This window comes from Zoogloea sp. GW822-FHT05C07 (assembly GCF_058800215.1).
Genome location: NZ_CM179510.1, coordinates 1,965,464 through 2,020,911, shown reverse-complemented (window position 1 = coordinate 2,020,911; position 55,448 = coordinate 1,965,464). Strand labels below are relative to the sequence as shown.

51 protein-coding genes (2 of these 51 running past the window's edge) are annotated in these 55,448 nt (G+C 68.7%); 29 read left to right on the top strand and 22 right to left on the bottom strand.

Going from position 1 to position 55,448, the window contains the following annotated elements:
* The 8 genes from AC3QL2_RS09580 to ruvB form a co-directional block, all read left to right on the top strand.
* On the top strand, positions 1-945 hold the 3' portion of the coding sequence (locus AC3QL2_RS09580) for an acyl-CoA dehydrogenase family protein (protein ID WP_493233303.1). Its footprint begins 228 nt before the window's first position; only the last 945 of its 1,173 coding nucleotides appear in the window; its start codon lies beyond the left edge, outside the window; the stop codon is at positions 943-945.
* Positions 946-1,061: 116 nt separating this feature from the next.
* Positions 1,062-1,751, top strand: coding sequence for a prenyltransferase (locus AC3QL2_RS09575; protein ID WP_493233302.1), 690 nt, complete (start codon positions 1,062-1,064; stop codon positions 1,749-1,751).
* Entirely contained in the window at positions 1,748-2,434 is a 687-nt protein-coding gene (locus AC3QL2_RS09570; RefSeq protein ID WP_493233301.1) for an HAD family hydrolase, read from the top strand. The genes AC3QL2_RS09575 and AC3QL2_RS09570 overlap by 4 nt, the downstream gene beginning before the upstream one ends.
* A complete protein-coding gene (locus tag AC3QL2_RS09565; protein WP_493233300.1) occupies positions 2,434-2,775 on the top strand; it encodes a hypothetical protein in 342 nt (113 codons plus the stop codon). The genes AC3QL2_RS09570 and AC3QL2_RS09565 overlap by 1 nt, the downstream gene beginning before the upstream one ends.
* A complete protein-coding gene (locus AC3QL2_RS09560) occupies positions 2,772-3,383 on the top strand; it encodes a glutathione S-transferase family protein (protein WP_493233299.1) in 612 nt (203 codons plus the stop codon). The genes AC3QL2_RS09565 and AC3QL2_RS09560 overlap by 4 nt, the downstream gene beginning before the upstream one ends.
* 33 nt (positions 3,384-3,416) lie before the next feature.
* Positions 3,417-4,007, top strand: a complete 591-nt coding sequence (ruvA, locus tag AC3QL2_RS09555) for a Holliday junction branch migration protein RuvA (RefSeq protein ID WP_493233298.1) — start codon at positions 3,417-3,419, stop codon at positions 4,005-4,007.
* 121 nt (positions 4,008-4,128) lie between these two features.
* Positions 4,129-5,208 (top strand): AI-2E family transporter, encoded by a 1,080-nt coding sequence (locus AC3QL2_RS09550; RefSeq protein ID WP_493233297.1) that lies wholly within the window; start codon positions 4,129-4,131, stop codon positions 5,206-5,208.
* The gene (gene ruvB / locus AC3QL2_RS09545) at positions 5,205-6,281 is read left to right on the top strand and encodes a Holliday junction branch migration DNA helicase RuvB (RefSeq protein ID WP_493233296.1); all 1,077 of its coding nucleotides are present in this window, start codon (positions 5,205-5,207) and stop codon (positions 6,279-6,281) included. The genes AC3QL2_RS09550 and ruvB overlap by 4 nt, the downstream gene beginning before the upstream one ends.
* On the opposite strand, the gene AC3QL2_RS09540 is transcribed toward ruvB, so the two are convergent.
* The 5 genes from AC3QL2_RS09540 to AC3QL2_RS09520 all read right to left on the bottom strand — a co-directional run bounded on the left by AC3QL2_RS09540 (position 6,278) and on the right by AC3QL2_RS09520 (position 10,233).
* Positions 6,278-6,808 (bottom strand): hypothetical protein, encoded by a 531-nt coding sequence (locus tag AC3QL2_RS09540; RefSeq protein ID WP_493233295.1) that lies wholly within the window; start codon positions 6,806-6,808, stop codon positions 6,278-6,280. The genes ruvB and AC3QL2_RS09540 overlap by 4 nt on opposite strands.
* 118 nt (positions 6,809-6,926) lie before the next feature.
* Complete coding sequence (locus tag AC3QL2_RS09535) at positions 6,927-8,111, bottom strand: class I SAM-dependent rRNA methyltransferase (RefSeq protein WP_493233294.1); 1,185 nt, start codon at positions 8,109-8,111, stop codon at positions 6,927-6,929.
* Positions 8,112-8,301: 190 nt separating this feature from the next.
* Positions 8,302-8,952, bottom strand: coding sequence for a DUF484 family protein (locus AC3QL2_RS09530; RefSeq protein ID WP_493233293.1), 651 nt, complete (start codon positions 8,950-8,952; stop codon positions 8,302-8,304).
* 31 nt (positions 8,953-8,983) lie between these two features.
* Positions 8,984-9,823, bottom strand: coding sequence for a diaminopimelate epimerase (gene dapF / locus AC3QL2_RS09525; protein ID WP_493233292.1), 840 nt, complete (start codon positions 9,821-9,823; stop codon positions 8,984-8,986).
* Positions 9,820-10,233 (bottom strand): CoA-binding protein, encoded by a 414-nt coding sequence (locus AC3QL2_RS09520; RefSeq protein ID WP_493233291.1) that lies wholly within the window; start codon positions 10,231-10,233, stop codon positions 9,820-9,822. Before AC3QL2_RS09520 ends, dapF begins: the two co-directional genes overlap by 4 nt.
* 87 nt (positions 10,234-10,320) lie before the next feature.
* On the opposite strand from AC3QL2_RS09520, the gene sppA reads away from it, so the two are divergent.
* The gene (gene sppA / locus AC3QL2_RS09515) at positions 10,321-12,156 is read left to right on the top strand and encodes a signal peptide peptidase SppA (RefSeq protein WP_493233290.1); all 1,836 of its coding nucleotides are present in this window, start codon (positions 10,321-10,323) and stop codon (positions 12,154-12,156) included.
* An 81-nt stretch (positions 12,157-12,237) separates the two neighbouring features.
* Here sppA and AC3QL2_RS09510 read toward each other — a convergent pair whose 3' ends face one another.
* Both AC3QL2_RS09510 and AC3QL2_RS09505 read right to left on the bottom strand, forming a co-directional pair.
* Entirely contained in the window at positions 12,238-12,576 is a 339-nt protein-coding gene (locus AC3QL2_RS09510) for a DUF2782 domain-containing protein (protein WP_493233289.1), read from the bottom strand.
* A gap of 46 nt (positions 12,577-12,622) precedes the next feature.
* Entirely contained in the window at positions 12,623-13,348 is a 726-nt protein-coding gene (locus tag AC3QL2_RS09505) for an LOG family protein (RefSeq protein WP_493233288.1), read from the bottom strand.
* Between the two features lie 60 nt (positions 13,349-13,408).
* Here AC3QL2_RS09505 and polA point away from each other — a divergent pair, with 60 nt between their 5' ends.
* Together polA and AC3QL2_RS09495 are read left to right on the top strand one after the other, a co-directional pair.
* Complete coding sequence (gene polA, locus AC3QL2_RS09500) at positions 13,409-16,132, top strand: DNA polymerase I (RefSeq protein ID WP_493233287.1); 2,724 nt, start codon at positions 13,409-13,411, stop codon at positions 16,130-16,132.
* Between the two features lie 61 nt (positions 16,133-16,193).
* Entirely contained in the window at positions 16,194-17,501 is a 1,308-nt protein-coding gene (locus AC3QL2_RS09495) for a lytic murein transglycosylase (protein ID WP_493233286.1), read from the top strand.
* Here AC3QL2_RS09495 and AC3QL2_RS09490 read toward each other — a convergent pair.
* Positions 17,424-17,819: a response regulator gene (locus AC3QL2_RS09490; protein ID WP_493233285.1), complete on the bottom strand. Its 396-nt coding sequence runs from the start codon at positions 17,817-17,819 to the stop codon at positions 17,424-17,426. The two genes, AC3QL2_RS09495 and AC3QL2_RS09490, sit on opposite strands and share 78 nt — an antisense overlap.
* A 118-nt stretch (positions 17,820-17,937) precedes the next feature.
* Between AC3QL2_RS09490 and queF the strand changes: the two genes are divergently transcribed.
* The 5 genes from queF (at position 17,938) to AC3QL2_RS09465 (ending at position 21,460) form a co-directional block, all read left to right on the top strand.
* Positions 17,938-18,783, top strand: a complete 846-nt coding sequence (queF, locus tag AC3QL2_RS09485; RefSeq protein WP_493233284.1) for an NADPH-dependent 7-cyano-7-deazaguanine reductase QueF — start codon at positions 17,938-17,940, stop codon at positions 18,781-18,783.
* A complete protein-coding gene (gene murB, locus AC3QL2_RS09480; protein WP_493233283.1) occupies positions 18,780-19,829 on the top strand; it encodes a UDP-N-acetylmuramate dehydrogenase in 1,050 nt (349 codons plus the stop codon). The genes queF and murB overlap by 4 nt, the downstream gene beginning before the upstream one ends.
* A 96-nt stretch (positions 19,830-19,925) precedes the next feature.
* Positions 19,926-20,492: a hypothetical protein gene (locus AC3QL2_RS09475; protein ID WP_493233282.1), complete on the top strand. Its 567-nt coding sequence runs from the start codon at positions 19,926-19,928 to the stop codon at positions 20,490-20,492.
* A 65-nt stretch (positions 20,493-20,557) separates the two neighbouring features.
* Positions 20,558-20,947: a cupin domain-containing protein gene (locus tag AC3QL2_RS09470; RefSeq protein ID WP_493233281.1), complete on the top strand. Its 390-nt coding sequence runs from the start codon at positions 20,558-20,560 to the stop codon at positions 20,945-20,947.
* 30 nt (positions 20,948-20,977) lie between these two features.
* On the top strand, positions 20,978-21,460 hold the full coding sequence (locus tag AC3QL2_RS09465; protein WP_493233280.1) for a hypothetical protein: 483 nt from the start codon (positions 20,978-20,980) through the stop codon (positions 21,458-21,460).
* A 28-nt stretch (positions 21,461-21,488) separates the two neighbouring features.
* On the opposite strand, the gene AC3QL2_RS09460 is transcribed toward AC3QL2_RS09465, so the two are convergent.
* Positions 21,489-22,298 carry an alpha/beta hydrolase gene (locus AC3QL2_RS09460; protein ID WP_493233279.1) on the bottom strand — a complete coding sequence of 270 codons (810 nt, stop codon included), beginning with the start codon at positions 22,296-22,298 and terminating at the stop codon, positions 21,489-21,491.
* 311 nt (positions 22,299-22,609) lie between these two features.
* Here AC3QL2_RS09460 and AC3QL2_RS09455 point away from each other — a divergent pair, with 311 nt between their 5' ends.
* Together AC3QL2_RS09455 and AC3QL2_RS09450 are read left to right on the top strand one after the other, a co-directional pair.
* A complete protein-coding gene (locus AC3QL2_RS09455; protein WP_493233278.1) occupies positions 22,610-23,428 on the top strand; it encodes a PhnD/SsuA/transferrin family substrate-binding protein in 819 nt (272 codons plus the stop codon).
* Positions 23,428-25,848 (top strand): EAL domain-containing protein, encoded by a 2,421-nt coding sequence (locus AC3QL2_RS09450; RefSeq protein WP_493233277.1) that lies wholly within the window; start codon positions 23,428-23,430, stop codon positions 25,846-25,848. The genes AC3QL2_RS09455 and AC3QL2_RS09450 overlap by 1 nt, the downstream gene beginning before the upstream one ends.
* Here AC3QL2_RS09450 and AC3QL2_RS09445 read toward each other — a convergent pair.
* Together AC3QL2_RS09445 and AC3QL2_RS09440 are read right to left on the bottom strand one after the other, a co-directional pair.
* The gene (locus AC3QL2_RS09445) at positions 25,809-26,354 is read right to left on the bottom strand and encodes a hypothetical protein (RefSeq protein WP_493233276.1); all 546 of its coding nucleotides are present in this window, start codon (positions 26,352-26,354) and stop codon (positions 25,809-25,811) included. The two genes, AC3QL2_RS09450 and AC3QL2_RS09445, sit on opposite strands and share 40 nt — an antisense overlap.
* A gap of 82 nt (positions 26,355-26,436) precedes the next feature.
* Positions 26,437-26,706, bottom strand: coding sequence for a cupin domain-containing protein (locus AC3QL2_RS09440; RefSeq protein WP_493233275.1), 270 nt, complete (start codon positions 26,704-26,706; stop codon positions 26,437-26,439).
* Between the two features lie 236 nt (positions 26,707-26,942).
* Here AC3QL2_RS09440 and AC3QL2_RS09435 point away from each other — a divergent pair, with 236 nt between their 5' ends.
* From AC3QL2_RS09435 to AC3QL2_RS09420, 4 genes are all read left to right on the top strand, one after another.
* Positions 26,943-27,725 (top strand): 3-hydroxybutyrate dehydrogenase, encoded by a 783-nt coding sequence (locus AC3QL2_RS09435; RefSeq protein WP_493233274.1) that lies wholly within the window; start codon positions 26,943-26,945, stop codon positions 27,723-27,725.
* A 200-nt stretch (positions 27,726-27,925) separates the two neighbouring features.
* Positions 27,926-29,767, top strand: a complete 1,842-nt coding sequence (locus tag AC3QL2_RS09430; protein ID WP_493233273.1) for a nitric oxide reductase activation protein NorD — start codon at positions 27,926-27,928, stop codon at positions 29,765-29,767.
* Between the two features lie 332 nt (positions 29,768-30,099).
* Complete coding sequence (locus tag AC3QL2_RS09425; RefSeq protein WP_493240382.1) at positions 30,100-31,452, top strand: cytochrome-c peroxidase; 1,353 nt, start codon at positions 30,100-30,102, stop codon at positions 31,450-31,452.
* 40 nt (positions 31,453-31,492) lie between these two features.
* Positions 31,493-32,914, top strand: coding sequence for a hypothetical protein (locus AC3QL2_RS09420; RefSeq protein ID WP_493233271.1), 1,422 nt, complete (start codon positions 31,493-31,495; stop codon positions 32,912-32,914).
* Between the two features lie 12 nt (positions 32,915-32,926).
* Here the strand turns inward: AC3QL2_RS09420 and AC3QL2_RS09415 are convergent, their stop codons facing one another.
* On the bottom strand, positions 32,927-33,742 hold the full coding sequence (locus tag AC3QL2_RS09415) for an EAL domain-containing protein (RefSeq protein WP_493233270.1): 816 nt from the start codon (positions 33,740-33,742) through the stop codon (positions 32,927-32,929).
* Positions 33,743-33,948: 206 nt separating this feature from the next.
* Between AC3QL2_RS09415 and AC3QL2_RS09410 the strand changes: the two genes are divergently transcribed.
* Entirely contained in the window at positions 33,949-35,703 is a 1,755-nt protein-coding gene (locus AC3QL2_RS09410; RefSeq protein ID WP_493233269.1) for a serine hydrolase domain-containing protein, read from the top strand.
* On the opposite strand, the gene AC3QL2_RS09405 is transcribed toward AC3QL2_RS09410, so the two are convergent.
* Positions 35,676-36,563, bottom strand: coding sequence for a LysR family transcriptional regulator (locus tag AC3QL2_RS09405; protein ID WP_493233268.1), 888 nt, complete (start codon positions 36,561-36,563; stop codon positions 35,676-35,678). The genes AC3QL2_RS09410 and AC3QL2_RS09405 overlap by 28 nt on opposite strands.
* 123 nt (positions 36,564-36,686) lie before the next feature.
* On the opposite strand from AC3QL2_RS09405, the gene AC3QL2_RS09400 reads away from it, so the two are divergent.
* Positions 36,687-37,286 (top strand): cysteine hydrolase family protein, encoded by a 600-nt coding sequence (locus AC3QL2_RS09400; protein ID WP_493233267.1) that lies wholly within the window; start codon positions 36,687-36,689, stop codon positions 37,284-37,286.
* A gap of 64 nt (positions 37,287-37,350) precedes the next feature.
* Here the strand turns inward: AC3QL2_RS09400 and AC3QL2_RS09395 are convergent, their stop codons facing one another.
* Complete coding sequence (locus AC3QL2_RS09395; RefSeq protein WP_493233266.1) at positions 37,351-37,674, bottom strand: DUF1840 domain-containing protein; 324 nt, start codon at positions 37,672-37,674, stop codon at positions 37,351-37,353.
* A 138-nt stretch (positions 37,675-37,812) separates the two neighbouring features.
* Here AC3QL2_RS09395 and rarD point away from each other — a divergent pair, with 138 nt between their 5' ends.
* The 4 genes from rarD to AC3QL2_RS09375 all read left to right on the top strand — a co-directional run bounded on the left by rarD (position 37,813) and on the right by AC3QL2_RS09375 (position 40,791).
* On the top strand, positions 37,813-38,706 hold the full coding sequence (gene rarD / locus AC3QL2_RS09390) for an EamA family transporter RarD (RefSeq protein WP_493233265.1): 894 nt from the start codon (positions 37,813-37,815) through the stop codon (positions 38,704-38,706).
* A gap of 59 nt (positions 38,707-38,765) precedes the next feature.
* Positions 38,766-39,683 (top strand): ROK family protein, encoded by a 918-nt coding sequence (locus AC3QL2_RS09385; RefSeq protein WP_493233264.1) that lies wholly within the window; start codon positions 38,766-38,768, stop codon positions 39,681-39,683.
* A gap of 5 nt (positions 39,684-39,688) precedes the next feature.
* Positions 39,689-40,360, top strand: a complete 672-nt coding sequence (locus AC3QL2_RS09380; RefSeq protein ID WP_493233263.1) for an MOSC domain-containing protein — start codon at positions 39,689-39,691, stop codon at positions 40,358-40,360.
* A 92-nt stretch (positions 40,361-40,452) separates the two neighbouring features.
* Positions 40,453-40,791, top strand: a complete 339-nt coding sequence (locus AC3QL2_RS09375) for a hypothetical protein (protein WP_493233262.1) — start codon at positions 40,453-40,455, stop codon at positions 40,789-40,791.
* Between the two features lie 3 nt (positions 40,792-40,794).
* Here the strand turns inward: AC3QL2_RS09375 and AC3QL2_RS09370 are convergent, their stop codons facing one another.
* From AC3QL2_RS09370 to AC3QL2_RS09355, 4 genes are all read right to left on the bottom strand, one after another.
* Positions 40,795-41,112 (bottom strand): hypothetical protein, encoded by a 318-nt coding sequence (locus tag AC3QL2_RS09370; RefSeq protein ID WP_493233261.1) that lies wholly within the window; start codon positions 41,110-41,112, stop codon positions 40,795-40,797.
* A 180-nt stretch (positions 41,113-41,292) separates the two neighbouring features.
* Entirely contained in the window at positions 41,293-43,218 is a 1,926-nt protein-coding gene (locus AC3QL2_RS09365) for a PAS domain-containing hybrid sensor histidine kinase/response regulator (RefSeq protein ID WP_493233260.1), read from the bottom strand.
* On the bottom strand, positions 43,215-44,507 hold the full coding sequence (locus AC3QL2_RS09360; protein ID WP_493233259.1) for an HD-GYP domain-containing protein: 1,293 nt from the start codon (positions 44,505-44,507) through the stop codon (positions 43,215-43,217). The genes AC3QL2_RS09365 and AC3QL2_RS09360 overlap by 4 nt, the downstream gene beginning before the upstream one ends.
* A 53-nt stretch (positions 44,508-44,560) precedes the next feature.
* The gene (locus AC3QL2_RS09355; RefSeq protein WP_493233258.1) at positions 44,561-47,449 is read right to left on the bottom strand and encodes a hybrid sensor histidine kinase/response regulator; all 2,889 of its coding nucleotides are present in this window, start codon (positions 47,447-47,449) and stop codon (positions 44,561-44,563) included.
* A gap of 181 nt (positions 47,450-47,630) precedes the next feature.
* On the opposite strand from AC3QL2_RS09355, the gene AC3QL2_RS09350 reads away from it, so the two are divergent.
* Complete coding sequence (locus tag AC3QL2_RS09350) at positions 47,631-48,389, top strand: sulfite exporter TauE/SafE family protein (RefSeq protein ID WP_493233257.1); 759 nt, start codon at positions 47,631-47,633, stop codon at positions 48,387-48,389.
* Between the two features lie 3 nt (positions 48,390-48,392).
* Here AC3QL2_RS09350 and AC3QL2_RS09345 read toward each other — a convergent pair whose 3' ends face one another.
* From AC3QL2_RS09345 to AC3QL2_RS09330, 4 genes are all read right to left on the bottom strand, one after another.
* On the bottom strand, positions 48,393-51,545 hold the full coding sequence (locus AC3QL2_RS09345; RefSeq protein WP_493233256.1) for an eCIS core domain-containing protein: 3,153 nt from the start codon (positions 51,543-51,545) through the stop codon (positions 48,393-48,395).
* 152 nt (positions 51,546-51,697) lie between these two features.
* Positions 51,698-53,092: an ATP-binding protein gene (locus AC3QL2_RS09340; RefSeq protein WP_493233255.1), complete on the bottom strand. Its 1,395-nt coding sequence runs from the start codon at positions 53,090-53,092 to the stop codon at positions 51,698-51,700.
* A 10-nt stretch (positions 53,093-53,102) separates the two neighbouring features.
* Positions 53,103-54,947, bottom strand: coding sequence for a contractile injection system tape measure protein (locus tag AC3QL2_RS09335; protein ID WP_493233254.1), 1,845 nt, complete (start codon positions 54,945-54,947; stop codon positions 53,103-53,105).
* A 13-nt stretch (positions 54,948-54,960) separates the two neighbouring features.
* Positions 54,961-55,448 carry the end of a hypothetical protein gene (locus AC3QL2_RS09330; protein WP_493233253.1) on the bottom strand. The gene runs 2,263 nt beyond the window's last position, so the window shows 488 of its 2,751 coding nt (coding positions 2,264-2,751); its start codon lies beyond the right edge, outside the window; it ends in the stop codon at positions 54,961-54,963.

The following is a 55,448-nucleotide window of genomic DNA, read 5'->3' as shown; positions in this document are numbered from 1 at the left end:
GTCTTCGAGGAGGCCGGTTATTCGACCCTTGGCCCGACCGCGCTGAACATCGCCGCGCCGGACGAGGGCAACATCCACCTGATGGAGGTCGTCGCCACGCCAGCCCAGAAGGACCGCTGGCTGAAGCCCCAGGTGGAAGGGAAGATCCGCTCCTGCTTCTGCATGACCGAGCCCGACCCGGGGGCCGGCGCCGACCCGTCGATGCTGCAGACCACCGCGGTGAAGGATGGCGACCATTACGTGATCAACGGCCGCAAGTGGTTCATCACCGGCGCGACCGGCGCCAGCTACGCAATCATCATGGCCAGGATGGAGGACGGCAGCGCGACGATGTTCCTGTCAGACATGGACCGGCCGGGCATCACCGTCGAGCGCAGCATGGACGCGCTGGACGCCTGCTTCACCGGCGGCCACGGCGTGGTGCGCTTCGACAACCTGCGCGTGCCGGCCGCCGATGTGCTCGGCGAGATCGGCCAGGGCTTCCGCTACGCCCAGGTGCGCCTGGCGCCGGCGCGCCTGACCCACTGCATGCGCTGGCTCGGCCAGGCCCGCCGCGCCCACGACGTGGCCACCGCCTACGCACGCAAGCGCCAGGCCTTCGGCAAGGCGCTCGGCGAGCACGAGGGCGTTGGTTTCATGCTCGCCGACAACGAGATGGACCTGCACAGCGCGCGCCTGGCCATCTGGCACTGCGCGTGGGTGCTCGACCAGGGTGGCAAGGGCAAGAACGAGTCGAGCATGGCCAAGGTGATCTGCTCAGAAGCCGAATGGCGGGTCGTCGACCGTTGCGTGCAGATCCTCGGCGGCCAGGGCGTCACCGCCGAGACCATCGTCGCGCGGATCTGGTCGGACATGCGCGCCTTCCGCATCTACGACGGCCCGTCGGAAGTGCATCGCTGGAGCCTGGCGCGGCACATCCTGAAGGAGCCGAAGACGGCCCGTTAGGCCGCCGCGCTTGAGTCCGGCCCCGTCGTCCGGCGGCCGGGCCGCCGGCGGCACGCGCTTGACCGCCGGCCCGGCGCGCCGCAGCATTGCACGGTGTCTCACCGCCGTCCGTGCCGATGCCGCCCCCTGTCCATCCTGCCGAAGCCGCGCCGTCCCTGCGCACCCGCCCGATGCCGGCGATCCGCCCGACCCTGCTCGGCCTGAGCCTGTGCGCCTGCCTGATCGGGCTGGCCGTGGCCCAGGGCAGCGGTGTCGTCATCGACGGCCTGACGGCCGGGCTGACGATCCTCTGTGCGCTCGCCGTCCATGCCGGCTTCTTCCGGGCCTGCGCCGCGCCGCCGCTGGCGGCGGGCTGGCTGATGATGGTGGTCGGCAGCGACTTCGTGCAGCGCGGCGAGTTCTCGCGCCTGCCGCTGATCGCCGGCCTGTCCTACGCGCTACTGACGGCGGCCAGCCTGTTCATCAACGAGTTCCCCGACCGGCGCGGCGACGAGGCGGCCGGCAAGCGCACGCTGGTGGTCCGCCTCGGGCCGCACACTGCCAAGTGGGCCTACCTGGGCCTGGTGCTGCTGGCCTATGGCTGGCTGGTCCTGATGGCCGGGCAGAACCTGCTGCCGCGGGGCGCCGCCGCCGCGGCGTTGACGCTGATCTTCTCCTTTCGTGCCGCCCGCTACCTGCTGGCCCATGCCGGCGAGCCGGCCGAGCTGGCGCCGGCCCTCAAGCTGACCATCGTCGCCGCCAACCTGCACGGCCTGGTCCTCGCTGCGGCACTGGCGTTCGGACGTTGGCCGGGAGCCCTGTCATGAGTTTCGAGCTGCCCTTCGCTGCCGCGGACATTCACGGCATCATCTTCGACATGGACGGCCTGCTGCTCGACAGCGAGCGCGTGGCCCTCGCCACCGTCGCCGCGGCGGCGGCCGAGCTGGGGCTGGAATGGCGCGCCGAAGTGGGGCTGGCGATGGTCGGCCTCAACTCGCAGGACGGCCCCAAGGTGATCCGCCACCACCTGGGCGAGGACTACCCGGTAGCCGATCTCTACGACGCCTTCGGGCGCATCTACGAAGCCGCCATCGCCGCCGGAAGTATTCCGCTGAAGGGTGGCGTGGTGGAGCTGTTCGACGTGCTCGACGGCCTGTCCCTCGGCCGTGTGGTGGCCACCTCGACGCGGCGTTCCCGCGCCGAGCCCAAGCTGGCGGCGGTGGGCCTGCTGCCGCGGGTGCACGGCATGGTGTGCGGCGACGAGGTGAGCCGCGGCAAGCCGGCGCCGGACATCTTCCTGGCGGCGGCCGAACGCCTCGGCGTGCCGGTGGCGAACTGCCTGGTGCTGGAAGACTCCAACGCAGGCGTGCGCGGCGCGCTGGCGGCCGGCACGCGGGTGGTGATGGTGCCCGACCTGCTGCAGCCCGCCGCCGACGTGCGGGCGGCCGGTGTGCCGGTGGCGGCCAGCCTCCACGACATCGCCGGTTTCCTGCTGACGAGGATCGCCTGATGCGTCGAATACTCTGGCTGGCGGCCTGCCTGGTGGCCGCGCCGGTGCTGGCGGAGGAGGCCGCTTCGGGGGGCTTCTGCCTGTTCCCGCTGCCGTCCGACAGCGGCGTGCAGCGCTGGATCAACCTGGGCATCGTGCAGTACGTGGACGTCCGTTCCGACGAGGTCCGGATCTATTTCGGCGGCGGCAACCTGGGCAGCGGCCACGAGGCGCGCCTTCCGGCAAAGGGCCGCGACGAAGCCGACGCGCTCCTCGCCCGCCTGCGCCGCACGGCGGCCGCCTGTGCCAGGCCCAATTCAGCCACCCCGGCCAACTCGCCCACCTTGGGAGGAACTCCGTGAAACTCATCGGCATGCTGGATTCACCCTTCGTACGACGCAGCTTCATCACCGCCCGGATGCTCGGGACTCCCTTCGAGCACCAATCCCTGTCGGTCTTCCGCAATTTCGACGAATTCCACGCCATCAACCCGCTGGTCAAGGCCCCGACGTTGGTCTTCGACGATGGCGAGGTGATGGTGGACAGCACCCACATCATCGCCTGGCTGGAGCGCATCGCCCCGCCCGGCAAGAGCCTCATGCCGTCCGACGCGGCCGGCCTGCGGCGCTGCCTGCAGCTCACCAGCCTGGGCCTGGCGGCGGCCGAAAAGAGCGTGCACCGGGTCTATGAGATGAAGGTGCGCCCGAAGGACTACCGCGATCCGGACTGGCTACGCCGTGTCGAAGGGCAGATCCGCGACACCTACGCGGTGCTCGAACAGCACGTCGGTACCGACGACTGGCTGTGCGGCGCGCGGCCGACCCAGGCCGACATCACCGTGGCGGTGGCCTGGCGTTTCACGCATTATTCGGCCCCCGGCCTGGTCGCCGACAGCGACTACCCGGCCCTTGCCGCTCTGGCCGCCAACGCCGAGGCCCTGCCGGCCTTCATGGCGGCGGACTATAGCTAACCCCTCAGTGACCCCCTTTCCCCGCGAGATTCGATGATCGGACGCATCACCGGCCGCCTGGCCGAAAAGAACCCTCCGCAGATCCTGGTCGACGTGAATGGCGTCGGCTACGAACTGGAAGTCCCGATGAGCACCTTCTACGGCCTGCCCGCCACCGGCCAGGCCGTGAGCCTGTCCACCCACATGGCGGTGCGCGAGGACGGACATTTCCTGTACGGCTTCGCCACCGAGGACGAGCGGGCAGCCTTCCGCCAGCTACTCAAGGTGGCCGGCATCGGCGCGCGCACCGCGCTGGCGGTGCTGTCCGGTCTGTCGGTGGCCGACCTGGCCCAGGCCGTGGCGCTGCAGGAGAGCGGCCGCCTGGTGAAGATCCCGGGCATCGGCAAGAAGACCGCCGAGCGCCTGCTGCTGGAGCTGCGCGACAAGCTCGCCAAGGCCCTGCCGGCGGTGGCCGGCAGTATCGCCGCCAGCCTGCCCGGCGACGACCGGGCCGACATCGTTAATGCGCTGCTGGCGCTCGGCTACAACGAGAAGGAAGCCCTCGGCGCGGTCAAGAACCTGCCGGAAGGCGTCGGTGTCTCGGACGGCATTCGCCAGGCGCTGAAGGGCCTGTCGAAGGCCTGACGCGGCGGCGGTTGGCGTGGGGACGGCGGCCCGCCGGGCGGCGGGGGCGTCCCGGCACGGTGGACGTGGCACTGTCTAAAAGATCAGGGATAATTCCGCCATTCCATCCGAGAGGGCGCCCATGACTCCCAGACGCACTGCCCAGCTGGCCATCACCGCCGTGCTGATCCTCGGCTGCGCCTTCGTGCTCAGCCCCTTCTTCGCGGCCATCCTGTTCGCCGGCACGGTGTGCGTGACCACCTGGCCGATGTACCAGGCCCTGCACCGGCGCTTCGGTCGTCGCGACGGGCTGGCGGCGCTGACCATGACCTTGTTGCTGACGGCGGTGCTGCTGGTGCCGATGGTCGGTCTGGCCGCTTCGCTGACCGATTCGGCGATCACGTTGGTGGACTACGTGCGCGGCCTCATCGAGCAGTCCGACGGCCAGCCGCCGCGCTGGCTGAAAGATATTCCGCTGGTCGGCCACGACATCGACGCCTACGTGCGCAAGCTGGCCCACAGTCAGACCGAGGTGCGCAAGCTGGCGCTGGAAGCCATCGAGCCGGCGCGCAAGTTCGCGCTGGGCCTTGGCGGCATGGTCGGCCAGGGGTTGCTGCAGATCTCGCTGGTGCTGTTCATCGGCTTCTTCCTGTACCGCGACGGCGCGCGCATCGAGGCCCAGCTGGAAATCGGCGCGGCGCGCCTGGGCGGCCCGGTGTGGGGCGACCTGCTGCATCTTGCCGGCAGTACCGTCAAGGCGGTGATGATCGGCATCGTCGGCACTGCTGCGGCCCAGGCCCTGGTGGCGCTGGTGGGCTTCCTGGTGGCCGGCGTGCCGGGGGCGCTGCTGCTCGCCGCAGGGGTGTTCTTCCTGTCGCTGGTGCCCGTCGGGCCGCCGCTGATCTGGGGCGGCGCAGCCTTCTGGCTGTACCAGCAGGGCGACAACGGCTGGGCGATCTTCATGGTGCTGTGGGGCCTGCTGGCGATCAGCTCGGTGGACAACTTCCTCAAGCCGATCCTGATCAGCCGTACGTCCAGCCTGCCGATCCTGCTGATCGCCCTCGGCGCCTTCGGCGGCGTGCTGGCCTTCGGCTTCATCGGCATCTTCCTCGGACCCACCTTCCTGGCCCTCGGCCAGGCCTTGTTCACCAGCTGGACCGTCAGCCAGTCGGCCGATGCGCCGGCTGCTGAACTCGCAGAGGCCCCGGAGGGCCGTTCATGATCCACACCGACGACATCAAGGGCGGCCAGCCCGATCCCTCCGCCCGCCTGATCACCGCCCAGCGTGCCGGCAACCAGGAAGAGGCACTGGAGCGCGCGCTGCGCCCCAAGCGGCTCGACGACTACGTTGGCCAGCAGAAGATCCGCGATCAGCTCGATATCTTCATCGAAGCCGCCAAGCGGCGCAGCGAAGCCCTCGACCACGTGCTGCTGTTCGGCCCGCCGGGGCTCGGCAAGACAACACTCGCCCACATCGTGGCGGCCGAGATGGGCGTCAATCTGCGCCAGACTTCCGGCCCGGTGCTGGAACGCGCTGGCGACCTGGCGGCGCTGCTGACCAACCTCGAACCCCACGACGTGCTGTTCATCGACGAGATCCACCGCCTGAGCCCGGTGGTGGAGGAAATCCTCTACCCGGCGCTGGAGGACTTCCAGATCGACATCATGATCGGCGAAGGCCCGGCCGCCCGCTCGGTAAAGCTCGACCTGCCGCCGTTCACGCTGGTCGGCGCGACGACCCGCGCCGGCATGCTGACCAACCCGCTGCGCGACCGCTTCGGCATCGTCGCCCGCCTGGAGTTCTACACGCCGCAGGAACTGTCCTACATCGTCAGCCGCTCGGCCGGCCTGCTCGAGGTCGAGATCGAGGACACCGGCGCCTTCGAGATCGCCCGCCGGGCGCGCGGCACGCCGCGCATCGCCAACCGCCTGCTGCGCCGCGTGCGCGACTACGCCGAGGTGCGCGCCGACGGCCGCATCACCGCCGAGGTGGCAGATGCGGCGCTGACCATGTTGGACGTAGACCATCTGGGCCTCGACCTGATGGACCGCAAGCTATTGGGGGCGATGCTGGAGAAGTTCGGCGGCGGCCCGGTGGGCCTGGACAACCTGGCGGCGGCGATCGGCGAATCGTCCGACACCATCGAGGACGTGCTGGAACCCTACCTCATTCAGCAGGGCTACCTGCAGCGTACGCCGCGGGGCCGCATGGCCACCGCGTCGATCTGGCAACACTTCGGCCTGCTGCCGCCCGGCGCGGCGGGCAACGGCAGCCTGCGGGAGGGCGACGCCTAGGCGTCGGCGCTGCCCAGCGCGGTGTGAATCCGCTCGGCAGTGCTCAGGAAATCGTCGAGGTTCTCCTGGTCGAGGGGCTGGATGTACAGCCGGGCGGCCTTGGCGGTGATCGTCAGGCCGCCTTTCTGGTCGCGCGCGATCCAGCCCTGCTGGATCAGGTTGCTGACCTTGCGGCGCACGGTTTCCCGCGGGATGCCCGTGGACGAGCTGATCGAGAAGGCGTTGCAGGGGCGCAGCGGCAGCTGTCGGAAGTCGTCGTCGGCGGTGCTCCGGATGATCGAGGTCAGGGTCTGGTCATCCAGGCCAAGACCGCCGATGTTGTAGAGGCCGACTTCGCCGAGGACGATCGGTAGCAGCAGATCGCCATCGAAGGCGGCATACAGGCGCACCAGGTAGCGCAGGTTGTAGCGGGAGAGGAGGAGGGCAGCAGCGCGTCGGTCGGGGCCTGCCAGGGCCCCGGTATCGCCCGCCATGGGGGGGGCGAGGAAGACCGACTCGCGCGAGCCAGGGGGCAAGGGGGTGTCCATCGGTAGCTCCATCGGGATAATCAATCGGAATGCTGAAACACTATTTAACTTTTCAGTGGCTTGAGCATACACACCTCTTGCCACTCGCATGCCGAAAAACTACCCGTTTTGGGTTTTCCTATATCTGACAGGCCAGTCCCTTGAGGTATTCGCCTTCGGGAACGGCCAGCCCGATGGGGTGGTCGGGAGCCGCGGACAGGCGGTGCAGGATGCGCGCTTCGACGCCGACGTCTGCAGCTGCTCCGGCAACGATTTTCTGGAACAGTTCCTGGCCGATGCCGCCGGAACAGGAATAAGTCATCAAGATTCCGCCCGGATTGAGCAGGCGGAAGCCCAGCAGGTTGATGTCCTTGTAGGCGCGGGCGGCCCGCTCGGCGTGGGCGGCGGACGGCGCGAACTTGGGCGGATCGAGGACGATCAGGTCGAACTTGCGGCCCTCGGCCTTGAAGCCGCGCAGGGCCTGGAAAACGTCATCCTCGCGCCATTCGGCACGGCTGGCGTCGAGCTGCGGGTTGAGGGTCAGGTTGCGGGCGGCGGTGAGCAGCGCCGGGCCCGACGAGTCGATGGAGATCACGCTCTTGGCGCCGCCGGCCAGCGCCTGCAGCGAGAAGCCGCCGGTGTAGCAGAAGCAGTTGAGCACGTCGCGGCCGGCCGATAGCTGGCCGGTGAGCAGACGGTTGTCGCGCTGGTCGAGGTAGAAGCCGGTCTTGTGGCCGCCGACCACGTCCACTTCCATGCGCACGCCGTTCTCGACGATGTTCAGTGTCGCCGGCAGCTCGCCATGGGCCAGGCCGGTGACCGGGCCGAGGCCTTCGAGCTTGCGCACGTCGGAGTCGGAGCGCTCATAGACAGTGCTGCAGCCGGTCGCCTGGACCAGGCCGGCGACGATCGCCTCGCGCCATTTGTCGGCCCCCGCGCTGGTCAGCTGGACGACGACGACGGGGCCGAAGCGGTCGGCGATGACGCCCGGCAGGCCGTCGGATTCGCCGTGGATCAGGCGCACGCCATCCTGCCCGGCCAGCCACGGGTGGGTCGCCCGCCGTGCCACCGACGCGGCCACGCTGCGCTTGATGAAGGCGTGATCCACCGACTGGTCGCAGTCGAAGGTCCACACCCGTGCGCGGATCTGCGATTCCGGCGACCATGCCGCCCGCGCCAGCGCGCGCCCGTCGGCATCCTTCACCAGCACCGTATCCCCCGGCCGCGCCCGCCCCTCCAGCCGATCCACGGAGCCGGCAAAGATCCAGGGGTGACGACGGAGCACGGAACGTTCCTTGCCGGGCTTGAGAATGAGATCGGTCATGACAGTGGCGCTATGAAAATGAAGAACAAACAGAGAGAAACAACAGAGAACAACAGAACAACAACCTCAGCGGCTAGGGGGGCAGAAGGCGTAGCGAGCGACCCGAGGTCGCGGCGAGGCGCACAGCCGTACTCAAGTACGGCGAGCACCGCAGCCGCGAGATCGGGCCGCGCAGTAGCCTTATGCGCCCCTAGCCGAGTTGGCGGATGAGGGCGGAGCTGACCATCTCGCCGATGCGCGAGACGTACAGCGTACCCATCTCAGGATAGAACCGTTCCGGGTCTTCGCTGCCCATCGCGAGCATGCCGAAGGTCTGTTCGTCGCGGCGCAGGGGCACCAGCGCCACCGAGCGGATCAACCGGCTCGCCGGGCCGAACCAGCCGGTGGCCTCGCGCAGCGCCGGCGTGCCGCAATAGGGCTGCATGAGGTCGCCGCTGAAGAAGCGGACCTCCTCGCCGACCGGCAGGAACTCCGGTCCGCCGCGCGTCAGCACGCTGTTCCATACGCGGAAGGCCACGTGGGGCACGGCGAAGTCTTCCTGCAGGTGCAGGTAGATGACCTGGCGGATCGCCTCGAAATCCTCGGCCTCCAGCAGCGACACGGTCAGCCGATGGACCTTGGCGCTGATGCCGTCGTTCTCCTCGCCGAAGGACAGCAGCTCGGCGAACTTGTCCTCCAGGTGGGCGATGCGGTCGCGCAGGGCGATCAGCTGGCGCTCGGTGAGGGAGATCGCGTGGCCGGTGTGCGGGTGGCCCACCTTCAGGTCGGTCAGCAGGGTCGAGTGTTCGTCGAAGAAGTCGGGATGCTCCTGCAGGAACTGGGCGACGTCGGAAGGGGTCATGGCGTTCGGGCCGGTGGGCGCAGGTGAGGGTTCAGGGGAGCGTCAGCTCACCCGAAAAGACGGTGACCGCCGGGCCGGTCATCAGGACCGGGGTGCCGACACCGTTCCATGCGATGGTGAGCTCGCCGCCACGGGTTTCGACGGTGACGGGAGAGACCACCAGCTCGCGCAGGATGCCCGCCACCACCGCCGCGCAGGCCCCCGTGCCACAGGCCAGGGTTTCGCCGGCGCCGCGTTCGTAGACCCGCAGGCGTACCCGATGTTCATCGACGACCTGCAAAAAGCCGGCGTTGACCCGCGCCGGGAAGCGCGGATGGTTTTCGATCAGCGGGCCCTGGACGGCCACCGGGGCACTGTCCACGTCGGCCACCACCTGCACCGCGTGAGGATTGCCCATGCTGACCGCGGTGATGGCGACGGCCGTGCCGGCCACGTCGAGGGGTTGCACGTGGGCGTCGGAGTCGCTGACGAAGGGCACGTCGGCCGGCTTGAGGACCGGCACGCCCATGTCGACGGTGACGTTGCCGTCCGCTTCGAGGCGCGGCGCGATGATGCCCTTCTTGGTTTCGACGCGGATCTCCCGCTTGTCGGTGAGGCCTTGGTCGAAGACGAAGCGGGCGAAGCAGCGGGCGCCGTTGCCGCACTGTTCCACCTCGCCGCCGTCGGCGTTGAAGATGCGGTAGCGGAAGTCCACGCCCGGTGCCTGGGCCGGCTCGACGACCAGCAGCTGGTCGCAGCCGACGCCGAAATGGCGGTCGGCCAGGTGGCGGACCTGTTCCTCGGTGAGCTGGATGTCCTGGCGCACGGCGTCGATCATCACGAAGTCGTTGCCGAGGCCCTGCATCTTGGTAAAGGCGAGTTTCTTGCTCATGGGATAAAATCCAGGTAATCGCGCCACACGCAGCGGTCCATCACGACGGTGATGCCCGCCGCGCGGGCCCGCTCGGCGGCTTTTTCGTTGATCACGCCGTCCTGCAGCCACAGGCGCTTGACGCCCAGGGCGATGCATTCGTCGACGATCGGGTCGATCTGGTCGGCGGCGCGGAACACGTCCACCAGATCGACCGGGTGTGGGATGTCGGACAGCCGCGGATAGGCCTTTTCGCCGAGAACTTCGGCAACGGCCGGCCGAACCGGTACGATTCGGTATCCGAAACCCTGCATGCCCTTGGCCACCCTGTGGCTCGGGCGATCCGGACGCGGCGACAGGCCGACCACGGCGATCGTCTTGACCTCCTGCAGCAGGCGGCGGATCTGGTCGGGCGGGGGATTGGTAAACATGGCGGGATTCTACCGGATTGGTGGGGTGCAGAAAGCCTGCGGATGTCCGCAGGGAATAGGGTCAGGTGGCCCGGTTTGGAGAATGCAATGGAGCGCAATGCACGGCCTGGTGTCGTGAGAAGGGGATTCTCGTCGGTCTGGCGGGCGGTGGACCGCCTGCGGCAGGTGAGTCTCAACGTGTTGTTCATCGCCGTGGTGGTGTTCGTGGTGGGCGGCTGGTGGGCAGCCCGGCCGGCTCCGTTGCCCACCGATGCGGCGCTGCTGGTGGCGCCGGTCGGTCAGCTCGTCGAGCAGCGCAGCGCGCGCAGCCCGATGGGCGTGCTGCAGGGTGTCGAGGGCATCCACCAGGTGCTGCTGCGCGACGTGGTGGATGGCATTCGCGCCGCCGCCACCGATTCGCGCATCAAGGCGCTGGTCATCGAGACCGACGGCCTGTCGGGCGCGGGCCTCGCCAAGCTGCAGGAAATCGCTGCGGCCATTGGCGAGTTCCGTAAGGCCGGCAAGAAGGTTTATGCCTACGGCCGGCGCTTCGATCAGGGCCAGTACCACCTGGCGTCCCGTGCCGACGAGGTCTTCGTGAATCCCGACGGCTACGTGCTGCTGTCCGGCTTCGCGCGCTTCCCGACCTACTTCAAGGGCTTGTTCGATCAGGTCGGCGTGAAGATGCAGGTCTTCCGCGTCGGCACCTACAAGTCCTTCGTCGAGCCCTACACCCGCAGCGACATGTCGGCGGAGGACCGGGAGGCCACCAAGGCCTACCTGGACGCGGCCTGGCAGGCTTATCAGGCGGATATCGCCGCGGCCCGGCCGAAAGCGGGGGCCAACCTGGCCACCTACATCGGCGACGCGCCGGCGCAACTGGCCGCAGCCGGCGGCGACGCGGCCAAGATGGCGCACAACGCCGGCCTGGTGGACGGCCTTAAGACAGCCGACCAGTGGCGCGACTTCCTGAAAGTGCAGATCGGTGCGGCGGACGACGGCAAGGGCTACCGCCACGTGGATCTGGCTACCTACGTGGCCCGCGTGCGCGACGAGCAGCCGCACCCGGCGGACAAGATCGGCGTGGTGGTGGCACAGGGCGCCATCGTCGACGGCGAGCAGCCGCCCGGCGTGGTCGGCGGTGACACGCTGGCCGGCCTGATTCGTCAGGCCCGCGAGGACAAGGCGATCAAGGCGGTGGTGCTGCGCGTGGACAGTCCGGGCGGCAGCGCGACGGCGTCCGAAGTGATCCGCCGCGAGCTGGAACTGACCCGCGAGGCCGGCAAGCCGGTGATCGTGTCGATGGGCTCGGTGGCGGCCTCCGGTGGCTACTGGATCAGCATGGCGGCCGACGAGGTGTGGGCCAGCCCGACCACCATCACCGGTTCGATCGGCATCTTCGCGATGATGCCGGACATCTCCGGCCCGATGGCCAAGCTGGGCCTGACGGTGGACGGGGTCGGCACCACCGTGCTGGCCGGCGGCCTCGACCCGCGCCGGCCCCTCGACCCGCAGGTCGCCAATCTGCTGCAGCAGAACATCGAGTTCGGCTACCGGCGCTTCGTCGAACTGGTCGGCAAGAACCGCAAGATGACGGTCGAGGCTGTGGACCAAGTCGCCCAGGGGCGGGTATGGATGGGCAGCCAGGCCCGCGAAAAAGGCCTGGTGGACAAGCTCGGCAACCTGGATGCGGCCCTCAAGGCCGCCGCTGCGCGGGCCGGCCTGAAGGACTACGACGTGAGCTACGTGGAAAAGCCCCTGTCGCCCCGCGACCAGCTGCTGCTGCGCCTGCTCGACAGTGGCGAGGAAGAGACCCGCGGCGCGGTGCGTCCGGCGTCGGTGGTGGACCAGGCGCTGGCGAAGATCCGCAGCGAGCTGGCCGGCCTGGCCTTGTGGAACGACCCCGGCCACGTGTATCTGCACTGCCTGTGCGACGCGCCGTAAGGGCGGAGGGCGTCCAGATGTGGAACGGGGCAGCCTGCTGGCTGCCCCGTTTTTTCATCCACTGCCTGTTTGGTCAGCGGCTCACCAGCGCTTGATGACCCACTTCGGCACACGCAGGCCGCTGTCCTGGGAGCTTCGGCGCGTGAAGTCGCCCTGGCCGACGTCGTCGTAAAGGTAGTAGGACGGGCCGTTGGGCGGCGTCACCTTGATCATGTAGAGCTGGCCGTTGACGCGGTATTCCTCGACGGTGTCCTCGCCCTTCTTGACGATCGTGACCTGCGGTGCCTGCTCCTGTTCCAGCTCCATGCCGGGCGGCGGCGGGGGTGGTTCGGGCAGGGGTTCGAGCTTGGGGGGCTGCTGGGCCCATGCAGAGGCGGTGACGGCGATCAGCAGGGTGGCGAAATGGCTAACGCGGGGCATGAAGTTCTCCTGACTATGCCGTGATTGTAAGCTGCGGGGCCGCCCGTCAGAGGTTGAGCATCAGCTCGTGCTCTTCCGGCAGCGGCAGGAAGCCGCGGCTCTGGTAATGGTTGAAGATCGCATCCACCACCTTCTCGGGTTCGTCGATGACCTGGACCAGGTTGAGGTCGTCCGGGTTGATCATGCCCTCGTCCACCAGCCGTTCCTTGAACCAGTCGATCAGGCCGCGCCAGAAGGGCTCGTGGACCAGGATCACCGGGATCTTGCTGCTCTTGCCGGTCTGGATCAGCGTCATCGCCTCCAGCAGTTCGTCCAGCGTGCCGAAGCCGCCGGGCATCACCACGTAGGCCACCGCGAACTTCACGAACATGAACTTGCGCGCGAAGAAGTGCTGGAAGGTCTGGGAGATGTCCTGATAGGGATTGGCTTGCTGCTCCATCGGCAGCTGGATGTTCAGCCCGACGCTCGGCGATTTGCCGAAATAGGCGCCCTTGTTGGCTGCCTCCATGATGCCGGGGCCGCCGCCGGAGATCACCGAGAAGCCGGCGTCGGACAGCAGGCGCGCGATGCGTTCGGTCTTTTCGTAGTACGGATGATCGGGCTTGGTGCGGGCGCTGCCGAAGATCGAGACGGCCGGGCGGATCGGTTTCAGGCGTTCGGTCGCTTCGACGAACTCTGCCATAATTCCGAAAATCCGCCACGACTCCCTGGCCGTGAAATTCTGCGCCGCAGTGCTCGGCACCATCCGGGGGAGTTTGTCTTTTGCAGTCATTTTTCTTGTAAGGAATGAGGGGTGAGGGGTGAGGTTTCGCCTGCTCTGCCTCGCGAACCCATGCCGACCCTGTTGCTCGTAGACGGTTCCAGTTACCTGTACCGTGCCTTTCATGCCTTGCCCGACCTGCGCAATTCGTCGGGAGAACCCACTGGCGCGGTGCGCGGGGTTCTTTCCATGCTACGTCGGCTCGAATCCGACTACAAGGCGGAATACCGCGCCTGCGTATTCGATGCCAAGGGCAAGACCTTCCGCGACGACTGGTTTCCCGACTACAAGGCCCAGCGCCCGCCGATGCCGGACGACCTGCGCGCCCAGATCGAGCCGCTGCACGAGGCTGTGAAGGCTGAGGGCTGGCCGCTGCTGATGGAAGAGGGCGTCGAGGCCGACGACGTGATCGGCACGCTGACCCGCCGCGCCGTCGAGGCCGGCTGGGAGGTCGTCATCTCCACCGGCGACAAGGACCTGACCCAGCTCGTCCAGCCCGGTGTGCGCTGGGTGAACACGATGAGCGAGGAAGTCCTCGACGAGGCCGGCGTGACCGCCAAGTTCGGCGTGCCGCCGAATCTGATCGTCGACTACCTGACCCTGATCGGCGACACCGTGGACAACGTGCCCGGCGTCGAGAAGTGCGGCCCCAAGACCGCGGTGAAATGGCTCACCGAGTACGGCAACCTGGATAACCTGGTGGCCAACGCCGACAAGGTCGGCGGCAAGGTCGGCGAGAATCTGCGCAAGCACCTGGACTTCCTGCCCCTCGGGCGCAGGCTGGTCACCGTCGTCACCGACCTGCCGCTGCCGGTCGGCCCTGCCGACCTGCCGGCGCGGGAAGACGACAAGGAGGCGCTGGCGGCGATCTACCGGCGCATGGAGTTCAAGGGCTGGCTGAAGGAGCTGGAGCAGGGCGTGCATCGCGCCGCGCCGGCCGTCGTCGAGGCGCCCGAGGCCGTCGTGCCTCAGGGCGAGCCGGGCGCCCACCGCACGGGCTACGAGACGCTGCTCGACTGGGCCGCCTTCGACGCGTGGCTGGCCAAGATCTCCGCGGCTGAACTCACCGCCTTCGACACCGAAACCACCGGCCTCGACCCGCTGGTCGCAACGCTGGTCGGCATGTCCTTCGCCACCGTCGAGGGCGAGGCGGCCTACCTGCCGCTGTCCCACAGCTACGCCGACGCACCGGCCCAGCTGCCGCTGGCCGAGGTGCTGGCCAGGCTGAAGCCCTGGCTGGAATCCGACGCCCATCGCAAGCTCGGTCAGAACCTCAAGTACGACGCCCACATCCTGGCCAATCACGGCATCCAGCTTGCAGGCATCGCGGAGGACACGCTGCTCGAGTCCTATGTGCTGGAAAGCGACAAGTCCCACGACATGGATTCCCTGGCCAGCCGCCACCTGGGCCTCAAGACGCTGACCTACGCCGAAGTGTGCGGCAAGGGCGCCAAGCAGATCGGCTTCGGCGAGGTCGAGTTGGCCCGCGCCACCGAATACGCCGCCGAGGACGCCGACATCACGCTGCGCCTGCACAACGCGCTGGCCGCCCAGCTGGCCGTCGAGCCGGCCCTCGCCGCGCTGTACCGGGACGTGGAGCTGCCCACCGCGCGGGTGCTCTTCGAGATGGAGCGCAACGGTGTGCTGATCGACGACTTCCTGCTGGCCCAGCATTCCGAGGAGCTCGGCCGCCGCCTGCACGAACTGGAGCAGCAGGCCCATGAGCTGGCCGGCCAGCCCTTCAACCTGGGCTCGCCCAAGCAGCTCGGCGAGATCCTGTTCACCAAGCTGGGCCTGCCGGTGGTCAAGAAGACCGCCACCGGCCAGCCGTCCACCGACGAAGACGTGCTGTCCCAGCTCGCCGACGACTACCCGCTGCCCAAGCTGCTGCTGGAACACCGCAGCCTCGCCAAGCTGAAGAACACCTACACCGACAAGCTGCCGCTGATGGTCAATCCGAAGACCGGCCGCGTGCACACCAGCTTCAGCCAGGCGGTGGCAGTCACCGGCCGGCTCGCCAGCTCCGAGCCCAACCTGCAGAACATCCCGATCCGCACGCCGGAAGGGCGCCGCATCCGCGCCGCCTTCATCGCCCCGGCCGGCCACCGGATCGTGTCGGCCGACTACTCGCAGATCGAGCTGCGCATCATGGCCCACCTGTCCGGCGACAAGGGCCTGCTGGACGCCTTCGCCCACGGCGAGGACGTGCACCGCGCTACCGCCGCCGAGATCTTCGGCGTCACGCCGCTGGAGGTCAGCAGCGAGCAGCGCCGCTACGCCAAGGTGATCAACTTCGGCCTGATCTACGGCATGAGCGCCCACGGCCTGGCCAAGAACCTGAGCATCGAGCGGGTCGCCGCGGCCAACTATATCGACCGCTACTTCGCGCGCTATCCCGGCGTCGCCGCCTACATGGAGCGCACCCGCCTGGAGGCCAAGACCAACGGTTACGTCGAGACGGTGTTCGGGCGCCGCCTGCACCTGCCGGACATCCGCGCCCAGCAGGTGGGCCGCCGCCAGGGCGCCGAGCGGGCAGCGATCAACGCGCCGATGCAGGGCACCGCCGCCGACCTGATCAAGAAGGCGATGATCGCCACGTCGGCCTGGCTGAAGACGGCCGGCGTCAAATCGCGCCTGATCCTGCAGGTACACGATGAATTGGTGCTCGAAGTGCCGGACGACGAGGTTGAATTGATCCGCGTCCAGCTGCCGAAGCTGATGGCAGGTGTGGCGCAACTTTCCGTGCCGCTGGTGGCCGAAGTGGGTATCGGCGCCAACTGGGATGAAGCCCACTGAGCGGATCTTCGTCCGTCGCCCGATGCAAGGAAGCCCGTCTGTACCCGAGAAGCGATTCGGAATGAACACCTCTTTCACCGCGGGGGCGCAGCCCGTCGCCCGCCGCCCGCGCCACGCGCTCCGGCGCCTGTCCGCCCCGCTGCTGGCGGCCGTCCTGACGGCCACCGCCCATGCCCAGGCCGCGCCCGACCCGGCTGGCTTCGCCCCCTGCGTGGCCGGCCTGAAGGCCGCCGCGGTGGCCCGTGGCGTGTCGCCGGAAGGCTATGAGCGCCTCACCGCCAGCCTCGCGCCGGACATGAAGGTGCTCGATCTTCTCGACTACCAGCCGGAGTTCCGTACCCCGATCTGGGATTACCTCGCCGGCCTGGTGGACGACGAGCGCGTCGCCGACGGCCAGGCCATGCTCGCTCAGTGGGGCGATACGCTGGCGGCGGTGGCGGCGCGCTTCCACGTGGACCCGGCCACGGTGGTCGCGGTGTGGGGCGTGGAGAGCAACTTCGGGCGCAATTTCGGTTCCCGTCCGCTGCTCACGTCGCTATCCACGCTCTCCTGCTACGGGCGGCGCCAGGCCTATTTCCGTGGCGAGTTCTACGACGCGCTGAAAATCGTCGATAGCGGTGACGTGAGCGTCGAGCAGCTCACCGGCTCGTGGGCCGGGGCCTTTGGCCACACCCAGTTCATGCCGTCCACCTTCCTGCGCCTGGCGGTGGATTTCGACGGCGACGGCCGCCGTGACCTGGTTGGCAGTATTCCCGACGCGCTGGCGTCCACCGCCAACTTCCTGAAGAAGGCGGGCTGGCGTGGCGATGAAGTGTGGGGCTACGAGGTGCGCCTGCCGGACGGTTTCGACGCCAGCGGCGCCGGGCGGCGCAACAAGCAGCCGCTGGCGGCGTGGAGCGCCCGTGGCGTGATGCGCGTCGACGGCACGCCGCTGGACGGCGCCGGCAACGCCGGCCTGCTGCTGCCGGCCGGACCGAAGGGGCCGGCCTTCCTGGTATTCCGCAATTTCGATGCGATCTACGGCTACAACGCCGCCGAAAGCTATGCGCTGGCCATCGCCCATCTGTCCGACCGCCTGCGCGGCGGCGGGCCTTTCGTCACCCCGTGGCCGACCGACGACGCCGGCCTGTCCCGTGCCGAGCGACGCGAGCTGCAGACGCTGCTGGCCGCCCGCGGCCACGCCATCGGTACCGTGGACGGCATGCTCGGCGACGCCAGCCGGGCGGCGATCCGCGTGGAGCAGCAGCGCCTTGGCCATTCGGTGGATGGGCGCGGCGGCCAGAAACTGCTATCAGCCCTGCGACGGGAAGGCAGCGCGGGGCAGCCGCTGGAGCAGGATGGCCTCGATGCGCCGGCGCAGGGCCGGTAGCTGGAAGGGCTTCAGCACATAACCCTGAATGTCGAGGGCCAGCATCGCGCCGACCTGGTCGCGTGCCCCTTCGGCGGTGAGTACGATGATGCGGGTCTCCGGATCCTCGGCGCGGATGTGCTTGATCAACTCGTCACCGCGCATGCCCGGCATGTTCCAGTCGGTGACGACCAGATCGGGCTGTTCCTGCCGGCACAGTTCCAGTGCCCGTGCGCCGTTGGGGGCTTCGAGGATCGTGTATTGCAGCGGGGCGATGGCGGCCCGCACGAAGCCGCGGATCGTCGCGACGTCGTCGACGATGAGGACCTTGTAAGTCATTCTGTGACGCAGGTAGGCGGAGTTGTCACATTAACGGAGCGTTGGCGGCCGAGCTTGAAAAGATTGTGTCCTGCTCGCCCGGCCGGCCGCCGGCGGCGCGAGCCAGTACAATGCGCGGATGCCTACGAAACACCCCGCCCATCCCGATGCGTCGCCCCTCGGCAAGCCGGTGGCCTACGCCGAGCACTACGCGCCGGAGCTGCTGTTCCCCATTGCCCGCCAGGGCAAGCGCGACGAGATCGGCATTGCCGCCGCTGCGCTGCCCTTCGTCGGAGAAGACCTGTGGAACGCCTACGAACTGTCCTGGCTCGACCCCCGCGGCAAGCCGGTGGTGGCGCTGGCGAGCTTCCGCGTGCCGGCCGATTCGCCGAACATCGTCGAGTCAAAGTCCTTCAAGCTGTACCTGAACTCCTTCAACCAGACCCGCGTGGACAGCGTCGCCGATCTCGGCAAGACCCTCGCCCGCGACCTGTCGGACGCCGTCGGCGCGCAGGTGACGGTACAGGTCGAGCCCCTTAGCTCTCGTCCGGAACGGGCCATCGGCTACCCCGACGGCGTGCTGCTCGACACCCTCGACATCGATATCGACCGCTACACGCCCGATCCGTCCCTGCTGAAGGCCGATCACGGTGCACCGGAGGTCGGCGAGACGCTGTATTCCCACCTGCTCAAGTCCAACTGCCTGGTCACCGGCCAGCCCGACTGGGCGATGGTGGTGGTGCGCTACTACGGCGCGCCGATCGACCGGGAGGCGCTGCTGCGCTACATCGTGTCCTTCCGCCAGCACAACGAATTCCACGAGCAGTGCGTCGAGCGGATCTTCGTGGACATCCTGCGCGAGTGCCGGCCGTCAAAGCTGTCCGTGTGGGCACGCTACACCCGCCGCGGCGGGCTGGACATCAATCCCTACCGCCGCACGCCGGGCCTGCCGGCGCCCGCGCCCGTCGCCGAGGTCCGCCAATGAGCCACGTCGCCAACGCCATCGACCTGCTGCGCCAGGACGTTGCCCTCGACACGCTGAACACCCTGCGCCTGCCGGCCCGCGCGGCCTGGTTCGCCGCCGTGGACCACGTCGATGCGCTGCGCGCGGTGCTCGAAGATCCGCGCATCGCCGGCCTGCCCAGGCTGGTCATCGGCGGCGGCTCCAACCTCGTGCTGACCGGCGATTTCCCCGGTCTGGTGCTGCACGTGGCCTTCCACGGCCGCAGCCGTGTGCAGGAGGACGCCGACGCCTTCTACATCCGAGCCGGCGGCGGCGAGAACTGGCATGACTTCGTGCGGTGGACGCTGGAGATGGGCTGGCCGGGCCTCGAGAACCTGTCGCTGATCCCCGGCACCGTTGGCGCCGCGCCGGTGCAGAACATCGGCGCCTACGGCCTCGAGGTGGCCGAGCACTTCTACAGCCTGCGCGCCTACGACCTGGAAACCGGCAAAACGGTGGGCTTCGACAAGCGCGACTGCGCCTTCGGCTACCGGGACAGCTTCTTCAAGCAGGCCGGCAAGGGCCGCTACCTGATCGCCGCCGTCACTTTCCGCCTGCCCAAGGCCTGGAAGGCGGTGACCGGCTACGCCGACGTGGCGTGCGAGCTGGATGCCCAGGGCGTCACCCTGCCGACGCCGCTGCAGGTGTCGGACTCGGTCGTCGCGATCCGCCGCCGCAAGTTGCCCGACCCGGCCGAGATCGGCAACGCCGGCAGCTTCTTCAAGAATCCGGTGGTCGACGCGGAGGCCTACGCGCGCCTGGCTGTGCAGCATCCCGGCCTGCCCCACTACCCGCAGGCCGACGGCCGCGTGAAGCTCGCCGCCGGCTGGCTCATCGAGCAAGCCGGCTGGAAGGGGCGTCGCCTCGGCCCGGTGGGCTGCTACGACAAGCAGGCCCTGGTGCTGGTGAACCACGGCGGCGCCACCGGTGCCGACGTGATCGCCGCCAGCAACGCGGTGTGCGCCGACGTGCTGGCCCGTTTCGGTGTGGAACTGGAGCCGGAGCCGGTCTTTGCCGGCGGATCGTAGAATGTGGAACCAGCCCGCAGGTGCTCCGCCTGCCCTAAAGCTTTTCGGCGCCATGCCGAATATTTGCCATCAATCAACCGGTCTCCGGAGAATGTCATGACTGCACCAGAAGAACGCCGCGGCACCAGCGCCCACGCCCCCGACCTGGATTGGAGCCAGGTCCGAGAGACGGTGCTGCTGCTCGAACTGGCCGTCGGGCAGATCGAGGCCGCGATGAAGGAAGGCAACAGCTCGGTGGAGGTACTGACCGACTCCTTCACATCGATGGCCGGCTACATGCGCATGATGGGTTCCGCCCTCGAACAGCTGCCGGACACGCCGGCCACCGCCCAGTTGAAGGAATCCCTCATCGGCCATGCCGGCGAGGTGGCGGGGCGCGTGCAGAAGTCCATCATGGCCTTCCAGTTCTACGACAAGCTCAGCCAGCGCCTGGCCCATGTGTCCCATAGCCTGGAGGCCCTGTCCGGCCTCGTTACTGACCAGCGCAAGCTCTACAACCCCTTCGAATGGGTTGCGCTGCAGGAGAAGATCCGCGCCAAGTATTCCACCCGCGAAGAGGTGGATATGTTCAACGCGGTGATGCAGGGTATGCCGGTGAAGGATGCGCTGAGCCACTACAAGGCCGAGATGAAGGACAAGGGCGACGACGTCGAGCTGTTCTGAACGCTGAACCTCCAGTGGGGGCGAACGCATTCGCCCTCTGCCGCTTGAATTGAGTCAGCGGGCGCATGAGTGCGCCCCCACGCGAGAGCCCCCTTGTGCCGTCCGTGATCCATTTTTCCGACCCGGCGCCTGCCGCAGTCGAAGACCGCCCCGCTGCCGGGCGGGCCATTGGCGTGCCGCCGCGCCGCCTGACCGCCGAGCGCTACGCTGCCGACGATGGCACACTGTCGGTCGGCGACTGGCACTGCGAGCCGGGTGCCTGGCGGATCGCCTTCCATGCGGGGCGCCACGAGTTCTTCCAGGTGATCAGCGGCCGCCTGCGCATCGTCGATACCAAGGGCGTGGCGCGGGAGTTCGGCCCCGGCGACGCAGGCATCATCCCGGCCGGCTTTACCGGTACCTTCGAGGTGCTGGAGCGGGTCAGCAAGCGCTACGTGATGCTCGACCGCGCCTGAGGGCGGCCCGGCGCACGGTAAAATGCGCCGATGACACACGATGCTGACGATTTGCCCGAGGTGGTCAGGGAAGACCGCCTGTGGTGCGACAACGGATGGACCGCCAAGGTCATCAAGAATGAGGACGACGACGGCTGGGCCGTGGCGATGATCAAGCACGGAGAGGCCGAGCCGGCGCTGGTCGGGCCGTGGACCATGGGCCGCGACAAGAAGAACCCCAAGCCCCTCGATGCCGCGGCCTTCAACACCCTGGTCAAGACCGCCTCCGAGGTGCTGCGCCGCCACGAGCAGCACCTGCACGCGCTGCTGCACAAGCGCATGACGGTGAGCACCGACGACGGGCCGGTGGAGGTGACCCTCGATATCGTGCCCGACGACTACGAGCCCTATGCCACGTTGTCCGCCCACGACGCCTTCGGCGAAGTGATCGCCGAAGTGCGCGTGGAGGCCGGTTTCAAGCTCAATCGGGCCAGCGCCGCGGCCTGGGTCGAGGGCGGTTTCCGCCGGCCGTAGATTTCCGCCAGCGGGGCGTCCGCCGGCTTCAGTTCAGCGCCGCCGGAATCGTGTCCAGCCAGTCGCCGAGTGCGGCGGCGGCCTGCGGCCATTGCGGGTCGAGCATCAGCATGTGGCCGGCGCCGTCGATGATTTCCTGGCGGGCTTTCCACGGCAGCGCAGTGAAGAACAGCATCGATGCCGGAAACACCGCATCCTCCCGCCCGCCCATCACCAGCGCCGGAATGTCCGGCCGGCGCCCCGCCGGTGTGAAGGGCAGGGCGACCATCTCGGCAACGGCCTGTTCCGATTCGGGCTGGATCATCGGCATGTACTGCAGCACGTCCTCGCGCGGCATGTCGGGCGAGAAATACACCTCCGCCATGACGCGCAGCGTGTGCTCCGTCGGCCGTCCGGCCACCACGTTCGGCAGTTCGCGGAAGAAGTCCGGCTGCAGCAGCGCCAGCCGGCCGGCCGAGCCACCGGTGCCGGTGGGCGGCACTGGCGCCAGCAGCGCCACCCCGGCGGCCGGGCCGCGGGCCAGGTAGCGCTGCACCACCAGGGTTCCCATCGAATGACCGATCAGCACCGGTGTGGCGGGCAACTCGCCCACCGCCTGGGCCAGATCGTCGGCGAAGTCGTCCAGGCCGAAGTCGTCCAGCCGCTCGCGGCCCTCGCTGCCGCCGTGGCCGGAGAGGTCCAGCGCGTAGGCGTCATGGCCGCGGTGGTTGAAATACGGAATGAAGTTGTGTTCCCAGCACAGGGCGTTGGTGTAGCCGCCGTGCACGAACAGCAGCGGTGGACGGGTCGTGGTATGCGCTGCGGGATGGCGGTGGATTTTCAGGTGACGTGGGGACATGGGAATGGAATGTTCCGGATGACATCGAAAAGTCGGTAGCCGGCAGGTAAATCGTGCCGGCCGTGGATTTCTGCATGGGGGGTGACGGGCCGAGCCGGTAAGCTGCGCGCCGTGACGGATGCCGCGGTTGCACTGCAGCAATTGCCGTCACGGCAATCAAGTTGCCTGCGGCCCGGCCGATAGGGTTCACACGTCCGTTTTCCGGACGTGGCAGTCCTGCGACCCCTCGAATGAATCCCATTGTACGAATGGAGTGTGGCGAGATGACAGCGCAATGCGGTGGGGCCCCGGCGAGGGCCTGGCTTACGTGGGTGCTGCTCGTCCTCCTGGTGCTGGCCGGGTCGGTGCTGGCCGCCGATGGGGCAGCCCTACGTTTCGGCATCCTGCCCTTCAACAGCACGCTGGCATTGATGAAGACCCACCAGCCCCTGCGCCAGTTCCTGCAGGCGCGCCTCGGCCGGCCCGTGGAGATCTTCACCGCGCCGGACTATCAGACCTTCTTGCGCGAACAGCTGGACGGCAACTACGACCTGATGATCACCCCGCCGCATTTCGGCCTGATGGCACTCGACAAGGGTTATGTGCCGCTCTACCACTACAAGGCCCGCATGGAGCCGATCATGGTGGTGCGCAAGGATGACGTGGCCGCCGACGCGAAGGGGCTGCGCGGCCGGCGCATCGCGATCGCCAACCGTATCGCCTTCGCCTCCATGGCCGGCCTCAAATGGCTGGCCGATAAGGACATGCGGCCCGGCCGCGACTTCGTGCTGCAGGAGCGCCCCACCCACGGTGCGGCGATCGCCGCGGTGGCGGTCGGCGATGCGGACGGGGCGATCACCACCACGACCTTGCTCGGCCAGGTGCCGGAGGATGTCCGCCAGCGCCTGCGCTACTTCTCGTCGGAGATCCGCCTGCCCCACGTGCTGTTCATGGCCCACAAGCGGCTGGGCGCGGCCGAGCTGCAACGCATCAAGGACGCGCTGCGCGCCTTCGAGAGCGCGCCGGAGGGGCAGGCCTTCTTCAAGGAAACTTCCTATATCGGCTTCGAGGAGCTCGATGCCGGCGAACTGGCGGTCTATAAGCCGTACCTGGCCACCTTGCGGCAGCTGATGGAGCAGAGCCGCCCGTAATGATGATCCGCGTGCCCTTCTTCCGCTCCCTGCGCAGCAAGCTGCTGCTGGCCAGCCTGCTGATCGAGGCGACGATGCTGGCGCTGCTGGTCGGTAACGGTATGCGCCTGATCGAGGCCCAGCTGGAGCACCAGCTCGAAGTGCGCATCCAGGCCATCGAGCTGGCCTACAAGACGGCGGTAGCCTTGCCGCTGGCGGCGCGGGACTACGCGACGCTGCGGGACATCCTGGACGGCTGGCAGATCTCCGACGACGTGAGCTACCTGGCGGTTACCGATCCCCGCGGCCAGGTGCTGGCGGCGTCCGGCTGGGACGGCACCGGCGGCCTGCCGGAGGCCTCCCGCGGGTTCAACGGTAGCGGAATCCATCACGTGGTGTTCAACGTGGAACTGCAGGGGCAGGTGTATGGCGCGGTGCATTACGGCCTGACCACGTCCTACATCGAGGCGGCCAAGGCGGCGCTGTTCCGCCAGGGCAGCCTGATCGCGCTGGTCGAGCTGAGCCTGAGCCTGCTGTTGCTGCTCGCCACCGGCTACTGGCTGACGCGCCACCTGGTCAATCTGGCCGAGGCCAGCGCGCGCGTGGCAGACGGGGATTTCAGCGTGCGGCTGGATTACCGCACCCGCGACGAAGTCGGCCTGCTCGCCCACAGCTTCAACGCGATGACCGACGCGGTGCGCCAGCGCATCGCCGAGCTGAGCGACAGCGAGCAGCGCTTCCGAGCCATTGCCGACCACACCTATGCGTGGGAGAACTGGTTCGGGCCGGACGGCCGCCTGCGCTGGGTGAACCCGGCGGTGGAGCGCCTGACCGGCTACACGCCGCGGGAATGCCTGGCCCTGGAGGATTTTCCGCTGCCGCTGGTGCTGGCGGACGACCGCGAACTGGTGCACAACCAGCACCAGTGGGCGTTGGCCGGCCAGACCGGGCAGGACCTGGAGTTTCGCGTGCAGCGCAAGGACGGCCAGGTGATCTGGGTGGCCATGTCCTGGCAGCCGATCCATGCCGACGACGGTAGCAGCCTGGGCTACCGTTCCAGCCTGCGCGACATCACGGTGCAGCACTTCGTCACCGAGGAACTGGCCTTCCACGCCTCCCACGATCCGCTGACCGGGCTCTACAACCGGCGCGCCTTCGAGAACCAGCTGACCCGTTCGCTGGACGATGCGGCGCGCAGCCGCGAGAAGGTGATTCTGGTCTATATCGACCTGGATCAGTTCAAGGCCGTCAACGACGCCTGCGGCCACTCGGCCGGGGACAGCCTGCTGCAGAGCCTGGCCGAGGCGATGCAGACCCGCTTCTCCTTCGGCTACCTGGCCCGCCTGGGCGGCGACGAGTTCGGCCTGATCATGCGCGGCGTGAGCCTCGACGAGGCCGTGCGCCGCTCCCAGCTGATCATCGACGACATCCGCGCAATGCCCTTCACGTGGGAAGGCAAGGTCTTCCGCATCGGCGCCAGCATCGGCATCGTCGAATCCTCAGCCAGCCTTTGTACCGTTACCGACCTGCTGATCGCCGCCGACACCGCCTGCTACGCAGCCAAGGAGCGCGGCCGCAACCGTGCTCAGGTCTTTGTGGCAAGCGACGACTATTTCCGCGCCCGCCAGGCGGAGTTCATGTCCCTGCCGCAGATCTCGGCGGCGCTGGAGCAGGGGCGCTTCGCGCTGTATCACCAGCGTTACCGTTCCCTGCGGCCGGGGCACCGGGATCACCTGGAAATCCTGGTCCGCATGGTCGGCGAGGATGGCCGGATCATCGCACCGGCCTACTTCATCCCGGCCGCCGAGCGCTACAACCTGATGCCCTTCATCGATCGCTGGGTCATTGAGAACACCTGCCGCGCCATTGCCGGCTGGGTGGCGGCCGGCGCCACTGCGCTGCCGCAAGTGGCGATCAACCTGTCCGGCGCGACGCTGGCCGACGAGGAACTGCCGGATTTCATCCGCGCCACCTTCGCGCGCCATGCAACCGACCCGGCCTGCATCAGCTTCGAGATCACCGAGAGCTGCGCCATCGCGCGTGTCGAGCGGGCCTTCGAGTTCATCGACTTCGCCCACAGCCTGGGTTGCGCGCTGGCTCTCGACGACTTCGGCAGCGGCCTGTCGTCCTTCGGCTACCTCAAGCAGTTCAAGGTCGATTACCTGAAGATCGACGGCATGTTCGTCAAGCAGGCGGACAGCGATGCCGCCGACCGGGCAGTGGTCGAATCGATGGTGCGCGTGGCCCAGGCACATGGGCTGGCCACCGTCGCCGAATTCGTCGGCAGCGAGGCGGTGCTCGACGTCGTGCAGGGCCTCGGCGTGGACTACGCCCAGGGCTTTGCCGTGCATGTGCCGTCTCCGTTGCCGGAGACCGTGCCGGTTTTCGGCACGGTGGAGACTCAGGCGGCCGGCGTCTCCTGTTCCGCGCTCTCGGCATAGACCGCCTGCACCTGCGGGGCCGTCAGCAGATAGGCCGTTCCCATCAGGCTGACGGCGAGCGGTGGCAGCATGCCCAGCATGAAGTCCGGCGCCGGTACGGCGGCCAGGGCCGCCACCTGGCCGGCGATGAACAGGTACAGCGCATTCACCAGCGGCCCGGAAATCCACAGGGCGATCAGCGCGCGCCACACGATCGAGCGTCGCCGCCCGGTCAGCACCCCGACCCCGCCATACACACTGAGCACCAGCGCCGCTGCGGTCAGGAAGATCGAGAACGTGTAGTAGAGATCCCAGTACGGATTGGCCACGATGGCCGGATGCTGGTTGGCGATCACCTGTAGATAGCCCACCGCAGCCATCCGGTACAGCGGATTGACGGCCAGCAGCACCAGTGCGATCAGCGCTAGCCCGCCGCGCAGGCCGTAAGCGGTGCCGATGCGGCGATAGGCAAAGAACAACAGCCCGGCAAGACACAGGGCGAGGGCGATACTGAGGAGCGGATTCACGAGCGATTCCCGGGGAGCCAGTCAGGGGGAGGGGCAGGTATAGCGCACAAAGCTTGCATCCAGCCCACCACAGCGCCGATGTTCAGCGCCGACCGACGACGTAGCGCACGCCGTCCGGCCCGTAGGTTTCGGTGTGGGGCTGCCCGGCGGCGAGCTGGAAGACGTCCCCGACCTTGAAGCAGCGCTCTTCTTCGCCATCGCACTGCAGGCGGATCTCTCCGGCCAGAATCAGCGCCCGTGCCTCGAAAGGGTGGGTGTGCCCATCGAGATGGCCATTGGGCGGCCGCTCCACGATGACGATTTCGCCAAAACCGTCGTGGCGCAAGGCCGCCTCAAACTCGTGCTGATCCATGCTGTCGGGCCTCGTGTGGGTGAAGGGAACGCGCCGGGCGGCACGCGGCTGGAAGGCCACATTTTAGCGTGAGGGCGGGCGACTTGATCAGGTGCGCTGGAGGCGGATCGTGTCGCAGGGGCCGCCTGTTCCGGGTGACGCCGATCTCCCGCAGCCCCGCGCCGCTGCGCTAGCATCCCTGCCTGACAGCGGCATCAGCCGCGCATGCGGCAACTACACAGCAGAGGAGAGCAGTAATGCTTGCAGGCAAGACGGCGTTGGTGACGGGTTCCACTTCGGGTATTGGGCTGGCGGTGGCGCGGGCCCTGGCGAAGGCCGGGGCGAAGGTGATGCTCAACGGTTCGCGGCCGGCGGCCGAGGCGGAGGCGCTGCGCGCCGGGTTGGCGGCCGAGGCCGGTGTGGAGGTGGGCTATACGCCGGCCAACCTGGCCGATCCGGCTTCCGCGCGGGGGCTGGTGGAAGCCACCATCGCGGCCTTCGGCGGCATGGACATCCTCATCAACAACGCCGGCATCCAGCATGTGGCGGCGGTGGATGCCTTTCCGGACGAGATCTGGGAGCAGCTCATGGCGATCAACGTGTCGGCGGTGTTCCACACCACCAAGGCGGCGCTGCCGGGGATGAAGGAGCAGGGCTGGGGGCGCATCGTCAATATCGCCTCGGCCCACGGCATCGTCGCGTCGCCGTTCAAGGCACCGTACACGGCCAGCAAGCACGCGGTGGTGGGTTTTTCGAAGGCGGTGGCGCTGGAAGTGGCCGAGCAGGGCATCACCTGCAACGCGCTGTGCCCGGGCTATGTGCGCACGCCGCTAATCGAGAAACAGGTGGTGGACCAGGCGGTGGTGCATAACCTGCCGGAAGATCGGGTGATCCGCGAGGTGATCCTCGCCGCCCAGCCCACCAAGCAGTTCGTCGAGGCGGAGGAGGTGGCAGCCTTCGTGGTGTTCCTGTGCTCCGATGCGGCCAAATCAGTGACCGGCTCGGTGCAGCTGATCGATGGCGGGTGGACGGCGCGCTAAGCCCCGCGCTGCCCTGATCAAACCCTCCACGGCGGCGGATGCATCCGCTCCCGCAGGCGGTCCCAGCGGCCGCCTGTGCCGGAAATTGAGCCAGGACAGGGACGCGCCGCCGGGGCGCCCCGTACAGTCGGGGTCGTTCCGGTTTTCCGCGCTGTCATCTCGACGTCGGGAGCCGGTGGCAGTCTTGGTGGAGGGCGGGCATGGAAGAGTTTGTCGGTGGCTTGTGGCACCGTTTCATCACGCGGGCGGCGATGCGCACGTATCCGAAGGCTGCGGTGCGGCTGGCGGACATCGAACGCAGCGCCGGTATCCTGTTCCGCGCCCTCGGCGGCGATCCGGGCCTGCGCGTGGCGCCGGCCGCCGAAACCGAGCACGGCGCCCGGCGCCGCTGGCTGGCGTGCATCGCCCACACTGGCGAGAAGATCGCCCACGCGACGCGGGACGACGAGACTCTGCGCCTGCCGGCGGAGATCGCGCTGTTCCCCGAGCGGGCGCTCAACCGCGACCTCTACCTGTGGCTGATCGCCCAGGGCGCCGCGCTGGACCAGGCCGACCTGGCCGCCGACAACTGGATCGTGGTTAACCAGCAGGCTAGTGCGGCTACGCTGGCGGCCTTTCCCGGTTTCGGCTCGCGCTACCGGCGGCTGGTGGAGGCGATCACCGCGGAGCGGCCCGAGCCGCGCAAGCTGCCGGCCGACGAGGCCGCGGTGGAAACGGCGATCCGCCGCGCGCTGGCCGAACCGGGCAGCGTCGCCGCGCTGCCGTCGGCACGCCGTCCGCCGGTGCCGGTGGCCCTGTGGCTGTATCCGGCGCCGGTGGCCATCGACCGCCGCCACAACGCGGCCAATCCGACGCCGGCCGAACAGCGGGAAGGCGGCAAGACGGAGGATGCCACCGAGCGTCGCCGCCAGGCCCAGCGCGAGGACATGCCGGACGGCCGCAATGGCCTGATCCTGCCCTTCCGCGCCGAAAGCCTGCTGTCCTTCGCCGAATACGTGAAGGTCAATCGCGGCCACGAGGAAGGTGACGGCGAGGACGCGCCGCGGGCGGCCAGCGAGATGGACAAGATATCCGTGGCCCAGGACGGCCACGACACCGCCTCCAAGGTGCGCTTCGATCTGGATCTGCCGTCCGCGGCGGCCGACGACGTGCCGCTGGAAACCGGCATCCTGCTGCCCGAGTGGGACTGGAAGAAGCAGGTGCTTAAGCGCGACATGTGCAGTGTGACGGTGCTCGACCCCCGCGACGCGATGCCCGGCCCCCTGCCAGCCCACCTGGTGCGCCCGGCGCGGCGCCTGCGCCGCCAGCTGGAGGCGCTGACCCCGGCCAAGCGCTGGCTGAAGAACCAGCCCGACGGCCCTGAGCTGGACATCGACGCCTGCGTGCGCGCATTTGCCGACCGGCGCACCGGCCACGTGGCCAGTGGTGGTGGCTACCTGTCTTGCGAGCGCCGCGAGCGCGACCTGTGCTGCCTGGTGCTGGCCGACCTGTCCCTGTCCACCGATACCTGGGTCAGCGACGAGCAGCGCGTCATCGACGTGATCCGCGACAGTCTGTGGCTGTTCTCCGAGGCCCTCGGCGCCACCGGCGATCCCTTCGGCCTGTACGGCTTCTCGTCGCGGCGGCGCGACCACATCCGCTTCCACCGCATCAAGGATTTCGGCGAGAAGGTGGACGACCGCATCCGCGGCCGCATCGGCGCCCTCAAGCCGGGCTTCTACACCCGCATGGGCGCCGCCATCCGCTACGCCACGCAGATCCTCGCCAAGCGGCCGGAGGCGCTGCGCCTGCTGCTGATCCTGTCCGACGGCAAGCCCAACGACGTGGACCACTACGAGGGCCGCTACGGCATCGAGGACACCCGCATGAGCCTCAACGCCGCCCGCCAGGAGGGCGTGCGGCCGTTCTGCGTGACCATCGACAAGGAAGGCCAGGGCTATCTGCCGCACCTCTTCGGCCCGGCCGGCTACACCATCCTGCGCAATCCGGCCGAACTGCCGGCGCGTCTGCCCAAGTTGTATGCGCAGCTGACCGCCGTCTAAGCTCCGTCGCCAGGGTGTCGTACTTGCGACGATCGGTCTTCGTTATGTAATCAACGATACATAGATGGTTTCTTGGCGGCGCCGTCCGGCACCGCGGGAAAAGCTGAGCCGCACCGAACTGCCGCCGCGGCATGCCTTCTTTTCTCCGTCAATACGCTCGTTCTGCTCCTCATGTACCAGTGGTCGGTACGGAGATTGCTTTCACTATCCTTGCATTGTGCTGACAGGGGTTTTGTGCCTGTCGTTATATACAAGAAAATATAGTGAATCGCCGTCCGGAAGGGCGGCCGGGAGTCGGTATGCGGAAATGGTGGATGGGCGGCGCGCTAGCCATGGCGTTCGCCGTGCAGCTTGCGGGCTGCGGTGGGGGGAGCGGCAGCAGCGCTGGCGGAACGTCGACGGACACCGGGGCGGGCACGACAGGTGGTGCGGCGATGGATCTGGACACGCCGCTGCGGGCCTACCTGGCCAGTAACGGCGTCGTCGCGCCGGCCGAGCCGATGGTGTCCGATGCGCTGTACAACCTGGGCTCGGTGCTGTTCCAGAGCGCCTTGTTGTCCGGGACGCGCAGCGTGTCCTGCGCCAGCTGCCATCCCATCGGCAATGCCGGCCTCGACAACCTGGTGCTGTCGATCGGCATCAATGGCAGTGGCACACCGCCCAACCGCACCGGCTCGCCGCTGATCCACCGCAATGCGCCGGACCTCCTCAACAAGGTGGTCGGCAATCCGCGCTTCATGTTCTGGGACGGCCGGGTCAGCGTCAGCGACGGCGTCTATTCAACACCGGCAGGGGCGGCGCTGCCGGCCGGGCTTGGCAGCCTGGCCGCGGTCCAGGCCCTGTTCCCGCTGCTGTCCCGCCCCGAGATGCTGGGCTACAACGATCCCGCCGATGCCAACGAACTGGCCGACCTGAACCCGGCAGGCGCGACGGTGGAGCAGGATCCGCTGCCGGTGTGGAACGGCATCATGGCCCGCCTGCGCGCCGACACGCAGATTGCTGGCCTCTTGCAGCAGGCCTACCCGGACACGCCGCTGTCCGCCATCGGCATCGCCGCCGTCGGCAACGGGCTGGCGGCCTTCGAGTCACGCCGCTGGTACGCCTTCGGCATCAAGACCTATTTCCACGGCTACATGGCCGGCCTGCTGGACATTCCGGACAGCGCCAAGCGCGGCGGGCTGCTGTTCTTCGGTAAGGCCGGGTGCGCCGCGTGCCATGGCGGCCCGCTGCTCAGCGACCAGAAATTCCACAACCTCGCCGTTCCGCAGATCGGCCCCGGTTTTGCGGCCGGCGCAGCGATGACGCCGGCCCGCGACCTGGGGCGCCACAGCGTCACCGGCAGCGATGCGGACAAGTACGCCTTCCTGACCCCGTCCCTGTGGGAGGTGAAGAACACCTGGCCGTACTTCCACAACGGCGTGTTCGCAACGCTGGAAGACGCGGTCCGCCACCACCTGGACCCGGCCGCCTCGGCCATGGCCTTCCGCTGCAGCGAGGCGCTGCGCAGCGGCGGCAACGTGCTGCCGTGCCAGGACAGCACGACGGCGCCGGCGCTCTACGCCGACCTGCTGTCCCGCCTCGACCCCGCGCTGAAGAGCCCGCCGACGCTCAGCGACAGCGAATTCGCCGACCTCATCGCCTTCCTCAACCAGCTCACCAACGGCAGCAACAACTCGGTGCGCTGAGGGCCATCGCCCACCCTGAAAATCTGAAAGGAATCATCCCGTGAACCCGTTTTCGATCCGGACGCTGATCGTGCCGCTGACCGCCGCCGTTTTTCTCAATGCCTGTGGGAGCGGTGGTGGCGGGAGCGTCAGCGCGCCGCTGAAGCCGTCGGCGTCCTTCGACATCAAGCAGGGCGGCACCCAGAGCCTGATGCCGGCCGACCTGACCACCGCCCAGGACCCGACCAATCCGGCCAACAGCCCGTCGGGCTCGACACCCTATTTCCAGGCCCGGGCGGGGCTCACCGTCACCGACCTGAAGACCCTGATGAACGACGCGACGACCTTCCCGGCCGTCGAGAATCCGGTGCTGGTCACGGTCGGCAGCGACACCTACAAGGGCTACCGCCTCGCCGACGTGATCGTGCGCGCCACCCGATTCCGCCCGGCCGACTACAACACCGGCGCGTTCGGGGCGACGACGGCCATCATCGCGGTCGGCCTCGACGGGCGCATGTCGGCCTTCTCGTTTACCGAGCTGATCCGCACCGGCAACGGCGACAAGACCATCGTCGCCTACGAGAAGAACGGCAGCGCGCTGCCGGACGGTGAAGGCAGCATGGAAGTCATCGCCGGCAACGACACCGACCCGGCCCTGCGCAAGACGCCGCGCCTGGCCGAACTGCACGTGCGCAACGATTTCGAGGCCACCAGCTACACGCTGGCGTCGGCGGCCAACTCGCCGGCGCTGGTGCCTGGCGACATCGCCTTCCAGGTCAGCGGCGACGTGGCCACGCCGATCACCGTGTCCGCCGCCACGCTGTCGGCCACCTCGTCCCAGGGCTATTACGCGGTGGATCGCATCGGCAGCAAGGCGGCTAGCGCCTTCTCCACCTACTACTTCCAGGAATACGGGCCGCGCCACATGAACTACTGGTTCGGCCAGGGCATCCGCCTGACCGACGTGCTCGACACCGCCGGCCTGGCCTATCCCAACGAGAAGAACCGCTGCTTCGTGGTCGTCAAGAACGCCAACAACCAGCACGCCACCTTTTCCTGCGGGGAGCTGTACAACTCGAAGGTCGGTGTGGGCGACGGGCTTGCCGGGGTGGGCAACCGCGGCCGTTCGAAGGGCGTGCTGCTGGTCACCGACGACTTCCGCCAGGGCACCGGCAACAACATGATGATGACCTGCTGGAACGATCTGGGCACCTGCACCAAGACCAACGCCGGCGATGCGCTGGGCTACTCCGCGGCGATGGATGCCAACGGCGACCGCATCAACTACCAGTTCATCGCGCTGGTTTCCACCGAGGACAAGCTGCCCTTCATCCCTTTCGGGCGCTGGTACCCGATGCCGTCCAACTGCGCGAGCCTGGTGTGGAAGTGCAATCCGTGGATCGATGTGGGCGAGCGTCTGCAGCAGGGCATCAAGTCGATCACCGTCGTCTATGCCGGTGGCAGTGGCAGCATGGCCCACTGAGGCCGGAAGAACTCAGTGCAGCAAGGTGCCCGCGGAAGCGGGAGACGGCACGCGCAGGTGGGGTAGCCGATGCTGCGCGTCGAGGATGCCGCTGACCCCGCGGGAGAGCTGGCGGAAGGGCTCGGTGGACGGCCGGCCGAGCAGGAAGCCCTGGGCGAAGACACAGCCCAGCGCATTGAGGGCGGCGAGCTCGCGGGCGTCCTCGACGCCTTCGGCGACCAGTTGTATGCCGAGCGCCTCGGCCCGTTCGAGGCAGGCCGCCACTTCCTGCTGGCGCGGCAGGTTAGTGTGGATCTGGCGGACCTGCAGCGGGCCGAGCTTGATGAAGTCGGGCCGCGGCGCGCTGCTGTCGGTGGCCGGCGCGAGGCGGTCGAAGGCCAGGCCGATGCCCAGCGCCGCAATGGCCTGCAGCGTGGTGCTCAGTCGGCTGCGGTCGTCGTCCGACTGCTGGCGCAGTTCGATGACCAGCCGGTCGGGCGCCAGCCCGGCGTCGGTCAGCAGCTTCGGCAGATCGCCGCTTTCCGCGTGGTCGGCGACCATTGCCATGCTCAGGTTGATGAACAGGCGGCCGGGCAGTTTCGCACTGACGAAGGCGGCGACCGCCAGGCGCGTGGCCAGGCGTTCCAGCTCGAGGCCCAGGCTGGCCTCGCGGGCGACGCGCAGCAGTTGTTCGGGGGTGTGCAGCGGTGAAGCCTCCGGGCCGCGCATCAGCGTTTCGTAACCCAGCACGGTCCGCCGGCGGAGATCGAAAATAGGCTGAAAGACGAAGCTGAGGGCTTCGCTGGCGAGCAGTTCGCGGAGGTGGACGATCAGACCGCTGAGGTACATGGTGGCGGGACGGCGTGGCAAAACGTAATACCGCCATTGTGGTCAGCGCTTCGCGCCATTTGAATTAAGCTTTTGTGACGCTTCATGGTGTGTGCTCCGGCGCTTGATGGCAGGGTTCGGAATACGCTAGGGTCATGTTCTTTTATCCCAAAGGAATTGATGGCATGGCTTTGCGTGAATCTCTCCTGCCCAGGGTGGGAATGCTTTTGGCATCGACTCTGCTGCTGGCCGCGTGTGCGGGCGCACCGTCGCGTCCGCCGGCGCTGGCGCGCAACGACGATGCGGGAGTGCAGGACTACGCGACCCGCCTCATCGAGTACGAAATGCGCAAGCAGTCCATCGTTGGCCTCAGCGTGGCCGTAGTGGACGACCAGAAGCTGCTGTGGGCGCGGGGTTTCGGTTTTGCCGACAAGGAAAAGGGCGTGCCGGCGACGCCGGATACGCTGTACCGGGTCGGCTCCATCTCCAAGCTGTTCACCGACACGGCGGCCATGCAATTGGCCGAGCAGGGGCGCCTCGACATCGACGCACCGCTGGCCCGCACGTTGCCGGGCTTTTCGATCCGCAGCCGCTTCGCCGGTGCGCCGCCGATCACCCTGCGCGGCTTGATGACCCATCACGCCGGCCTGCCGCGGGACTATCTGAAGGACTTCTTCACCGAGACGCCGCCGCCCTTCACCAGCGTGATCCCGCTGCTGGCCGATGTCGACACGGCCTATGCGCCGGGCACCGTGCTGTCCTATTCCAACCTGGGCATCACGCTGGTCGGCGCGGCGGTGGAGCGGGCGGCGGGCCGGCCCTTCGCCGACCACCTGCAGCAGTCCCTGCTGGTGCCGCTGGGCATGGCCGGGGCGTCCTTCAGCGCCACGCCGTCGGCGTCACCGTTGATGGCCCGCGGCTACGACAAGGGCCGCCTGCGGGACGAGCCGGCCCTGCGTGACGTGCCGGCGGGGGGCCTGAACGCCAGCGCGGCGGATCTGGCGCGCTTCGCGTCGATGGTCTTTGCCGATGGTCAGGCCCGCGGCGGCCGTGTGCTGAAGGCGGAAACGGTGGCCGAGATGCTGCGCCCGCAGAATGCGGATGTGCCGCTGGACCTGGACGGCCGTGTCGGCATCGGCTGGTTCATTGGCCGGCCGCCGCTCAAGCATGGTGGCAAGGTCGTGCTCCACGGCGGGGCGACCTACAACTTCCATTCGGCGCTGGTGGCCTTGCCGGAACACAAGCTGGCGGTGGTGGTGCTCAGCAACAGTGCCGGCTCGTCGGCAACGGTGGACCGGATTGCCACCGAAGTGCTGTCGGTGGCGCTGGAGGCCCGCAGCGGCTTGCGGCCGCCGCCCGCCACGGAGCCCGCGGCGGCGACGGCGGCACCCCTGGCGGAAGCCGAGGTGGTCCGCTGGGAAGGGGACTACGCCACGCTGTTCGGGCATGTGCGCGTGGAACGCCGCGGCAATGCGCTGGCGGCAGACGTGCTGGGCGCCCGCCTCGACCTGGAGCCGCGCGCCGATGGGCGCCTGGGGCTGGGTTACCGCCTGTTCGGCCTGTTCCCGATCGGCCTCGGCGAGATCGGCCAGTATGGCATCAGCCGGCGCACGGTCGCCGGGCGGGAAGTGCTGGTCGGCGAGCGCCTGGGGGCCGAGGCGCTGGTCGGCGAGAAACTGCTGCCGCCGGTGCAGCCCGGCTGGGTCCGGCCCTACCTGGGGCGTTATGTGCTCAGCAACCAGGGTAAGGATGTCCTGCTGTTCAAGGAGATCCGTGTCCGCGAGAGCAATGGTTATCCCTTGCTGGAGGTACAAGTCCTGGAAGGGCCGCCGGTACGCCAGGTGCTGCAGCCCCAGGGCGAGGACAAGGCCCTGATCCTCGGGCAGCTGGCGGATAGCGGCGAGACGGTGCGCTGCAGCAAGGCCGACGACACGGTGGAGTGCCGTTTCGCCGGCTATGTGCTGACGCGCGTCGGCGACTGAAGCTCGCCGCGGAAGGTCGCCGCATCGTTGGCGAAGCATTCGGCCAGCCAGTCGGCGACCGCCGCCACGCGGGCCTGCTGGCGGGCGTCCGGATGGACCAGCAGCCAGATCTCCCTGCTCAGCAGTGGCTGGGGGCCGGACAGGCGCTGTACGCGCGGCTCGGGGTCGGCCAGGAAGCACGGCAGGATGCCGCGGCCGATGCCACCGGCGATGGCCCGCATCAGGCCTCGAATGTTGCCCGAGCGCAGGCGGATATGGCCGTCGCCGCGCAGGCTTTCCAGGGCCTGCATCTCCGGCGTGTGGGCGAGGTCGTCCAGGTAGGCGACCCAGTCGTTCGCAGCGTCACCGCGCTGGTTGGCCGAACCGTAGACGGCGAAGCCGCTGTCGGCCAGCTTGCGGATCAGGAAGTCGCCCCGCGTCGGGCGGGCCAGGCGGATCGCGATGTCGGCTTCGCGGCGGGCCACGTTGAGGTTGTCGTTGCTGGCGATCAGCTCGATGCTCAGATCCGGATGGCGCGCGTACAGGCCGGCCAGCCGCGGCGCCAGGTAGTCGCCGATGAGGGTGCCGACCGCGGTGACGCGCACCAGGCCGCTCACCGCGCCGGCACCGGCTTCCGCCACGCGTAGCAGGGCGGTCACGTCTTCCTCGATGCGGCCGGCGCGCTGCATCACGTCGGCGCCGATGGTGGTCGGCCGCCAGTGGCCGTCACCGCGCTCGAAGAGGGCCGCGCCAAGTTCTTCCTCCAGCGCGCGCAGGCGGCGGGCGACGGTAGTCTGGTCCACCTTCAGGCGGCGGGCCGCGGCGGCGAGGGTGCCGGCGCGCCCGATCTCGACGACGAAGCGCAGGTCGTCCCAGTTCATGGCGGATTTCCCATCGATGCGAAAGCCTGCATTTTTGCAGGAACAGACTGCAGGTGTGTCGATTTACGCAGGTATTCCAGCGGCTTAAGCTGGCTCCACCTCTAATCGTTCTGGAGAAAATCCATGTCCGCTCCCTTCCTGCTCCGCCAGATCGCCGGCAAACCGATGACGCCGCCGCAATTGTCCGAAACCACGCTGATCATCATCGATGCGCAGAACACCTACCGTGGCGGCGTCATGGAGCTGACCGGCATCGAGCCGGCCCTCGACGCCTGCGCCAGGCTGCTGGCCCGCGCCCGCCGCCTGGGCGTGCCGGTGATCCACGTGCAGCACGATGCCGGCCCCGGCAGCCTGTTCGACATCCGCGCCGAGATCGGGGCCATTGCCGACAAGGTCGCACCGGTGGACGGCGAGGCGGTGGTCGTCAAACGCCTGCCGAATGCCTTCGTCGGCACCGAACTGGATGCGTTGCTGAAGGAAAAGGGGGCGAAGAACCTGCTGATCATCGGCTTCATGACCCACAACTGCGTCAACTCCACCGCCCGCGGCGCCTACAGCCTGGGCTACGGGGTGACGGTGCCGGCCGACTGCACGGCCACCCGCAGCCTGCCGGCTCTCGGCGGCGGCGTGGTGACGGCCGAAGCCCTGCAGGTCTCGGTGCTGGCCACGCTGGCCGACATGTTTGGCGTGGTCGTGGCGAGCGGGGAAGAGATTCCGGATTGATGAAGGGCCCGGGGGCTGGCCGACGCAGCCCCCGCAGGCGCCCGGTGGGGCGCGGTTTTCCCGCTCAGACGCCCCAGGTCACCGGCACTTTGTCCTGCAGCGAGCGTTCCAGCAGTTCGAGCAGGGGGACCGCGCGCTGGAAGAAGCTCACGCCGCCGCCGGGTTTCACGTCCTGTTCGTCCTCATTGTCGTCGTCCTTGTCGGTCTGACGGGCCTTGTCGGCGGCGATGGCGGCCTTCAGGGTGTCGATGGCGGCGGGCAGTTGCTCGACGGTGAAGATGCCCTTGGCGTCGTCCTTGTCCTTGCCGAGCACTTCCAGCATTTCCTTGCCGTTCTTCTCGAACATGATCACGTCGCCGCTGGCGGGGGATTTGAAGATGATCAACATGGCGTGGCGCATCCTTCGGATTGGAATGGTGTAATTGCGCCATTGTAGGCGCGCTGCCGCGCTGCCGCGGAAAACCCCAAGGGTGCGGCGCGGCAGGCGGTGCTACCGTTCGGGCTTTCCCTGCATACGATATTTCCTGTGGATAAAGGCAAGACCCTCGCCGGCATCGGCTTCGGCCTCGGTGCCTACGGCATCTGGGGCTTCTTCCCCCTGTTCTTCCGTCAGCTCGGCCATGTGGCACCCCTTGATCTGCTGTGCAACCGGGCGGTATGGGGCTGCGTGTTCGTCAGCCTGGTTCTTACCGCGCGCCGCCACTGGGCCAGCACGCTGGCGGTGGCGCGGCGCCCCGGTACGCTGTGGCGCCTGACGCTGGCTGCGCTGCTGGTCGGCGCCAACTGGCTGGCCTTCCTGTGGGCGGTGGACCAGCGCCAGGTGGTGGCCTGCAGCCTGGGCTACTTCCTGACGCCGCTGGTCAATGTGCTGCTCGGCATGCTGGTGCTGAAGGAGCGCCTCAACGCCAAGGAGTGGGGCTCGGTGGCGCTGGCCGTGGCGGCGGTCGGTAACGAGTTCTTCACCCTCGGCAGCCTGCCGTGGATCTCCCTGTTCCTTGGCGCCAGCTTCGGCCTGTACGGGCTGGTGCGCAAGCAGGTGGCGGTGGATGCGGTCTCCGGGCTGTGGCTGGAAACCCTGTCCCTGATGCCGCTGCTCGGCGCCTACACCCTGTGGCAGGCGGCTCACGGTCATGGCGTGCTGACCGGTTTCGACGGGCTCACGCAGGGGCTGCTGGCGGCGGCCGGTGCGCTGACCGCGCTGCCGCTGATGCTGTTCGCCGCGGCCACCCAGCGCCTCAACCTGGCCACCGTCGGCATGCTGATGTACATCAACCCGACGCTGCAGTTCCTCACCGCGGTGCTGATCTTCGACGAGCCGCTGCAGCCGGCCCGCTTCGGCACCTTCGGGCTGATCTGGGCCGGCCTGCTGCTGTACAGCTGGAGCGGGTGGACCAAGTATCGCCAGGCCAAGCCAGCCTGAGGGCGTGCAGCGGGCTATCATTCGCCCCAATACAGGCTATCTCCCGGCGGAGCTTCCCCTTGCGCATCGGCATCGACCTCGGCGGCACCAAGATCGAAATCATCGCCCTCGACGACGCGGGCCATACGCTGGCCCGGCGCCGCGTCGCCACGCCGCAGGGCGACTACGCGGCCACGCTGCAGACGGTGGCCGGGCTGGTCGAGGCGCTCGAAACCGAACTCGGCCAGCGCGGCACCGTCGGCGTCGGCACGCCCGGCGCGGTGTCGAAGGCCAGCGGCGTGATGAAGAACGCCAACTCCACCTGCCTGAACGGCCAGCCGCTGCCCGACGACCTGCGCCGCCTGCTCGGCCGCGACGTGCGCATCGCCAACGACGCCAACTGCCTGGCCCTGTCCGAGGCAGTGGATGGCGCGGCGGCGGGGGCCGAGGTGGTCTTCGCGGTGATCCTCGGCACCGGCGTTGGCGGCGGCATCGTGGTGCGCGGCCAGCTGCTGTCCGGCATCAATTCGATCGCCGGCGAGTGGGGACACAATCCGCTGCCCCTGCCGGCGGGTGCCGACCTGCCGCTGCCGGCCTGTTATTGCGGGCGGACCGGCTGCGTCGAAACCTATCTGTCCGGGCCGGGATTGGCGGCCGACCACCTGCGCAGCGGTGGCGTGGCGCTGGCGCCGGAAGCCATCGTTGCCGCCGCCCTTCATGGCGATGCCGCCTGCGAGGCCAGCCTGCAGCGCTACGAAGAGCGGCTCGCGCGGGCGCTGGCGGGCGTCATCAACATCATCGATCCGGATGTGGTCGTGCTCGGCGGCGGCCTGTCGAACCTGGAGCGGTTGTACGAGCGGGTGCCGCTGCTGTGGGCGCGACACGTTTTCTCCGACGTGGTGGCGACCCGCCTGCGGCCGGCCGCCCATGGGGATTCGTCCGGCGTGCGCGGGGCGGCCTGGCTGTGGCCGGCGGCCGGGCAAAGCTGGGAGGGCTGATTTCCGTGAAAACCGTCGTCGATTCCGTCTACACCGGGCGCCTGCGCGCCTTGCCGCCGGAGGGCCAGCAGACCGGCATCTTCAAGAACGCTGTTGCGGGCGCCGTGGCGGTCGGCCCGGAAGGCCTGGCCGGCGATGCCCAGGCGGACCGTCGGGTCCATGGCGGGCCCGAGAAAGCCGTGCATTACTACCCCGCCGAACACTATGCCGCGCTGGCGGCGGAGGTGCCCGAGCGGGCGGCCTTGCTGCACCCCGGCGTGCTCGGCGAAAACCTGTCGGGACGCGGGCTCACCGAGCAGAACGTGTGCATCGGCGATGTCTTTGCGCTGGGCAGCTGTCGTCTGCAGGTCAGCCAGCCGCGCCAGCCGTGCTGGAAGATCAGTCACAAGCTGGACCACCCGCCGATGTCCCGGCTGATCGCCGCGAAGGGCTGGACCGGTTGGTATCTCCGCGTGCTGCAGGAAGGGGAGGTGGCGGCTGGCGACGTGCTCGAACTGATCGAGCGGCCGGCGCCGGAGTGCACCCTGGCGCGCCTGTGGGCGGTCTGCCAGCAGCACCGGGCCGATCCGCGGGAGCTGCAGCAACTCGCCGCCGCGGCGGGCCTCAATGATGCGTGGAGCCGGCGCCTGCGCGACCGGGCCGCCTGGCTGCTCAGCCAGGACGTACCGCCCTGTTGAAGCTGGGGCAAAACTTGCTTCTGCTGACTGCTCGGCTAAAACGATAGACAGGTCGGCAACGATGCCAGCCTCAACAGAGAGCGATTACAAAAATGGGATTCCTACCGACGGCGCTGAGTTGCGCCACCCTCTGCCAGGGGGCCTTGCTGGGGCGCCTGTGGCTGGCCCACGCCGATGTGGTGCAGCGCATGCATTTCCTCGGCAGCCGTCTCGTCGTGGGGACGACGGAAAACCGCCTGCGCGCGCAGGCGCTGAACCCGGACGACGTGCTCGATGAGCGCGACCGTGTCACGCATCAAGCCCGTCTCGACCTGCTGCTCGAGGCAGGGGCGGAAGGCTGGGCGACGATCTATCGCAACTACCTGGACGAACTGACCGCCGCCTACCTGTGCTGTCTGCGGGGGCAGGCGGTGCCGAAGATCGGGTTATGACGCTCAGCGCAGCGGGAAGACCAGCGGCGGCACGCTGACCACCACCGACGGCCGGCTCGGGTAGGCATACACCGGCTGCGGCGCGTAGATGATCGGACGTTCATAGACGACCGGCGGCGGCGCCACATAGACGGGCTGGGGCGGGTAATAGACCGGGCCATAGCCGTAGTAAGCGCGACCACCGTGGTGGTGCTTGTGGTGCCCTTCTCCATGGTGGCCGCCCCAGCCATGTCCGCCGCGGTCGGCGCTGGCAGTGGCGGATAGGCCCAGGCCGGCGATGCCGATCAGGGCAGCGGTGATCCATTGGCGGGTGTTCAGCATGGTGTTCTCCTCGTCGCGCCCGCGGGAGCGCGGTACGTTTCTAGGATAGCTGCTGGCCTTGCACCGTCCTTGCATGGCTTTGTAAGAAAATTTATGCGCTCGTGCCGTGACTTCCTGCGGGGAAAGCCAGGATCGGCGGGGCTTTTTGCTGGGGCGGGCCGATGCCGCCCGGATGCCCGCTTACACTTCCTCGGGTGGTTTTATCGCGAGGCCAGCCCGGTAGGCTGCGATCAGGGTCTGTCGCCAGCGCTCGATGGCTGCCGCCAGTGCGTCGCGGGCGATAGGCTTGATCACGTAGTCGTCCATGCCGGCGGCGAGCGCGTCGCGGCGCTCCTCCGGCATCGCGTCGGCGCTGACGCCGATGATGTAGGCCTTGTAGCCTTGCTCGCGCAGTTGGCGGGTGGCGGCCAGGCCATCCAGGCGCGGCATGCGGGCGTCCATGAAGATCAGCTCGTAGTCGGTCGTGTCGCAGCGGGCCAGCGCGTCCTCGCCGTCCTCGGCGAAGGCCACGTCCTGGGCACCGAAGCGTTCCAGCATGCGCGCCAGCACGGTACGGTTGATCGGGTTGTCCTCCACCACCAGGATGCGCGTGTCCTTGCGCAGGATCGCGCGCGGTGCGTCGGGGGTGTGGGTTTCCTCGCCGATGCCGGTTTCCAGCTCGGCGGTGAACCAGAAGCGCGAGCCGCTGCCTTCTTCGCTGTCCACGCCGATCTGGCCGCCCATCAGCTCGCACAGCATGCGGCAGATCGCCAGGCCGAGGCCGGTGCCGCCGTAGCGGCGGGTGGTGGACATGTCGGCCTGCTCGAAGGGTGTGAAGATGTGGGTGCACTTGTCGGCGGCGATGCCGATGCCGGTGTCGCTGACGGTGACGCGCAGGCTGATCCGGCCGGGGCCGAGCGGCGTCGACGTGGCATGCACGCCGACCTGTCCGCGGGCGGTGAACTTGAAGGCGTTGCCGACCAGGTTCATGAGGATCTGGCGCAGGCGGGTCGGATCGCCGACCACCACCCGCGGCACGCTGTCGGCCACCATCGCGGTGAACACGATGGATTTCTCCGCGGCGCGCGCGCGGAACAGTTTCTCCACGTCGGCCACCAGCGGGCGCAGGTCGAAGCCGATCTTCTCGAGGCTGAGCTTGCGGGCCTCGATCTTCGAGTAGTCGAGGATGTCGTTGATGATGCCCAGCAGCGCGTCGCCGCTGCTCTGGATGGTGGCGATGTATTCCTGCTGCTCGGGGGTGTGCGGCGACATCTCGAGCAACTGGGCCATGCCGATGATGCCGTTCATCGGGGTGCGGATCTCGTGGGACATCATCGCCAGGAAGTCGCCCTTGGCCCGGTTGGCGGCATTGGCCGTGTCGCGGGCGGCGATCAGGGCCTGCTCGGCCTTGTGGCGCTCGGTGACGTCGGTGATGCAGAACACCCGGCCGATGACCTCCTCGTCGTGGCGGGCCGGCCGGGAGCTGGCCTCGAAGATGCGGCCGTCGCGCAGCGGCAGGGTGTCGAAGGTCTCCTTCAGGTCCTGGCTGTGGCGGGTCAGCAGCGCGTGCAGGTCGGTGCCGCTTTCCACCGCGTCGGCCATGTACTGCAGGATCGCGTCGTCGTCGTGACGGGCGAGGAGTTCCTCGGGGAGGTTCCACAGGCGCGCCAGGCGCCGGTTCATGTTGGTGACCTGGCCGTTGCGGTCGAGCACCAGGATGCCGTCGGCGGTGGCCTCCAGCGTTGCCCGCAGGCGCGAGGCCATCAGCGCCAGCTGGTCCTCGGCGCGTTTCTGCGCGCCGATGTCGGTGGCCCGTACCAGGATGCCCTCGGTGATCCGCCGCACCGTCTTGCGGGCCGACAGAAGGCTGTCGTCGGCGCGTCGGTAGAGGCCTTCCAGAACCTGCTCCTCGGTGCCACCGCCGGCACGCATCTCTTCCCAGAAGAACAGGTCGGTCAGCGCGCATTCGATGTCGGTGATCGACTGGCCGGGCAGGCTGTCGGCCGGGTAGCCAAGGAGGCGCGAGGCGGCCGGGTTGGCGGCGAGGATGACCAGGGACTCGGGGTCGACGAGGAGCAGGATCTCCTCGGCGGCGGCGAACAGCAGGTCCTGGTAGCGTTCGCTCATTGCCGGCGCCCCTTGCGCGAGTCGGAGTCGAAATAGTAGGTCACGCGCTTGCGCGGGCTGAGGTATTCATACACCTCGGGCGGCAGCTGGATCGGGCGCAGGGCTTTGGCGATGTTGATGTCCGGTTCTTCTTCCAGGTCGAGCAGGATCGCTTCGTCCTTCGGAATGCTGGGGTCGTAGACGGTGACCCACGGGCGCAATGGCTTGGCCGGGTTCACCGAGGACACCAGGGCCAGCGCATCGTTGGACAGCTTGACCACGGTGCCCGGAGGATAGACGCCCAGGCAGCGGATCATCACCTGCAGCACCTTGCCGTCGAACTTGGCGCGGCGCTGGGCGAACATCAGCGACAGCGTCTCGTGGGGCGTCATCGCCTTGGCCAGGTCGGGCGGGTTGCACAGGTTGTCGTAGTAATTGACCAGCGACACGATGCGCGCCAGCGGATCGATCTGGTCGGCCTTGAGCTTGTTCGGGTAGCCGCTGCCGTCCGACAGCTCGTGGTGCTGGACGATGATGCGCAGCACCGGTTCGGGCAGGCCAAGCTGCTTGCCCATGCGCAGCCCGTATTCGCAATGTAGCTGGCGCAGGTTGCGCTCCGGCGTGGTGAGTTCCTGGCGCGGCCGGGCGATGCGGTCGGGCACGTCGCTGAGGCCGACGTCGTGGAGCAGCGCGCCGACGCCCAGCAACTGGCAGGTGGGCCGGTTGAAGCCCAGGTCCTTGGCCAGCATCATCGACAGGATCGAGGTGTTGAGGCCGTGGAAGTAGGTTTCCTCGCCGCCGGCGTGCTCGCCGATCACGTGTAGCGCCACGTCGGGCTGGTCGAGGAAGGCGCTGACCATCTGATTGACCAGTTCGTCCACTTCCTCCAGGCATTCCTTCGGGCGGGCGAACAGGTTCTTGTTGATGTTGCGCATCACGCCGGCGGCCTTGACCAGGGCCTTCTCCACCTCGATGACCTGGCGCTTGCGCTGGGCCAGGCGGGCGATGCGTTCGTGCTTGCTGGCCAGCGCCGCGTTGGCGGCAGTGTCCTCGACGGCCGGCGCGGCGGGCGGTACCTCCACCGGCAGCGTCGTCACCATGCCCCGCGGCAGCACGTCCGAGCGGTCCGGGTCGTAGCGGAAGTGCTTCGGGCCCAGTGTGCGCAGGGTTTGCAGTTGGTCGGCGCTGCGGATCTTGAAGCTGTTGAAGCTGAACGGGTGGCTGAACCAGGGCAGGTCGATATGGATGAACAGCCCAATGCAGAGCTGGTCAGGGGTGACGACGAAATCCTGGGACGGGGTGTCTGGCATCGGAGGTGTGGCGGCGGACGGTTTCTGCTATTTCGGCCGGCAAACGCCGAAGTTTAGCCGCCTTGCGTATCGGTGGCCCCCGCATTCGGTATTTCGGTCCGTTTTTCGAGCCAGCGCAGCAGAGCGCGGAACAGCAGGTCCGGGTCGGCGGGCTTGGGGATGAAGTCGTCCATGCCGGCGGCGCGGCAGGCCAGCCGGTCTTCCTCGAAGGCATTGGCGGTCATCGCCAGGATCGGCGTGTGGCGGTGGGTCGGCAGCGCGCGGATCGCGCGGGCCGCGGCGAGGCCGTCCAGCACCGGCATCTGGATGTCCATCAGGATCAGGTCGTAGGCTGTCCTTTCGGCCAGGTGCACAGCCTCGGCGCCGTTCTCGGCCAGGTCGGCGGAAAGGCCAAGGACCTCGCGCAGCAGCTCCAGGCCGACTTCCTGGTTTACCCAGTCGTCCTCGGCGAGCAGGATGTGCCGGTCGTTGAAGCGGGCGCGCAGCTGCTGTTCGGCGTCCGTGCCGTCCGGCAGCGGGGTTTCGGTGACATCGGCGGTGCGCGTGGCACGGCGCACGCGGCACGTGAACCAGAAGGTGCTGCCCTCGCCGGGCCGGCTGTCCACTCCGATCTCGCCGCCCATCAGGCGCACCAGGCGCTGGCAGATCGTCAGCCCCAGGCCGGTGCCGCCGAAGCGGCGCGTGGTGGAGCTGTCGGCCTGCTCGAAGGGCTGGAAGATGCGCTGCAGCGCATCGGCGGAGATGCCGATGCCGGTATCGCGGATTTCGAAGCGCAGCAGCAGGCCGTCCTCGTCTTCGTCCGTGCCGCCGACGGCCAGCGCGACGCTCCCCTGGGGGGTGAACTTGATCGCATTGCCGACGATGTTGAGCAGCACCTGCTGCAGGCGCAGGGGATCGCCGAGCAGTGGCAGATCGGTCAGCCCCGGCGCCAGGCTTACGTGCAAGTGCAGGCCGCGGCTGGCCGTCTCGGTTCCAACCAGGCTGTCCACGTTGGCGATGACTGTTTTCAGCTGGAAGGGCACTTCCTCGATCGGCAGCCGCTCGGCGTCGATGCGCGACAGCTCCAGCACATCGTTGAGCAGTTGCAGCAGGTGGCCGGCGGCGCGGGAGATGCGGCCGAGGCGGTCGCGCTGGTCGGGGTCGGCGTTCTTGCGGCTGAGGATGTGGGTGAGGCCGATGATGGCGTTCATCGGCGTGCGCAGTTCGTGGCTCATGTTGGCCAGGAAGCTGCTTTTCGCGCGGTTGGCGGCTTCGGCGGCTTCCTTGGCGATGGACAGGTCGGCGGTGCGGGCGGCAACCAGCTCTTCCAGGTGGTCCCGGTGGCGCGCCAGCTCCGTGTTGGCCGCCGCGATGTCCTGGGTCTGGCGTTCGACGCGGCGCTCGATGATGGCCGTACGGCCGGTCATGCCCAGCATCAGGGTCTGCAGCAGCGTCGCGAAAAGCAGGCCGACGACGCCGACGCCCCAGGCGATCCACGGCCGGTTGAGGGCCAGGTAGCGGTCGTCGGCAAAGACCCGCAGCGACCACTCCCGGTCACCGGCGTGGATCTGGCCGCTCCACACCGCGCGGGAGCCCGTCGCGTCGACGGCAGCGTCGGGGTTGTCGAGGCGCAGTGGCCTGCCGCTGCCGGCGGGATCGACGAGTTCCAGATGCAGCCCTGGCGGCAGCCCGTCGCCGGTAGCCATGGCGACCAGCTGGTCGATCTTGATGACCGCGACGGCGAAGCCGCGCAGCGGGTCCGTCCTGACCGGCGGTTCTCCGTGCCCATGGACTGCGGCGAGGGCCAGCACGGCGATTCGGTCGGTATCGTCCTGGACCAGTTTCAGCGGCTCGCTGATGGAAACTCCGGCATCCTGTTCCCGGCTGCGGCGCACCGCCTCCCGGCGCACGCTCTCGGAGGCGAGATCGAAGCCCAGGGCGAGGCGGTTCGGGGGGGCCGGCGAGATGTAAGTCACCGGCACGTAGGCATCGCGTCGCGATGCCGGGATGCGCTGGCCCTGCGCGTTCTTTTCGTTGATGCCGAAGCCGGCATCGTGCAGGCGTTGCTGCATGTCATGTTCGAAGCCGGCACGGTTCGCGTCGAGCACGTAGGCGTTGAAGCTGAAGGCCGACAGGTCCGGGTTGTCCTGCAACGTGGACAGCGTGAAGGCCTCGAACTGGGCGGGGCCGATGTCGGGTGTCACTTCGAGCAGGCGGCGCAGCGACAGCAGGGCTTCCCGGTGGGTCTGCAGGCGGTCCTCGATGCGTTTCTGGATCTGTTCCCCGTCGGCCTCCAGGCGGCGCTGTTGGCCGTTCTGTTCCCAGCGCGCGGTGGCGTAGATGGCGATGCCGACGAACAGCAGGGTCAGCAGCATCGGCGCGGTGATCTGGCGCCGGCGGGTCTGCCACAGGCTGTTGGAGCGGATCAGGAAGCACAGGCACAGGGGCGCGAAGGTCAGCACGCCGAGGGTGTCGCCGACGAACCAGTTCCACCAGGCAAAGGCCAGCTGCGGCGTGGCCATGACCTGCAGCACCGCCAGGCTGCCGATGCCGACCGAGGCGGAGACCAGGCAGGACAGCGGGCCGCCGATCAGCAGGAAGTGCAGCACCATCCGCTCGTGTTCCAGCGCATGCCAGCTGTTGCCGCCCCAGCGCCGCACCAGGGCCTGGCCGAGCCAGGCCTGGGCGGTGGCGCCGCAGGCGATCAGACTCGCCGCGACGGCCGTCCGCAGATCGAGCGCGTGGCTGAGAAAGGCCAGGCCCAGGTTGAGGCCCGCCGAGCCGAGCCAGATACCCGGCAGCGCGCTGCGGCCGAAGCACAGGGCCGCCGCCAGGGCCAGGCCGGAGGCCGGGAAGATCGGGCTGGCGTAGCCGGGGGCAATCGCGAACAGCAATCCGAGCCCGCCGAGGGCCAGGTAGCCGGCAGCAACGAGCAGGAGTCTGCTGGGCGTGGTGTTCAACATCTTCAGACAGGGGCCACGACGGAGGCGGCGGGTCAGCTGGCCGGAACAGACCGGCCGGAAGTGGAAAATGTACTACTTAAGGCATAGGCATGGGTACGCGCCGTGCCGCTCTGCAACATGGATTCACATTGCCTGCTATGCTGCGCCGCTCCCTTCCCCGACCCTGTTGCCCCCTGTTCCGATGGAAATGAACACCGCCGGCTGGATCGTCACCGCGATCGCCGTCCTGCTCACCGGCATCTCTAAGTCCGGCCTCGGTGGCGCCCTCGGCGGGTTGGCCGTGCCCTTCATGTCCATGTGGCTGTCGCCGCGGGACGCGGTGGCGGTGATGCTGCCGATCCTGATCTGCATGGACATGGTCGGCATCCGCGCCTGGCGTGGAAAAGCCGACTGGGCCGACCTGCGCCTGCTGATCCCCGCCGCGGTGGTCGGCATCGCCGCCGGCACGCTGGCTTTCGGCGCGATGTCGGAGACGATGGTGAAAGGTGCGCTGGGCTTGATCTCGGTGGCCTTCGCGGCGGATCGCATCCTGCGCCGCGCCCGCCCGGCCGACGGAACGGGTGGCCAGCCTCCGCGCCGCGGCTTCGCGTGGCTGTGCGGCGCCGGGGCCGGATTCACCAGTACGCTGGCCCACGCCGGCGGGCCGCCGGTGATGGTCTACCTGCTCAGCCGCGGCCAGCCGCGCCAGGTCTTCGTGGCCACCTCGGTGTTCTTCTTCGCCTTCATCAACCTGGCCAAGCTGCCCTTCTACCTGGGCCTCGGCCTGTTCACCCGCGACACCCTGCTGATGTCGGCAATGCTGCTGCCGCTGGTGCCGATCGGCGTGTGGACCGGCATGCGCGTGCTGGCGAAGCTGCCGGAGCGTGGCTTCTACCTGTTCGCCACGGCGGCGTTGGGCTTGTCGGGCGTGAAGCTGCTGTGGGACGCGCTGGCCGGCTGAGTGCTACTTGCCGAGGTCGAAGACCTCCGCGTCCGGCCGCGTGCCGTGGCGCGACGCGATGGTGCTGGTGAAGGCCTCCTGCTGCTCGCCGTCCTCGTTCTTGCGGATCGCGTAGCAGTTGAAGTCGGCGTCCACGAAGTTGCTTGGGCTCTTCTTGCCAGGCACCGGGAAGCTGGAGGCGACGATGCCCACCTTCACCTCGTACCACACCCAGCTGTTCTTCTTCTTCAGCCAGCCGAGCACCGTCGATTCGGTGGAGTAGCGGTGGCGGCTGTTGGCGATGGCGGTGATCGGGAACAGGTTCTTGTCGTCGCCCTCGCCGCCCAGCTTGTCGTTGAGCAGGTGGCCCTTCACGTACTTGTGCTCGGCGCTCTCGCCTGGATCGGTGACCAGCTGGTTCATCACCGACGACAGTGCCGACGAGCCCGGCCCGCTGCCGTGGGCGCCGGCGTACTTGGCGTCGAGCCAGTCGATGGTCATGTGCGTCGCGCCGAGGCTGCCCGGGGTCTGGACCAGGAAGCTGGTTTTCTTCGGCGTGCCGACCTCCTCGAAGGCCTCGAAGAGGGTCTTCATGTCGCTCACAACGCTGGGCGCCTCGGGCGTCGTGGCGAGGGTCTGGCGCACCCGCCCGATCACCGCCACGGCGTTCTTGCGGGCCTTCGTGGCGTCGGCTTCCTTGGCCATCGTGGCGTACTGGTCGAGCTTGCTGAGGATCGGCTTGGGATCCTTGCTGGCCACCATCGGCACGGGATTCTTCTCGTCGCCGCTGAAATACACCTCGTGGGATTCGCCGCCGGCGGTGCGGAAGGGTTTGCGCTCCTTCCACCATTCGACGACCTTGCCGACGGCCGCCTTGGCCTTGCCGTACAGCGCCTTGCCGATCTTGACGATCCAGCCGACCAGCCAGTCGAGGGCCTTGTCGATCGGCGCGCGGATCTTCTGGATCACCGCCATCACCTTGTCGGCCACCTTGCCGAGGCCGATGAAGCCGGCCAGGAAGCTGATCGCCAGGGACAGCAGGTTGGCCAGCGTGGCCTCCACGCGCTTGGCCGCCGCGTCGATGGCGCCGCCGGCAATCGCCACGATGGAATCGACGAAGGCCTTCACGGTCTGGGCGATCTGCGCCAGCTTGCTGACGAAGACCATCACCGTGTCGTAGATCGACAGGATTGCCGAGATGAAGCCGGCGCCGGGGATGAACATCGCCACCAGCTTGGGTACCGCCTTCTTCACCACCATGTCGATGACGAAGTCGCTGATGCCGCCGATCACCATGTCCTTCAGGTTGCCGAGCATCTCCTTGATCTTGTCCCAGGCCGCCGCCGGCCCGCCGGTGACCAGCGCGACGACCACGTCGAAGCCGGTTTCCATGGCCTTCACGACCGGCTCGCCGACCGCAGTGACGAGCTTCTGGCGGATGTTCTGCCAGGTCAGGCCGAGCACCGACAGCACGAACTTGAGGACTTCCTGCAGCTCCAGCTTCTGCGGGATGTAGATGCCGGGCAGCGCGCCGGTGAGCCACTCGATGAGGCCGGTCTTGAGGTGGGTGCCGATGCGGTCCACGAAGCCTTCGAAGCCTGCCTTGGCGGCGCGCACCAGGTTGCGCACGAAGCCCATCGGGTTGCGGAAGATGCTCTGCAGCGCGCCGGCGGTGCGGCGCAGGTAGGGCATCACGCTGGGGGCGACCACCTCGAAGATGATCTCCAGCAGGCTGATCACCTGCTGCCCGGCCCAGCTGAAGAAGCGCCCGGCGAAGTCGCCGAAGACCCGCGCGATGCGCACGAAGGTCTGCGGCAGCGTCAGCAGGTCGGACACGCCGAGGCTGCGCAGGGTGTCCATGAACATCCCCGGCAGCGCCGTGACGAAGCCCATCAGGCCGGCCAGCGCGCCCTGGAACCAGGCCCAGGCGCGGGGGATGGCCTTGCCTTTCTGGATGTTCTCCCACACCTCGTCCTGGCCGATCAGCTTCATGAAGCCGCCGATCAGTGTCTCGGCGCTGCGCGGCACCGGGTCGCCGGTGATCGGGTTGCGGCCGAGCACCGCGCACAGCAGGTCCCAGCCGCGGGTGCCGGCGGCCAGCCCGGCCAGCGGGCGCAGGATCGCGTCGCGGATGAACTGCAGTACGCCGGACACCAGGTTGCCGACGAAGCTGGTGATGCGCGAGATGGGATCGGTGACGATGCGCTTGGCTCGTTCCCACACTCCGCCCAGGTCGAAGATGTCGCGCCAGCCCAGGCTGTCGAGGAAGCGGTCCACCGCCTGGCGGATGCTGCTGCCGATCAGCCCGAGGGTGGCGATCTGCTGCTGCACCCATACGGCCACCCGGTCGATGATGCCGTGGTTGTCGAGGGCCTGGGTGATCAGTGCGCCGCCCGGCATCAGCTCCACCACCGCCCGCAGCAGGTTGGCCGGGGTGCGCTCGACGGCCCGCATGTTGATCGGGTTCACCCCCAGCACCAGCGTGAACATGCGGAAGCCGGGCAGGTTGTTGGCGTGGTCGGCGAAGTAGTCCAGCGCGTCGCCGATGCCGAGGCGCTGCACCGCCGGCGCACTGTGCTCGACGACGCCGGGCAGAAGGCTGCGCCGGACCTGGGCTGGCACCTGCGGCGCGGCGCCCTGCTGGATGGTGTGGGTCAGCTCGTGGGCGATCAGCTCGCGGCCGGCGCTGCTGTCGGGCTGGTAGGCGTCGCGCCCGAAGAAGATCTCGCGGCCGACCGTGAAGGCCGCGGCGTTGAGGCGGCGGCTGGCCTGGGCCGCCTGCGGTCCGGTGTGGATGCGCACCGCCGAGAAGTCGGCACCGAAGCGTGGCTCCATGAAATCCCGCAGGCTGCGCGGCAGAGGCTGGCCGCCGCTGGGCAGGGCGGCGGCCACGGCGGGGGCCGGTCGTGCTGTTGCGGCTGCTGGCGCGCGCTGGGCCAACGCCGGCACGAGGCCGCTAAAGCGGGTGGCGCTGGCCGACACCGGCGCAGCCGGCAGGCTGACCACCCGGCGGGCGACCTGCACCGCCTCCCGCTCGGCCGCGTCGTGGGGGCTGGACACCGTCAGCCCACCGGCCGTGGCGCGCTGCGGCGCGACCGGCGCCGGCGTCCTGACAGGTGCCGCCACGGCCCGATGCTCGGATGTGCGCAGGATGTGGCGGGACAGGGGCGCGTTCATGGCGGCGTTCCGCTGGCGCGTGCTGGGGCGGATTCACTCGCCCAAGGTGGGTTCGTGAATCTCCACGGGAGCACAGATTCACCCCCACAGGTGACGCCTGGGGCGGTAGCCGGGCAGGGGGGATTCCGCGAGGGGGCCATCGTGGCGCCGGCCTAGCTGGCCCGGCCCTCCTTCAGCAGTTCGCGGCGCAGGCCTTCGTCCACCGCCGCCGCGCTCACCGAGCCGTCGCCGCGGCCGAGGGCCTGCAGGCAGGCGTAGCGCACCACGTTCATGATGGTGCCGCCGGAGATCTCGTGTTGGCGGGCCAGCTGGGTGAGGTCGAGGGCCGGGTCGAGGCGTACCGGGGCCGGGAAGGCCTCGCGCCACAGGCGCAGGCGCTCGGCCGGGCGCGGTAGCGGGAAGGCCACCACCGACTGGAAGCGGCGCAGGAAGGCGTCGTCGATGTTGTGGCGCAGGTTGGAGGCGAGGATCACCACGCCGGTGAAAGCCTCGATGCGCTGCAGCAGGTAGCTCACTTCCTGGTTGGCGTAGCGGTCGTGGGCGTCGGAGACGCTGCTGCGCTTGCCGAACAGCGCGTCGGCCTCGTCGAAGAAGAGAATCCAGCCGGCCTGCTCGGCGGCCTCGAAGAGGCGGGCGAGGTTCTTCTCGGTCTCGCCGATGTACTTGGAGCTGACCTGGGACAGATCCACTCGATACACCTCGCGCCCGCAGCGCTCGCCGAGCAGGCAGGCCGACAGGGTCTTGCCGGTGCCGGATGGGCCGTGGAAGAGGCTCACGTAGCCCGGCGCGATACGCCGCCCGAGGCCCCAGTCGTCCATCAGCGTGCGGCCGTGGATCAGCCACAGGCCGATGTCCTCGAGTTGGGCGAGGGTCTGGGCGGGCAGCACCAGATCGTTCCAGTCCAGCCCGGTGAACACCCGCCGGGCCGGGATGCCGGCCTCGCCGCCGCCGGGCAGCGGCAGGCCGGGCAGGGCTTCGGCGAGGAAGCGCGGCGATACCAGCAGCGAGCCGCCGAGGGGGCCGGCCGCCCCGTCGCCGGGCGCTGCCGGGCCCAGGCGCAGCACGTCTTCCCGCGCCAGCCGGCCTTCCGGGGCGAGGCGGCGGATGGCGGCGAGACGTAAGTCGAGGGCATCGCCGGCCAGCAGGAAGCAGGCCGTCTCGCCGCTGGGCTGGAAGCTGGCGCCGTCGGTACGGCCGCCGAACTCGGTGAACGGGCGCTGGGTGCTGTCGTTGCGCGACCACAGCACGTCGAGCAGTTGCGGACGCAGTAGCGGCGCCAGGGCCAGCGCGACGAGCAGCCGGTCGGCCGCATCAAGCCTGCGATGGCGCACGGCGGCTGCGTAGGGGCAGTCCGCCCGTTCGAGGGGCGGGGCGTCGGCGGGCAGCGGCGGTGAGCCGGGCGGCTGGCCGAAGTAGGTCTGCAGGCGGACGCGCAGGCAGTCGGCCAGCCATTCCAGTTCGGCCTCCAGCGTGGCGGCGGCGGCCTGCAGTAGGCTGTCCGCCGGCTCTCCATCGGCGGGGCGCCAGGGCAGATCGTGGCTGTTCATCGGGCAGCCCTCATGACGTGCCCCATTCGGTCAGCAGTGGCCACGGCATCCACGGCAGGCGGGTCAGGCCGATGCTCCACGGCAGCAGGCCCAGCAGTATGTCGAAGGGCTCTGGTTCGATGCGCAGCTGCCAGGCTTCGTCCTGCCGGCGCAGGTGGCCGCGGCGGCGCAGGAAGGCGGTGCGCAGGCCGTCCGTGCTCGTGCCGCGCAGGGCCTGCCAGTGGGTCAGTGCGGCGGCCAGCAGGGCCTCGGTCTCGGCGCGGTCGGCGGCGCTGATGGCGGGCAGTGCGTGAGCGAGCGGCACGTCCGGGTTGCGGCCGAGCAGCAGCTTGATGAAGGGCAGCTCGAATTCGAGGGCTGCCGTGCCGGTGGCCAGCCAGTGCAGCAGCGCCGCGGCGCGCGGTACGGTGGTATCGGGCAGCGGCCCCCGGTGGCCGGCGGCCACCAGCCCGGTGGCTTCGAAGAGGCGCGGCAGGTAGGGATGCAGCAGCACCAGCCCGGCCTGGGGCACGAGCAGGCCGGTGGCGCTGCGGGCGGCCGGGCGCTGGTCGAAATCGAGGGGGACGTCGATTGGCGTTGCGGGCATCGGGGCGGCGGAGGCCGCAGCGGACGCGGCCGATGCGTGTGGGGCGGGGCTTGGCGGCGTGTCGACGGCTTGCATGGGCGGCACTGCTGGCACGGCCGAAGGGGAGGGCGGGGCGTTGGCCAGTAGGTCGAGGACGGCCTGCCAGTGGGGTTCCGGCGTGCGCGCGGCGAACAGTGCGGCGAGCCAGGCGCGGGCGACCGCCAGCCAGGGGTGGCGGCCGTCGGCGGCGGGTTGCTCGCCCTCCAGCATCCACGCCAGCCACAGGGCCTGGGCGTGCAGGCTGTCGCCGTCGTCCCGGTTGGCGGTGGCGGCGAGCAGGGCCAGCAGGGCCTGGCTCAGTGGATGCGCGGGGGTGGTGGCCGCATGGGTGCTCACCACGTGCCGGCGCCAGGCCGCCGGCAGCAAGGCCAGCCAGCGGCTCAGGCTGCCCAGCCGTTCCGTGCGGGGTTGGGCATGGATGTCGGGCGGTACGCAGCCGAGGCTGGCCCAGGCCAGCGCGGCGCCGGCCAGCAGCGCGCGCAGGCTGTCGTCCGGCAGGCCGGCCAGCGGCCAGTCCGGGCTCCCGTCGCGCAGGTAGGTGGCCAGCCCGGACTGGGCCTGGATGTCGGCGGTGGCCGGCTGGGCAGGGGGCTGGTCGGTCGCGCCGAGGGGCGCCGCCGGGGCGCGGGTGCCGCTCGGCAGGGTGTCCAGGTGGCGGGCCAGCGCGCGCAGCGTCGGGACCGGCAACGGTAGCGGTTCACCGCCGAGGTCCAGCGTGGCACCCCGCGGTGGCTGGCCGCGGGCGGCTTCGGCATCGACCCGGGTGAGGGCGGTGCGCACCGCGGTGCGCAGCTCGCCCGGTGCGTTGTGGCGCCAGAGCAGCAGCAGCGGCGCGGTGTCGGCGGGGCTGGATTCGGCGCTACCGGGCGGGTTGCCTGGCGCGGTGGGCGGTGGTGTGTCGGTGGAGGTCGGGTCGGGCCGGTCGGCGAGGGACGCGTTGGCCTGCTGCAGGGCGAGGGCGGCCAGGGCGGCGTCGGCGGCCGCCGCGATCTGGGCCGGCAGCGCGTCAGCCCCTGGCGTGGTGTCGAGCCGCAGCTTCAGTTCCAGGCGCGGCAGGCGGACCACCCGGTCATCGGGGGCATGGGCCGACAGGCTGCCGGCGAGGGCCGCCAGCACCGGCTCGGCGGCGTCCCGCAGTACGCCGCGCAGCGTGAAGGCGGCGGCCGGCGTGGGTGCCCGCGCCTGCCACAGCAGGCGGCGGATGCGGTGGGGAAAGGGTGCGTTGCTCATGGTGGTGCCTGCGTCAGCCCTTCAGGCGGTTGAGGCTCTGCAGATTGCCGATCAGCACGGACTGGGACGGCGCGGTGGTGCTGCCTTTCAGGGTGTCGAGCCGGGTGCCCAGGTTGGCGGAGACGGTCGGATCGGTGACATACACGGTGCTGTTGGCGAGCACCGAGGCCACGCCGGCCGCCGCGCCGCTGGAGGTGTCCACCTTCTGCGTGACGACCCGGGCGGTGGTGTCGGCGACCGCGTCGCCCAGCTCGCTCTGGGCCTTGGTGAGCATGGCCTGGGCCTGTTTCATGTTGTCGTCCGACAGATTGCCCTGGCTGACCATGTCCACCAGGCTCTGTACGGTCTGGCGCTTGTACTCCACGTCCTTGACCATCTGGTCGAGCACCACGTCGCCGGTGGCGACGGTCTTCACGCCGACGCTGCCGGCAGCGGTGGCGTCCCGCGTGCTGAAGGCGCCCTTGACGAGGCCTTCCACGTTGGCGGTCTGGGTGTCCAGCT

What these genes read in the sequence shown, in the direction of transcription:
- AC3QL2_RS09520 (WP_493233291.1), bottom strand. Translation starts at nt 10,233, where the DNA reads ATGTTTACCAATCCCCCGCCCGACCAGATCCGCCGCCTGCTGCAGGAG.
- AC3QL2_RS09415 (WP_493233270.1), bottom strand. Translation starts at nt 33,742, where the DNA reads ATGTACCTCAGCGGTCTGATCGTCCACCTCCGCGAACTGCTCGCCAGC.
- AC3QL2_RS09430 (WP_493233273.1), top strand. Translation starts at nt 27,926, where the DNA reads ATGGAAGAGTTTGTCGGTGGCTTGTGGCACCGTTTCATCACGCGGGCG.
- AC3QL2_RS09425 (WP_493240382.1), top strand. Translation starts at nt 30,100, where the DNA reads ATGGCGTTCGCCGTGCAGCTTGCGGGCTGCGGTGGGGGGAGCGGCAGC.
- dapF (WP_493233292.1), bottom strand. Translation starts at nt 9,823, where the DNA reads ATGAGCAAGAAACTCGCCTTTACCAAGATGCAGGGCCTCGGCAACGAC.
- AC3QL2_RS09405 (WP_493233268.1), bottom strand. Translation starts at nt 36,563, where the DNA reads ATGAACTGGGACGACCTGCGCTTCGTCGTCGAGATCGGGCGCGCCGGC.
- queF (WP_493233284.1), top strand. Translation starts at nt 17,938, where the DNA reads ATGCCTACGAAACACCCCGCCCATCCCGATGCGTCGCCCCTCGGCAAG.
- AC3QL2_RS09400 (WP_493233267.1), top strand. Translation starts at nt 36,687, where the DNA reads ATGTCCGCTCCCTTCCTGCTCCGCCAGATCGCCGGCAAACCGATGACG.
- AC3QL2_RS09350 (WP_493233257.1), top strand. Translation starts at nt 47,631, where the DNA reads ATGGAAATGAACACCGCCGGCTGGATCGTCACCGCGATCGCCGTCCTG.
- AC3QL2_RS09360 (WP_493233259.1), bottom strand. Translation starts at nt 44,507, where the DNA reads ATGCCAGACACCCCGTCCCAGGATTTCGTCGTCACCCCTGACCAGCTC.
- AC3QL2_RS09575 (WP_493233302.1), top strand. Translation starts at nt 1,062, where the DNA reads ATGCCGCCCCCTGTCCATCCTGCCGAAGCCGCGCCGTCCCTGCGCACC.
- ruvA (WP_493233298.1), top strand. Translation starts at nt 3,417, where the DNA reads ATGATCGGACGCATCACCGGCCGCCTGGCCGAAAAGAACCCTCCGCAG.
- AC3QL2_RS09570 (WP_493233301.1), top strand. Translation starts at nt 1,748, where the DNA reads ATGAGTTTCGAGCTGCCCTTCGCTGCCGCGGACATTCACGGCATCATC.
- AC3QL2_RS09435 (WP_493233274.1), top strand. Translation starts at nt 26,943, where the DNA reads ATGCTTGCAGGCAAGACGGCGTTGGTGACGGGTTCCACTTCGGGTATT.
- polA (WP_493233287.1), top strand. Translation starts at nt 13,409, where the DNA reads ATGCCGACCCTGTTGCTCGTAGACGGTTCCAGTTACCTGTACCGTGCC.
- murB (WP_493233283.1), top strand. Translation starts at nt 18,780, where the DNA reads ATGAGCCACGTCGCCAACGCCATCGACCTGCTGCGCCAGGACGTTGCC.
- AC3QL2_RS09365 (WP_493233260.1), bottom strand. Translation starts at nt 43,218, where the DNA reads ATGAGCGAACGCTACCAGGACCTGCTGTTCGCCGCCGCCGAGGAGATC.
- AC3QL2_RS09335 (WP_493233254.1), bottom strand. Translation starts at nt 54,947, where the DNA reads ATGAGCAACGCACCCTTTCCCCACCGCATCCGCCGCCTGCTGTGGCAG.
- ruvB (WP_493233296.1), top strand. Translation starts at nt 5,205, where the DNA reads ATGATCCACACCGACGACATCAAGGGCGGCCAGCCCGATCCCTCCGCC.
- AC3QL2_RS09450 (WP_493233277.1), top strand. Translation starts at nt 23,428, where the DNA reads ATGATGATCCGCGTGCCCTTCTTCCGCTCCCTGCGCAGCAAGCTGCTG.
- AC3QL2_RS09470 (WP_493233281.1), top strand. Translation starts at nt 20,558, where the DNA reads ATGAGTGCGCCCCCACGCGAGAGCCCCCTTGTGCCGTCCGTGATCCAT.
- sppA (WP_493233290.1), top strand. Translation starts at nt 10,321, where the DNA reads ATGGAGCGCAATGCACGGCCTGGTGTCGTGAGAAGGGGATTCTCGTCG.
- AC3QL2_RS09340 (WP_493233255.1), bottom strand. Translation starts at nt 53,092, where the DNA reads ATGAACAGCCACGATCTGCCCTGGCGCCCCGCCGATGGAGAGCCGGCG.
- AC3QL2_RS09490 (WP_493233285.1), bottom strand. Translation starts at nt 17,819, where the DNA reads ATGACTTACAAGGTCCTCATCGTCGACGACGTCGCGACGATCCGCGGC.
- AC3QL2_RS09370 (WP_493233261.1), bottom strand. Translation starts at nt 41,112, where the DNA reads ATGCTGAACACCCGCCAATGGATCACCGCTGCCCTGATCGGCATCGCC.
- AC3QL2_RS09495 (WP_493233286.1), top strand. Translation starts at nt 16,194, where the DNA reads ATGAACACCTCTTTCACCGCGGGGGCGCAGCCCGTCGCCCGCCGCCCG.
- AC3QL2_RS09375 (WP_493233262.1), top strand. Translation starts at nt 40,453, where the DNA reads ATGGGATTCCTACCGACGGCGCTGAGTTGCGCCACCCTCTGCCAGGGG.
- AC3QL2_RS09540 (WP_493233295.1), bottom strand. Translation starts at nt 6,808, where the DNA reads ATGGACACCCCCTTGCCCCCTGGCTCGCGCGAGTCGGTCTTCCTCGCC.
- AC3QL2_RS09395 (WP_493233266.1), bottom strand. Translation starts at nt 37,674, where the DNA reads ATGTTGATCATCTTCAAATCCCCCGCCAGCGGCGACGTGATCATGTTC.
- AC3QL2_RS09510 (WP_493233289.1), bottom strand. Translation starts at nt 12,576, where the DNA reads ATGCCCCGCGTTAGCCATTTCGCCACCCTGCTGATCGCCGTCACCGCC.
- AC3QL2_RS09440 (WP_493233275.1), bottom strand. Translation starts at nt 26,706, where the DNA reads ATGGATCAGCACGAGTTTGAGGCGGCCTTGCGCCACGACGGTTTTGGC.
- AC3QL2_RS09505 (WP_493233288.1), bottom strand. Translation starts at nt 13,348, where the DNA reads ATGACTGCAAAAGACAAACTCCCCCGGATGGTGCCGAGCACTGCGGCG.
- AC3QL2_RS09550 (WP_493233297.1), top strand. Translation starts at nt 4,129, where the DNA reads ATGACTCCCAGACGCACTGCCCAGCTGGCCATCACCGCCGTGCTGATC.
- AC3QL2_RS09475 (WP_493233282.1), top strand. Translation starts at nt 19,926, where the DNA reads ATGACTGCACCAGAAGAACGCCGCGGCACCAGCGCCCACGCCCCCGAC.
- AC3QL2_RS09345 (WP_493233256.1), bottom strand. Translation starts at nt 51,545, where the DNA reads ATGAACGCGCCCCTGTCCCGCCACATCCTGCGCACATCCGAGCATCGG.
- AC3QL2_RS09465 (WP_493233280.1), top strand. Translation starts at nt 20,978, where the DNA reads ATGACACACGATGCTGACGATTTGCCCGAGGTGGTCAGGGAAGACCGC.
- AC3QL2_RS09530 (WP_493233293.1), bottom strand. Translation starts at nt 8,952, where the DNA reads ATGACCCCTTCCGACGTCGCCCAGTTCCTGCAGGAGCATCCCGACTTC.
- AC3QL2_RS09355 (WP_493233258.1), bottom strand. Translation starts at nt 47,449, where the DNA reads ATGTTGAACACCACGCCCAGCAGACTCCTGCTCGTTGCTGCCGGCTAC.
- AC3QL2_RS09535 (WP_493233294.1), bottom strand. Translation starts at nt 8,111, where the DNA reads ATGACCGATCTCATTCTCAAGCCCGGCAAGGAACGTTCCGTGCTCCGT.
- AC3QL2_RS09460 (WP_493233279.1), bottom strand. Translation starts at nt 22,298, where the DNA reads ATGTCCCCACGTCACCTGAAAATCCACCGCCATCCCGCAGCGCATACC.
- AC3QL2_RS09565 (WP_493233300.1), top strand. Translation starts at nt 2,434, where the DNA reads ATGCGTCGAATACTCTGGCTGGCGGCCTGCCTGGTGGCCGCGCCGGTG.